This window comes from Streptomyces mangrovisoli, from assembly GCF_000974985.2.
Lineage (GTDB): Bacteria > Actinomycetota > Actinomycetes > Streptomycetales > Streptomycetaceae > Streptomyces > Streptomyces mangrovisoli.
On record NZ_LAVA02000112.1, the window covers coordinates 1 to 48,786 of the forward strand.

General features: G+C 72.8%; 38 protein-coding genes and 2 pseudogenes. 19 read left to right on the forward strand and 21 right to left on the reverse strand.

The genetic code is table 11. The features are described from left to right. Positions 1-27: 27 nt before the first annotated feature. Entirely contained in the window at positions 28-366 is a 339-nt protein-coding gene (locus tag WN71_RS35315) for a cyclic-phosphate processing receiver domain-containing protein (protein WP_079178370.1), read from the reverse strand. Positions 367-717: 351 nt separating this feature from the next. Between WN71_RS35315 and WN71_RS35320 the strand changes: the two genes are divergently transcribed. Continuing rightward, on the forward strand, positions 718-1,332 hold the full coding sequence (locus tag WN71_RS35320; protein ID WP_046592117.1) for a hypothetical protein: 615 nt from the start codon (positions 718-720) through the stop codon (positions 1,330-1,332). A gap of 15 nt (positions 1,333-1,347) precedes the next feature. Further along, a complete protein-coding gene (locus WN71_RS41630) occupies positions 1,348-1,833 on the forward strand; it encodes a hypothetical protein (RefSeq protein ID WP_143074920.1) in 486 nt (161 codons plus the stop codon). A 109-nt stretch (positions 1,834-1,942) separates the two neighbouring features. Here WN71_RS41630 and WN71_RS35325 read toward each other — a convergent pair whose 3' ends face one another. Both WN71_RS35325 and WN71_RS35330 read right to left on the reverse strand, forming a co-directional pair. After that, on the reverse strand, positions 1,943-2,572 hold the full coding sequence (locus tag WN71_RS35325; protein WP_046592118.1) for a hypothetical protein: 630 nt from the start codon (positions 2,570-2,572) through the stop codon (positions 1,943-1,945). A 174-nt stretch (positions 2,573-2,746) separates the two neighbouring features. Further along, positions 2,747-3,529 carry an SDR family oxidoreductase gene (locus WN71_RS35330; RefSeq protein WP_046592119.1) on the reverse strand — a complete coding sequence of 261 codons (783 nt, stop codon included), beginning with the start codon at positions 3,527-3,529 and terminating at the stop codon, positions 2,747-2,749. Between the two features lie 187 nt (positions 3,530-3,716). On the opposite strand from WN71_RS35330, the gene WN71_RS35335 reads away from it, so the two are divergent. After that, the gene (locus WN71_RS35335) at positions 3,717-4,631 is read left to right on the forward strand and encodes a helix-turn-helix domain-containing protein (RefSeq protein WP_046592120.1); all 915 of its coding nucleotides are present in this window, start codon (positions 3,717-3,719) and stop codon (positions 4,629-4,631) included. Positions 4,632-4,658: 27 nt separating this feature from the next. Here the strand turns inward: WN71_RS35335 and WN71_RS35340 are convergent, their stop codons facing one another. Beyond that, positions 4,659-5,519 carry a TIGR02452 family protein gene (locus tag WN71_RS35340; protein WP_046592121.1) on the reverse strand — a complete coding sequence of 287 codons (861 nt, stop codon included), beginning with the start codon at positions 5,517-5,519 and terminating at the stop codon, positions 4,659-4,661. Positions 5,520-5,799: 280 nt separating this feature from the next. On the opposite strand from WN71_RS35340, the gene egtA reads away from it, so the two are divergent. Genes egtA through egtD form a run of 4 tightly spaced genes read left to right on the forward strand, consistent with a single transcriptional unit; the run spans position 5,800 to position 10,188 of the window. Continuing rightward, positions 5,800-7,125: an ergothioneine biosynthesis glutamate--cysteine ligase EgtA gene (egtA, locus tag WN71_RS35345; protein WP_046592122.1), complete on the forward strand. Its 1,326-nt coding sequence runs from the start codon at positions 5,800-5,802 to the stop codon at positions 7,123-7,125. Continuing rightward, positions 7,122-8,438 carry an ergothioneine biosynthesis protein EgtB gene (gene egtB / locus WN71_RS35350; protein WP_046592123.1) on the forward strand — a complete coding sequence of 439 codons (1,317 nt, stop codon included), beginning with the start codon at positions 7,122-7,124 and terminating at the stop codon, positions 8,436-8,438. The genes egtA and egtB overlap by 4 nt, the downstream gene beginning before the upstream one ends. After that, complete coding sequence (gene egtC / locus WN71_RS35355; protein ID WP_046592124.1) at positions 8,438-9,229, forward strand: ergothioneine biosynthesis protein EgtC; 792 nt, start codon at positions 8,438-8,440, stop codon at positions 9,227-9,229. Before egtB ends, egtC begins: the two co-directional genes overlap by 1 nt. Then, positions 9,226-10,188 carry an L-histidine N(alpha)-methyltransferase gene (gene egtD, locus WN71_RS35360; protein WP_046592125.1) on the forward strand — a complete coding sequence of 321 codons (963 nt, stop codon included), beginning with the start codon at positions 9,226-9,228 and terminating at the stop codon, positions 10,186-10,188. Before egtC ends, egtD begins: the two co-directional genes overlap by 4 nt. Before the next feature lie 122 nt (positions 10,189-10,310). Here egtD and WN71_RS35365 read toward each other — a convergent pair. After that, a pseudogene (locus WN71_RS35365) lies at positions 10,311-10,737 on the reverse strand (hypothetical protein). A 194-nt stretch (positions 10,738-10,931) separates the two neighbouring features. Between WN71_RS35365 and WN71_RS35370 the strand changes: the two are divergent. After that, positions 10,932-11,147 (forward strand): dodecin, encoded by a 216-nt coding sequence (locus WN71_RS35370; RefSeq protein ID WP_046592126.1) that lies wholly within the window; start codon positions 10,932-10,934, stop codon positions 11,145-11,147. Positions 11,148-11,238: 91 nt separating this feature from the next. Here the strand turns inward: WN71_RS35370 and WN71_RS35375 are convergent, their stop codons facing one another. Beyond that, positions 11,239-11,730 carry a phosphatase domain-containing protein gene (locus WN71_RS35375; RefSeq protein WP_046592127.1) on the reverse strand — a complete coding sequence of 164 codons (492 nt, stop codon included), beginning with the start codon at positions 11,728-11,730 and terminating at the stop codon, positions 11,239-11,241. Positions 11,731-11,798: 68 nt separating this feature from the next. Between WN71_RS35375 and WN71_RS35380 the strand changes: the two genes are divergently transcribed. The 3 genes from WN71_RS35380 (at position 11,799) to WN71_RS35390 (ending at position 14,514) form a co-directional block, all read left to right on the forward strand. Beyond that, positions 11,799-12,578: a DUF4389 domain-containing protein gene (locus WN71_RS35380; RefSeq protein ID WP_046592128.1), complete on the forward strand. Its 780-nt coding sequence runs from the start codon at positions 11,799-11,801 to the stop codon at positions 12,576-12,578. Positions 12,579-12,588: 10 nt separating this feature from the next. Continuing rightward, positions 12,589-13,383 carry a nucleotidyl transferase AbiEii/AbiGii toxin family protein gene (locus tag WN71_RS35385; RefSeq protein WP_079178374.1) on the forward strand — a complete coding sequence of 265 codons (795 nt, stop codon included), beginning with the start codon at positions 12,589-12,591 and terminating at the stop codon, positions 13,381-13,383. Between the two features lie 120 nt (positions 13,384-13,503). Beyond that, positions 13,504-14,514, forward strand: a complete 1,011-nt coding sequence (locus WN71_RS35390) for an LLM class flavin-dependent oxidoreductase (protein ID WP_046592129.1) — start codon at positions 13,504-13,506, stop codon at positions 14,512-14,514. Between the two features lie 16 nt (positions 14,515-14,530). Here the strand turns inward: WN71_RS35390 and WN71_RS35395 are convergent, their stop codons facing one another. Next, positions 14,531-17,041, reverse strand: coding sequence for an ATP-dependent Clp protease ATP-binding subunit (locus tag WN71_RS35395; RefSeq protein ID WP_071369919.1), 2,511 nt, complete (start codon positions 17,039-17,041; stop codon positions 14,531-14,533). Between the two features lie 193 nt (positions 17,042-17,234). Between WN71_RS35395 and WN71_RS35400 the strand changes: the two genes are divergently transcribed. The 6 genes from WN71_RS35400 (at position 17,235) to WN71_RS35425 (ending at position 27,530) form a co-directional block, all read left to right on the forward strand. Next, the gene (locus tag WN71_RS35400) at positions 17,235-19,691 is read left to right on the forward strand and encodes an ATP-binding cassette domain-containing protein (RefSeq protein ID WP_079178371.1); all 2,457 of its coding nucleotides are present in this window, start codon (positions 17,235-17,237) and stop codon (positions 19,689-19,691) included. A 319-nt stretch (positions 19,692-20,010) separates the two neighbouring features. Then, positions 20,011-21,969: an outer membrane protein assembly factor BamB family protein gene (locus tag WN71_RS35405; protein ID WP_240529880.1), complete on the forward strand. Its 1,959-nt coding sequence runs from the start codon at positions 20,011-20,013 to the stop codon at positions 21,967-21,969. Between the two features lie 31 nt (positions 21,970-22,000). Next, on the forward strand, positions 22,001-24,298 hold the full coding sequence (locus WN71_RS35410; protein ID WP_046585546.1) for an outer membrane protein assembly factor BamB family protein: 2,298 nt from the start codon (positions 22,001-22,003) through the stop codon (positions 24,296-24,298). A gap of 36 nt (positions 24,299-24,334) precedes the next feature. Beyond that, complete coding sequence (locus WN71_RS35415) at positions 24,335-25,153, forward strand: vWA domain-containing protein (RefSeq protein WP_046585548.1); 819 nt, start codon at positions 24,335-24,337, stop codon at positions 25,151-25,153. Between the two features lie 14 nt (positions 25,154-25,167). After that, the gene (locus tag WN71_RS35420; RefSeq protein ID WP_143074921.1) at positions 25,168-25,941 is read left to right on the forward strand and encodes a hypothetical protein; all 774 of its coding nucleotides are present in this window, start codon (positions 25,168-25,170) and stop codon (positions 25,939-25,941) included. Beyond that, positions 25,935-27,530: a protein kinase family protein gene (locus WN71_RS35425; RefSeq protein WP_046585551.1), complete on the forward strand. Its 1,596-nt coding sequence runs from the start codon at positions 25,935-25,937 to the stop codon at positions 27,528-27,530. The genes WN71_RS35420 and WN71_RS35425 overlap by 7 nt, the downstream gene beginning before the upstream one ends. A gap of 26 nt (positions 27,531-27,556) precedes the next feature. Here the strand turns inward: WN71_RS35425 and WN71_RS35430 are convergent, their stop codons facing one another. From WN71_RS35430 to WN71_RS35475, 10 genes are all read right to left on the reverse strand, one after another. After that, positions 27,557-31,996 (reverse strand): hypothetical protein, encoded by a 4,440-nt coding sequence (locus tag WN71_RS35430; RefSeq protein WP_143074922.1) that lies wholly within the window; start codon positions 31,994-31,996, stop codon positions 27,557-27,559. After that, positions 31,986-33,128 carry an effector-associated domain EAD1-containing protein gene (locus WN71_RS35435; RefSeq protein ID WP_046585557.1) on the reverse strand — a complete coding sequence of 381 codons (1,143 nt, stop codon included), beginning with the start codon at positions 33,126-33,128 and terminating at the stop codon, positions 31,986-31,988. The genes WN71_RS35430 and WN71_RS35435 overlap by 11 nt, the downstream gene beginning before the upstream one ends. A 4-nt stretch (positions 33,129-33,132) precedes the next feature. Next, a complete protein-coding gene (locus tag WN71_RS35440) occupies positions 33,133-34,167 on the reverse strand; it encodes a trypsin-like peptidase domain-containing protein (protein ID WP_046585559.1) in 1,035 nt (344 codons plus the stop codon). 61 nt (positions 34,168-34,228) lie between these two features. Next, positions 34,229-35,551 (reverse strand): alpha/beta hydrolase, encoded by a 1,323-nt coding sequence (locus WN71_RS40470; RefSeq protein ID WP_079178372.1) that lies wholly within the window; start codon positions 35,549-35,551, stop codon positions 34,229-34,231. A 30-nt stretch (positions 35,552-35,581) separates the two neighbouring features. Then, on the reverse strand, positions 35,582-36,475 hold the full coding sequence (locus WN71_RS35450; protein WP_079178373.1) for a lysophospholipid acyltransferase family protein: 894 nt from the start codon (positions 36,473-36,475) through the stop codon (positions 35,582-35,584). Continuing rightward, complete coding sequence (locus WN71_RS35455) at positions 36,475-37,257, reverse strand: GNAT family N-acetyltransferase (RefSeq protein WP_046585562.1); 783 nt, start codon at positions 37,255-37,257, stop codon at positions 36,475-36,477. The genes WN71_RS35450 and WN71_RS35455 overlap by 1 nt, the downstream gene beginning before the upstream one ends. A gap of 202 nt (positions 37,258-37,459) precedes the next feature. Next, on the reverse strand, positions 37,460-38,488 hold the full coding sequence (locus WN71_RS35460) for a hypothetical protein (RefSeq protein WP_046585565.1): 1,029 nt from the start codon (positions 38,486-38,488) through the stop codon (positions 37,460-37,462). A gap of 217 nt (positions 38,489-38,705) precedes the next feature. Continuing rightward, positions 38,706-39,455, reverse strand: coding sequence for a succinate dehydrogenase/fumarate reductase iron-sulfur subunit (locus WN71_RS35465; RefSeq protein ID WP_046585567.1), 750 nt, complete (start codon positions 39,453-39,455; stop codon positions 38,706-38,708). Then, a complete protein-coding gene (locus tag WN71_RS35470) occupies positions 39,452-41,398 on the reverse strand; it encodes a fumarate reductase/succinate dehydrogenase flavoprotein subunit (RefSeq protein ID WP_046585569.1) in 1,947 nt (648 codons plus the stop codon). Before WN71_RS35470 ends, WN71_RS35465 begins: the two co-directional genes overlap by 4 nt. Before the next feature lie 2 nt (positions 41,399-41,400). Continuing rightward, on the reverse strand, positions 41,401-42,108 hold the full coding sequence (locus WN71_RS35475; protein ID WP_046585572.1) for a succinate dehydrogenase: 708 nt from the start codon (positions 42,106-42,108) through the stop codon (positions 41,401-41,403). Positions 42,109-42,193: 85 nt separating this feature from the next. On the opposite strand from WN71_RS35475, the gene WN71_RS35480 reads away from it, so the two are divergent. Beyond that, complete coding sequence (locus WN71_RS35480; protein ID WP_046585573.1) at positions 42,194-43,078, forward strand: LysR family transcriptional regulator; 885 nt, start codon at positions 42,194-42,196, stop codon at positions 43,076-43,078. An 85-nt stretch (positions 43,079-43,163) separates the two neighbouring features. Here the strand turns inward: WN71_RS35480 and WN71_RS35485 are convergent, their stop codons facing one another. From WN71_RS35485 to WN71_RS35500, 4 genes are all read right to left on the reverse strand, one after another. Beyond that, complete coding sequence (locus WN71_RS35485; RefSeq protein WP_046585576.1) at positions 43,164-43,664, reverse strand: hypothetical protein; 501 nt, start codon at positions 43,662-43,664, stop codon at positions 43,164-43,166. A gap of 61 nt (positions 43,665-43,725) precedes the next feature. Continuing rightward, positions 43,726-45,861 (reverse strand): putative bifunctional diguanylate cyclase/phosphodiesterase, encoded by a 2,136-nt coding sequence (locus tag WN71_RS35490; protein ID WP_046585578.1) that lies wholly within the window; start codon positions 45,859-45,861, stop codon positions 43,726-43,728. Continuing rightward, the gene (locus WN71_RS35495; RefSeq protein WP_046585579.1) at positions 45,858-46,670 is read right to left on the reverse strand and encodes an SAM-dependent methyltransferase; all 813 of its coding nucleotides are present in this window, start codon (positions 46,668-46,670) and stop codon (positions 45,858-45,860) included. The genes WN71_RS35490 and WN71_RS35495 overlap by 4 nt, the downstream gene beginning before the upstream one ends. A gap of 356 nt (positions 46,671-47,026) precedes the next feature. After that, positions 47,027-47,968 carry an SCO0930 family lipoprotein gene (locus tag WN71_RS35500; protein WP_046585582.1) on the reverse strand — a complete coding sequence of 314 codons (942 nt, stop codon included), beginning with the start codon at positions 47,966-47,968 and terminating at the stop codon, positions 47,027-47,029. 530 nt (positions 47,969-48,498) lie between these two features. Between WN71_RS35500 and WN71_RS42105 the strand changes: the two are divergent. Continuing rightward, positions 48,499-48,786 (forward strand): annotated as a pseudogene (locus tag WN71_RS42105) (hypothetical protein); the annotation flags it as partial.

The window sequence follows — 48,786 nt, forward strand, 5'->3', positions numbered from 1 at the left end:
TTGGCGGGCCGTCATGCAAGATCGAGGCTAGACCGTCGCCCGCCGGACCCGGTAGTTCCAGAATGTGAGCGACCGGACGACGGTCTCGGCGCCGATGGGGTTGGCACTGTGCACGAAGACCGTACCGATGCGGAAGGGCCGTCCGTCGAAGGCGGCTTCTTCCAGGAGAGTCACCACGGGCAGGATGCTGTCGTCGCCGCCGAGGTCGTGGTCGAGCCAGAGTTCGTCGATGAAGCAGTCACGGTGCTCTTGAAGGAGCTCCACACCTTCGCGGCTACTGCGCGCGATCCGCGTGGCCCAGGGCAGCGGCCGGAGATCATCGATGCCGAGGATGACCGGCGCCGGTACGGGCGACTCTTCTCTCACCCGACCATCATCACGATGGCGTCAACTGACCAGCCGGATCGGTCCGTCAGCCTCTCCGGCGACTGTAACGAAGATTCGGGACCAGGTTCCAGAATCAAGCCTTTGGCCCCCTTGGTTGAATTAAGAGATGATCGAATGAACAACGTTCACCAGGCGGCGCAATCGACACGTGCCGCCGGAAGCGCGGAGTCCGGCCTATATTCGCGGGGTCACTGCATGGCCAATGACCCGCGGCAGTCGGCAAGCTCAAGCCTTGCTCAGACTTGATCGCTTTTCCTTGATGATCACCCATGGATCCATGATTGTTATGTCCATGCCGCTCCCGGGGGAGGGAGCGAAATGGAAGGAACCATGAACGCCATAGCTCGCTCGTGCACCGCCACCACTCTGACCGCCTTTCTCATCGTGGGAGCCGGCGGGTCGGGCAGCGCTTTCGCCGAAGACGCCCCGACGGCGGTCAATGCCGACCAGGACGGGAGCCCGATCCCTCAGGCGCCCGACGACGCCGACGTCGACGGTCCGGCCGTCGGCGTCGGTCCGGTGCACCCGGACGGTTGCCCGCCCGATCCGACTGTCTCATTCACGAAGGTCAAGAGCACGTTCGTCGGCGACAAGAGCAAGACCGTCTACGGACAGTCCGGCATCACGCTCAAGGTTGAGGTCGCCAAGGGGCACACCTGGACCGGCACCTTCACCTATGCGGCAAAGATCGAGGAGTCGATCATCGTTGCTTCCGCTGAAGAGACCATCAGCGGCTCGATCTCCTACGCGAAGACCACCACCGTCACCCTTGGCGGAACGTGGAAGGTTCCGGCGAGTCAGCGGGACGGATGGCTCGCCCTCGGCTCGAAGGGATACTCCTTCAACTGGGAACGGGGCTCCTACAACGGCGGCTGCAAGTGGATCGTCTCGAACCACGGGACGGCCAAGCTCCCGGCGCTCTCGCCCTACATCGCCCACTCGTGAGTCAAGGACGATCTGATGAAGCCTTCCCTGCTGGCCGTCGGCCTTTCGGCCCTCGTGCTCGTGTCGGCCTGTTCCGGTGGCGCTCACGCACGGGCAACCGCGACCCACGGGACGACGACGAAGCCAAGCGCGCCCCCCTCCCAGGCACAGACCCCGACCAGTCCGGATCGCCTGCCCAATCCGCTCCAGTCGCCGCTCCCTGTCGGAACGAAGACGCTGTACACGGGATCGGGTCACGGTGCAGGCGGGGTCACGCTTCCCGCGTCAGCGGGGAAGGCTTCCTCCATCACCGTGAGGTGGACCTGCGCGGGCCCGTCCAAGTTCGACATCGTCGCCACCGGAAAGCCACTCGCCGGGTCTCAATGCGGTGATGGCAGCGGCGTGTTCACCGCCGAGATTCCGCACGCCCATATGCGCGAACTGGCGTGGCAGTTCTCGGCAGCCGATTCGGTGATATGGCGAATCGTCGTGACCCAGCCGCCCGTGGCCGGCCCGCAATGACAGAAGCCCACAGCATCCGAACTGGTCGGAGCTGAGGGCTTCTTCGGTGTCGTCGGTCAGTTGCGCCGGTGGCGATCAGTGCACCGGCCGATGAGATCGCGCGGAGGGCTCAGGCGGGCGTCTGGTCGTCGGCGGCGGCCTGGCGACGGCCCCCGTACGAGGCGACCAGTGCGTCGGCCACGGCCGTCGCGTCCGCGTCGGCCACGTCCGCCGGGTATTCCGGCAGGAGGTCGTCCCAGACGGGCATCCACGACCCGTAGAGCTGGGCCTGGCCCTCGGGCCGGGCGAAGAACCAGATGTGCAGGTGCGCGGCTCCGTCGCCGATCCGGTAGACGTGGGCTCGGGAGACATGTGGCAGTGCCTGCACATGGCGGACGATGTGCGTGGTGAGCACCCCGAGTTCGGCGGCCATCTCATCGGGCAGGTCCGCCATGTCGTAGTGGTCGCGGGGGAACAGCATCAGCACCAAGGGCACGCCGACGCCCGTGACCCGGGCCAGCCGCCAGCGTTCGTCGAACCAGATGCCCTCGTCCCGCTCGCGGCACGGGTCGCAGTTCGCCGGATCCTCGCCGTGCCGTTCCGGCTCGGGCAGCGTGGGCGCACGCAGCGGCGCGACGCGAAGCCCCTCTGGTTCGAAGGGACTTATCTCCCAACTGGTCATCCGCGCCAACGGAAGCCTCAGCTCACCGTCCGCGGCCGCGCGTGCATGGTCGTAGAACTCATCAGGTCGTAAGGCCATGATCGGAGACTAGCGGGGCCCACGGGGGCCGTGCCCGTGCCGGACGCGTGCCATCTCGTGCGGGAACCACGAGAACCATGAGAACCACGGGAACGGCAGGGAACGGCAGAGAGCGGCAGAGAACGGCAGGGAAGCCATCGGCCGTCGCCCGGCACGCCGTGCAACAGTCGTCCCTCAGAAGTCGGCGACCACGGCCGCGTTCCTCCGGCCCGGGAGCATCGAGAGCGCCTGTGAGCGCTGCGCCACCAGTTCGTCGTACGTGCCGTCGCGCTCGGCCCACCGGTGCATCAGGACCCGGTCGACGAGGATCTCGCGCGGAGTGGGCTCGGTCCCCAGCAGGTCCATCACCTCGGTGGCGAAGTCGCCGAGCGGCAGCGCGTGCGGGTTCACCTTCTCCTGTCCTGCCGTGGCAACGGCCGGGGGGACGAGCTCGACGACGCCGACGCCGGTGCCCTCCAGCTGCGCGCGCAGCGCTTCGGTGTAGGAGTGCACGGCCGCCTTCGACGCGGCGTAGCTGGGCATGGGCGGGAAGGGCAGGAAGGCGATGCCGGAGGTGACGGTGACGAAGGTGCCGGCGCCCCGCTGGACCAGGTGCGGGGTGAAGGCGTCGAGGACTCGGACGGTGCCGAGCAGGTTGGTGTCGATCGTCGTTGCCGCCACCTCGAAGTGCGCGGGGTCGCGCAGGTCCTCCAGGAGCATGACGCCCGACATGGTCACCACGGTGTCCAGTTCCGGGTACCGGGCGAGCACGGCGTCACGGGCAGAGGCGACGGAAGCGCTGTCGGTGACGTCCATGGCGAACGTGCCGAAGCCGTCTGCGGCGAGTTCCGCGAGTGCCTCCGCGCTGCGGCCGGCGACGGCCACGACGCTGCCCGCCGCGGCGAAACGGCGGGCCAGCTCCCGCCCGATACCCGAGGTTCCGCCGACGACGAGAACGGTGCGATTCGAGAGATCCACGAGATCTTCCCTTCAGTGCGAAGCGCCGACGGCGTTCAGGCCCGGCGCGGACGGTGGTGTTCCCCGTCTCCTGCGAAGCGGTGTCCTCGCAGTCTTGGCGGCATGCGCCGGATGTGGCAGGGCCTCCGTCTTCCCTGGTCCTGCCAGGGCCCCCGCTGAGCTGCGCCCACCGCATTACGGTGTCGGTATGAAGGACGAGGAATCCGGCAACCGGCTCGGCAGCTATCTACGCGCCCGGCGTGAGCTGGTCTCCCCGGAGCAGGCAGGACTCCCGCCGGGCGGACACCGCCGCGTGCCGGGCCTGCGCCGTGAGGAGGTCGCCCTGCTCGCCGGGATCAGTCCCGACTACTACCTGCGCCTGGAGCGGGGCCGTGACAGGAACCCCTCGGCCCAGGTCCTCGCAGCACTCGCGCGCGTCCTGCGGCTCGACGACGTCGAGCGGACGTATCTCCTCGGCCTGGCGACGGCGCGTCCCCGGACGCCACGCCGCAAGCGGCCCGAGCACGTACCGGCGCGGGTGCACGAGTTGCTCGCCCACCTTCAGATCCCCGCGTTCGTCGAAGGGCGCGCCTTCGATGTCCTGGCCTCCAACCCCATGGCCGTCGCGCTCTCCCCCCGACTGCGGCCCGGCCAGAACAGGCTGCGCTCGCTCCTCCTCGACCCCGAGGAGCAGGCATTCCACCAGGACTGGGCGAAGGCCACCGCGGATTTCGTCGCCGCCCTTCGCACCACCATCGGCGACGACACCGACAATCCCCGGTTCGTCGAACTCGTCGGAGAACTCGCCCTGTCCAGTCAGCGGTTCCGCACCCTGTGGGCGCGCCACGACGTCCGCGGTCTCGACGGCGGCACGACCACGGTCCACCACCCCGTCGTCGGTGACCTGCGCCTCCACCGGGACAAACTCCCCGTCGACGACGTCATCCTCGTCGTCTACTACCCCGACAAGGACAGCGACAGCGACGAGAAGATGCGGCTCCTCGCCGCACTCTCACTCACCGAGACCGAGAGCGAGAGCGAGAGCAAGTCCCAGTCCGAGACCGAGTCCGCGGGCACGGCACACGGCACCCCGGCGATCGGTCCTCTCCCGAAGGCACCCTGACGCGACCCGAACGCCCGGCGGGCCCCCTCAGCCCTCCGGGAACGCCCGCGCGAAAGCCCCTCGCACGACCGCCCCCTCGCTCCGGTCCAGCACCCCGAACACCACCTGCTCGAACATTCCCTCGAATCGGCCGCCGGGGCCCAGCAGCCCGCGGAAGGCGCCCGCGACCTGCGCGGGGTCGTTGCGGAACACCCCGCAGCCCCAGGCGCCCAGCACCAGCCGCGGGTAGCGGTGGGCGGCGGCGGTCTCCAGCACCCGTTCGGCCCGTGCCGCGAGCGCGCGCGGCAGCAGCGGCGCGCGCTCCGGCGCCGTACGCAGGACGACTCCCGCGTTCGGTGCGGGCGAGGTCAGGAATCCGGCGGCGTACGGCTCGTCGAGGAGCCGGCCGCGGTCGTCGCGGAAGACGGGCACGGCGGGTGAGTGGACGACACGGTCCGTGTAGAACGGGTCGCGGTGGGCCCGATGGTGGGCGTAGAACCCGTCGGCCTCCCGCAGGCACGTGTACAGGGCGGAGGCGCGGCACAGGTCCTCCTCCTGGGCCTTGGCGCCTCTGACGTAGCCGCCGCCCGGGTTGCGGGCCGAGGCGAAGTTCAGCACCGCGACGGGGCCGGGCAACCCGACCGCGACGGGGCCGCGCGGCCCGCGGCCGGTCAGCCGGCGCGCGGCCTGGAGGCTGCTCTCGGCGGTGACCTCGAAGACCGTGTCGTAGGACCCGGGAGCGGCCGAGGCGTCGAGCGCCACCGGTTCGGGGCCGTACACCCGCGTGCCCGCCCGTGCCGCGTCGATCGCGGCCTTCAGCGAGACCGTGCGGCCGTCCGGCGCGCGGTACTCCCCCGCCGCGACGATCCGCTCGTTCTCCTGCGCGATGCCGTGCAGCCGCGCGCTCACGGCGCCACCCCCGTGTGCGCGACGCCGTGCAGACGCGCGCTCATGGCGCCACCCCCGTGTGCGCCATGCCCGCGCGCCGCGCGGCGTCCCCCGTCGTGCTCATGAACGCATCGTGAGCGATGCTGGACGTGCCGTGCAACAGAGTTTCCCGGCAGAGGAAACACCGTCGAAACGGAGGTGACGAACCCCGGACGTCCCGTGGGGCACCCTTGTGCGATTCGATGCGAGGGGCTTGTCTGGGACGAGTGCTGCCAACGGGAAGCTCAGAGAGGATCCCGACATGCCGGAAACGTCAACAGCATCGGAGAGCGACGGCGGCGACTGTACGGCGCCCCGCACCGCACTCTCCGCAGCCGAGGTGGAGGCCCTGGTCAGGGGCATCTGCTTCAAGACCGGACCGCCCCGCTTCCTCGGTGTGGAAGTGGAATGGCTGATCCACGAGCTGCGTGATCCGCGGCTCCCCGTCCCACCCGAACGACTCGAGGCGGCCTACGCCGCCGTTCGATCGGTGCCTCTGAGGTCGGCGCTCACCGTCGAGCCCGGCGGCCAGCTGGAGCTCAGCTCGCCCCCCGCCGCCTCCCTGACCGAGTGCATCGACACCGTCTCCGCCGACCTCGCCGCCGTCCGCGCGGTGCTCCGCGGCGACGGCCTCGGCCTGGTCGGCCTCGGCCACGACCCCTGGCACCCTCCCCGCCGGTTCCTGCGCCAGCCGCGCTACGACGCGATGGAGGCCTGCCTGGACCGCACCGGCCCGGCAGGCCGTCGCATGATGTGCACCTCGGCCTCGGTGCAGGTGTGCCTGGACGCCGGGCAGGAGGAGCCCGGCCCGCTGGGCCACGGGCGCCGCTGGTGGCTCTCCCACCAGCTCGGCGCGGTCCTGGTGGCCGCGTTCGCGAACTCGCCGCTGCTGGGCGGCGAGCCGACCGGCTGGGTCTCCACCCGCCAGCTGCTGTGGATGGAGATAGGCACCGGCCGGGCCGGCGGCCCGCCGCTGGACGGCGACCCGCGGGCCTCGTGGGCCCGCCATGTGCTGGACTCGCCGGTGATGTGCGTCCGCGAGGACAGCGGCGGCCCGTGGGCGGTGCCCGACGGGCTGACCTTCCGCGAATGGACCCGCTCGGGCGCGCCCAGACCCCCCACCCAGGAGGATCTCGACTACCACCTCACCACGCTGTTCCCACCGGTCAGACCGCGCGGCCACCTCGAACTGCGGATGATCGACGCGCAGCCCGGGGACGACGGGTGGATCGTGCCGCTCGCGGTGACGGCGGCGCTCTTCGACGACCCGGAGGCCGCCGAGACGGCGTACCGGGCGGTGAAGCCGCTCGCCGAGCGGGCCCTGAACCTGCCCGCGCCGCACAACCCGCTGTACCTGGACGCGGCCCGCTACGGCCTGGCCGACCCCGAGCTGCGCGAGGCCGCCGAGATCTGCTTCACGGCCGCGCTCGGGGCGCTGCCCCGGATCGGCGCCCGCGAGCAGGTCACGGCCGCCGTCGCCGACCATCTCGACCGCTATGTCCGCAGGGGCCGCTGTCCCGCCGACGACCTGCTCGACCAGCTGCGCGACACGGACGCGCGCGCTCACGGGAAGGACATCCGCACATGACCGACCCCGCCCTCGACGCCGAGAGCGTCCGCGAGCGGGCGCTCGCCTCGCTGATCACCGCCCGCGACCGCACCACCCTGCTGACCACCTGTGTCGAAGAGCCGGACCTGATCGCGCAGCACTCCCCGCTGATGTCGCCCCTCGTGTGGGACCTCGCGCACATCGGCAACCAGGAGGAGCTGTGGCTGCTGCGCAACGTCGGCGGCCGGGAGGCGATGCGGCCCGAGATCGACAGTCTCTACGACGCCTTCGAGCACCCGCGCGCCGAGCGCCCGAGGCTGCCGCTGCTGCCGCCCGAGGAGGCCCGGCGGTACGCGGCCGAGGTCCGCGGGCGCGCGCTCGACCTGCTGGAGAGCACCGCCTTCCACGGGTCGCTGCTGACCGAGGCGGGCTTCGCCTTCGGGATGATCGCCCAGCACGAACAGCAGCACGACGAGACCATGCTGATCACCCATCAGCTGCGCACCGGGCCGCAGGTGCTCACCGCCCCGGACCCGGAACCCGCGGGCGCCTTCACCGGACCGGCCGAAGTCCTCGTGCCGGGCGGCCCGTTCACCATGGGCACCTCCACCGAGCCGTGGGCGCTGGACAACGAACGGCCCGCGCACCGGCGGGAGGTGGAGTCCTTCTGGATCGACACCACCCCCGTCACCAACGGCGCCTACCTCGCCTTCATCGAGGACGGCGGCTACGACGACCCCCGCTGGTGGACCGACGAGGGCTGGGGGCACGTGCGCCGCGCCTCCCTCACCGCGCCGCTGTACTGGCACCGCGAGGCCGGGCAGTGGCTGCGCCGCCGGTTCGGCGCCACCGAGGTCGTACCGCCCGACGAGCCGGTGCTGCACGTGTGCTGGTACGAGGCCGACGCCTACGCCCGCTGGGCCGGACGGCGGCTGCCGACGGAGGCCGAGTGGGAGAAGGCGGCCCGCCACGACCCCGCGCAGGATCGCTCGACGCGCTACCCCTGGGGCGACGACGAACCGGCCCCGCACCACGCCAACCTCGGACAGCGCCATCTGCGCCCGGCCCCGGCGGGCAGCTACCCCAAGGGCGAGTCCCCGCTGGGCGTACGGCAGTTGATCGGCGACGTGTGGGAGTGGACGGCGAGCGACTTCCTGCCGTACCCGGGCTTCCGGGCGTTCCCGTACAAGGAGTACTCGGAGGTGTTCTTCGGCCCCGAGTACAAGGTGCTGCGCGGCGGTTCCTTCGCCGTCGACCCGGTCGCCTGCCGGGGCACCTTCCGCAACTGGGACTACCCGATCCGGCGGCAGATCTTCTCCGGCTTCCGCACGGCCCGTTCGGCAGCGGCCTGATGTGCCGTCATCTGGCCTACCTGGGGCCGCCGTTGCCGCTCGGGCGGCTGCTGGTGGAGCCGCCGCACGCGCTGTACCGCCAGTCGTGGGCCCCGCGCCGGCAGCGGCACGGCACGGTCAACGCCGACGGTTTCGGCGTCGGTTGGTACGCCGACGGCGACCCGGTGCCGGCCCGTTACCGGCGGGCCGGGCCGATCTGGGCGGACCTGTCCTTCGCGGACCTGGCGCGGGTGGTGCGCAGCGGCGCCGTGCTCGCGGCGGTGCGCGACGCCACGCTGGCGGGCGCGGACGCGGAGGCCGCGGCGGCACCCTTCGCCGCGGACCGCCTGCTGTTCAGCCACAACGGCGCGGTCGCGGGCTGGCCGGGCTCGCTCGCGTCCCTGGTGAGCACCCTGCCCGCGCGGGACCTGCTCTCGCTGGAGGCCCGCAGCGACTCGGCGCTCATCTGGGCGCTGGTCGTGAACCGTCTGCGCGGCGGCGACGACCTCGGCCAGGCCCTCGCCGACACCGTCCTGGAGGTGGCCGAGGCAGCCCCCGGATCCCGCCTCAACCTCCTGCTCACCGACGGCGACACGATCGCCGCGACCGCCTGGGGCGACACCCTCTTCCATCTGGCCGAGCCCGGCCACGGCACCGTCGTGGCCTCCGAGCCGTACGACGACGACCCCCGCTGGCAGGAGGTCCCCGACCGCACCCTGCTGGTGGCGAGCCGCACCGACGTGCTCCTCACCCCGCTCAAGGACCTGAAGTACGACTCGGCACCCGCACCACGCAAGGAGCCCTGTACGTGAGTCCGTTCCTGATCACCCGCACCCTGCCCGAGGACGCCACGGACGCCGCGCTGCGCGCCGACGTCCTCCTCGGACTGACCCGCACCCCCAAGACCCTGCCGCCCAAGTGGTTCTACGACGCCCACGGCAGCGACCTCTTCGAACAGATCACCCGGCTGGACGAGTACTACCCGACCCGCGCCGAGCGGGAGATCCTCGTCGACCGGGCGACCGAGGTGGCCGCCGCGACCGGCGCGCGCACCCTGGTCGAACTGGGCTCCGGATCCTCGGAGAAGACCCGCCATCTACTGGACGCGCTCACGGGTCTGGCGACCTATGTTCCCGTCGACGTCAGCGAGAGCGCGCTGACCCAGGCCGGCCAGGCGCTCGCGGCCGACCGGCCCGGGCTCCAGGTCCACGCGCTGATCGCCGACTTCACCGCCCGGATGGAACTCCCCGACACACCGGGGCCCCGGCTCGTCGCCTTCCTCGGTGGCACCATCGGCAATCTGCTGCCCGCCGAACGCGCCGAGTTCCTCGCCCACATCCGCGAACTGCTCTCCCCCGGCGACGCGTTGCTGCTCGGCACCGACCTGGTCAAGGACGAACAGGTGCTCGTCAGGGCGTACGACGACGCGGCCGGGGTGACGGCCGCGTTCAACAAGAACGTCCTCGCGGTCGTCGACCGTGAACTGGGCGCCGACTTCGCCCCGGACGCCTTCGACCACGTGGCCCTGTGGGACCGGGAACACGAGTGGATCGAGATGCGGCTGCGCTCGCGCGTCGCGCAGACCGTGAAGATCCCCGTCCTCGACCTCGCCGTCGACTTCGCGGCCGGCGAGGAACTGCACACCGAGATCTCGGCGAAGTTCCGCAAGGACGGCGTTCGGTCCGAACTCTCCGCGGCGGGGCTTGAGTTGTCCCACTGGTGGACGGACCGGGAGGGACGCTTCGCGCTGTCGCTGAGCATGGCGCGCTGAGCCTCGCGGCACGCCTTCCGGGCCCGGCGGATCTCCCGCCGGGCCCGGCCCTTTGCGGTCCGCCCCCGCCAGGCCCGGCTCTTCTCGGTCCGCTCAGACCGGGCCCGGCCTTTGCGGTCCGCTCAGGCCGGGCGAGTCATGCGGGGCAGAGGGTCCGGGCGGCGGCCACCGGCCCCGCACCACGGCAGCAACTGCACGACGCCGAAGGCCACTTCCACCGCGAGGAACGGCACCAGCACCCGTGTCACGCCGTGCGCCAGCGCGTAGCCCTGCCACAGGGCGAACAGCACGCGGGCGACGCCGTCCAGCAACCCGTGCACGGGCAGTGGCCGGACGATCCGCAGCAGCGCCCACACGACCACGACCGACCCCCATGAGGTTCGCGTACAGGGTCTGCATCGGGTCGAGCGCGGGCAGGGCGCCCAGCCCGGCGCCCCGGCCCAGCGACGACAGCGCCTGGTGCACGAACGCGTACGTCCACGGCGTCGCGAAACCCGCCGTGACGACGAGACCGTGCCCTGGACGCGCGCGTCGGCACGGGCTGCCCACTGCGGGCGGCGGGCGCCACCGGCTGAACCGGCGCCCACCGTACGGATGAGGCCGCGTACGGCAGCGGAGGTCGCACGGCCGTACGGCGCTGCCTCGCGGACCGGGGCCGCATGGGGCACGGTGGAGTGACGTGGCACCCGTCCGCCCCGGCGGACCCGGGCGTGCCGCGTCACCGCCGAGAGGAGCGCACCCGCATGTCGAACCACACCTACCGGGTCACGGAGATCGTCGGCACCTCGCCGGAGGGCGTCGACCAGGCCGTCCGCAACGGCGTCACCCGTGCCTCGCAGACCCTGCACAACCTGGACTGGTTCGAGGTGACGCAGGTGCGCGGCCAGATCGAGAACGGCCAGATCGCCCACTGGCAGGTCGGCCTGAAGGTCGGCTTCCGCCTGGACGAGACGGACTGACGACGCGCACGTCCCTGGAACAGACCTCCGGTACGGACCTCCGGTACAGCACTCCGGTACAACCCTCGGGTACGGCCGTCAGGTCCGACCCTCAGGTCCGGCCCTCTCGTTCCTGGGCCGTGCCGAGTTCCGCGGACGGGGTGACCCAGCGGGCCCGTACGACGGGGAAACCCGCCTGTTCGGCGTCCGCGCAGACCAGTTCGTCGTCGTCGACCAGGACCCGGATCCGCCGGGTCCGGGCCAGGCGCCGCAGGATCTCCAGCTTGGTGCGGCGGGCGGGGCGGCGGTCGCCGTCGCGGCGCATGTGGACGCGGCCCTCGGGCAGTTCGTGCCGGGCGAGCCAGTCCAGGGTGTCCGCACGGCAGCGCTCGGGGCGGCCGGTGAGGTAGACGACCTCGCACTCCTCGGCACTCTTCCGGACCAGCGCGACACCCTGCGGAATCGGCGGGTCCTGCGGCGCCGCCGCGAAGAAGGCGTCCCAGTCCCGCGGCCTCCGTTCCAGGAACCGCTGCCGGTGCCCCGTGTCGGCGAGGGTGTTGTCGAGGTCGAAGACGGCCACCGGCCGTGCGCTGTCACGCGTCACACGGTCCACCCTAGAACGTGAACGGCCGCCGCCCGACGCGACGGCCGAACCGGCGAGGAGGCGCACCCGTGGCGAGCGATCGGTACCCGACGTGGAACGTGCCCGCAGAGGCCCCGCGGGAGTGGCTGCCCGCGCTCGACGTACCCGGCCCCGAACCGCAGAAGCGGCTCACCGTGCTGCTGCGCGCCCTCATCCTCGTCCCGCACTACATCGTGCTGTTCGTGCTGTCGATCGCCGCGTTCTTCGCCGTGGTGGCGGGCTGGTTCGCGGCGCTCGTGCTCGGCCGGCTGCCCGACTCCCTGGCCGGCTTCCTCTCCTCCTACCTGGCCTACCGGGTACGCGTCCTGGTGAGCCTGATGCTGCTGCACGGCGCCTACCCGCCGTTCGCCCTCACTCCCCCGGCGGACTTCCCCGTGAGGATCGAGCTGCGCCCGGGGCGGCTGAACCGGCTCGCGGTGTTCTTCCGGCTGATCCTGCTGATCCCGGCCGCGATCGTGCAGGGCCTGCTCGGCTCCGGCTGGTGGGTGGCGTCGTTCGTGTGGTGGCTGATCACGCTGATCCTCGGCCGGATGCCGCGCGCCCTGTTCGAGGCGACCGCGGCCGTCGTGCGCTTCTCCGTACGGTTCGACGCGTACGTGATGCTGCTGACGTCCGCCTATCCCAAGCGGCTCTTCGGGGACCGGCCCGACGAGGCCCGGACCGAACCGGCGCTCTCGTCCACCCGCCCCCTGCTGCTCTCCGGAGCGGGCAAGGCGCTGGTGGTGCTCTTCCTCGTCCTCGGCCTGGCCTCCGGCACGGCCTCCGGACTCACGCCGACCACCGAGAAGGACAACAGCCCGACATACTGAGCCGATGACCATGGACGACCCCACGGACCCCCGGCCCGGCGCCGCGCCCGCCGCCGATCCCGGCGAGCCGCTCCGCAGGCTGGCGGCCGACGTCCTCACCGCCGGCGCGCCGTACGGCCTCGCGCTCAGCGGCCAGCTGGCCGCGCTCGCCCACGGCCTGGTGGACCGGGCGGGGCCGGGCGTCGACCTCGCCACGGAGAGCCCCGCGGACATGGCCGCGATCGTCGACGCGCTCCTCGGCGGGCTCACGGTGCGCGGATGGCAGGCCCGGGAGGTGGAGACGGAGCCGCTCGGCGCGCTGCTGTCCGTGACCGACCCGGTGACGGAGGAGCGGCGCGCGGTGTCCGTGGCGAAGGAGACGTTCTGGCGGCCGCCGGTGCCGACGCCGTTCGGGCCGGTGGTCTCCGTGGACGACGTCGTCGGCACCGCGGTCAGGGCGCTCGCGGACCGGGGCCTGGCCCGCGACCTCGTCGACGCCCACGCGGCCGCCGCCCACTGGAGCCACCCCGAACTGGAGGAGCTGGGCCGCCGCCACGCCCCCGACAGCTTCGACCTCGCCGACCTCCAGTCCCGGCTGACCGGCCTCGACTGGATCGACGACCGCGAGTTCACCGCCTGCGGGCTGCCCCCGGAGTCCGTACCGGAACTCCGCCGCTGGGCCCAGGACTGGGCGAACGACATCGCGGAACGCCTGATGGAGGGCGAGGACCCGGAGGAGGACGAGCGCCTGCTGGAGGAGGACGACAGCCCGCCGGAAGCGGCCGAGGGCCCGCCGGAGGAGAACGAGGGCCTGCCGGAGCGGTGACCGGCGGAAATCCCCGGCCGCTCAACACCGGCGGAAATCCCCGGCCGCTCAACGCGGGCGGGAGACCCCGGCCCCGCAGCGCGGCGGGAATCCCCGGCCCCACAGCGCGTTGACACGAACGTGAACCCACTGATCGCCCGCACCCGCTTCTCCGTCCTCGACCGCTCTCGGATCCGTGCGGGGCGGCCGGCCGGGGAGGCGCTGCGCGACACCGTACGGCTGGCACGGGAGGCGGAGGCGCTCGGGTACCACCGGTTCTGGGTGGCCGAGCATCACGGCGTGCCCGGGGTCGCCGGGTCCGCGCCGACCGTGCTCGCCGCGGCCGTCGCCGGGGCGACCCGGACCATCCGGGTGGGGACCGGCGGGGTGATGCTGCCCAACCACCGCCCGCTGGTCGTCGCCGAACAGTTCGGCGTGCTGGAGTCCCTGTTCCCCGGGCGCATCGACATGGGCCTGGGCCGCTCCGTGGGGTTCACCGACGGGGTACGCCGGGCGCTGGGCCGCGACAAGGACGACGCCGGGGACTTCGCGGCCCAGCTCGACGAGCTGCTGGGCTGGTTCCGCGGCACGGACCCCACGGGGGTGCGCGCCCGCCCCGCGGAGGGCCTCGCCGTACCGCCGTTCGTGCTCGCGATGGGCGAGGGCGCCGCGATCGCCGCGCGGGCGGGGCTGCCCATGGTCATCGGCGACCTGCGCGACCGGGACCGGATGCTGCGCGGCATCGAGCGCTACCGGTCCCTGTTCCGGCCCTCGCCGTGGGCCGCGCGGCCGTACGTCGTCGTCTCCGGGACGGTCGCCGTCGCCGGGACGCCCGAGGAGGCCCGGCGGCTGCTGCTCCCGGAGGCGTGGTCGATGGCGCACGCCCGCACCCGCGGCACCTTCCCGCCGCTGCCGCCCGCCGAGGAGGTCGAGTCCCTCGCGTCGTCCGGCGCGATGTCCGCGAAGGAGCGCGGCTTCTACGAGGCCGGGCTCGCGGGGCAGCCGGCGGGCACCGAGGAGCAGGTCGCCGAGGCCCTGGAGGACGTGCTGAAGGAGACGGAGGCGCAGGAGGTCCTGGTCACCACCAGCACGTACGACCGCGAAGCCCTCCTGGACTCCTACCGACGGCTGGCGCGGGTGTTCCACGCCTGAGCCCGCGGGGCCGCGGCTACGACACCTCCGCCGGCTTCTCCGCGCCGACCATCACCTGCCCGTCGGCCGCGTCCACCCGGGCCCGGTCGCCCGCGACGAGCTGCCCGGACAGCAGCAGGTCGGCGAGCCGGTCGTCGACCTCGCGCTGGATGGTGCGGCGCAGCGGCCGCGCGCCGAAGTCGGGCTGGTGGCCGATGTTCGCGAGCAGGTCGGCGGCCGCGTCGGTGACCTCCAGGGAGACGTCCTGGGCGCGCAGCCTGCGCCGGGTGGCGTCGAGGAGCAGTTCGACGATCTGCCGCAGCTGGGAGCGCTCCAGGCCGCGGAAGACGATGATCTCGTCGATGCGGTTGAGGAACTCGGGGCGGAAGTGCGAGGACAGCGCGGGCATCACCGAGTCGCGGACCTTCGCGTAGTCGTCGACGCCCGCGGCGAGGATGCGGTCGGCGCCGATGTTCGACGTCATGATCACGACGGTGTTCTTGAAATCGACGGTACGGCCCTGGGAGTCGGTGAGCCGGCCGTCGTCGAGCAGTTGCAGCAGCGTGTTGAAGACGTCGGGGTGCGCCTTCTCGACCTCGTCGAGCAGCACGACGGCGTACGGCTGCCTGCGGACGGCCTCGGTGAGCTGGCCGGCCTCCTCGTGGCCGACGTATCCGGGCGGGGCCCCGACCAGGCGGGACACGGTGTGCCGCTCCTGGAACTCGCTCATGTCGAGGCGGATCATGCGGTTCTCGTCGCCGAAGAGGGCGGCGGCCAGCGCGCGGGCCAGCTCGGTCTTGCCGACGCCGGTCGGGCCGAGGAAGAGGAAGCTGCCCATCGGCCGGTTCGGGTCGCTCATCCCGGCGCGGGCGCGGCGGACCGCGCGGGCCACGGCGGTGATCGCCTCGTCCTGGCCGACGACGCGTTCGTGGAGATGCTCCTCCAGCTTCATCAGCCGCTCGCGCTCCTCCTCGGTGAGCTGGGCGACCGGGATGCCAGTGGTGCGGGAGACGACCTCGGCGATGTCGTCGGCGGTGACCTCGGGGGTGCGCTCCTCGGCCTCGCCCGCCTTGGCGACGTCGGCCTCCGCCTCCTTGATCCGGTCGCGCAGCTCCTTGGCGCGCTCGTACTCCTCGTCGGCGACGGCCTGGTCCTTCTCCCGGTTGAGGGCGGCGAGCCGGTCCTCGGCCTCGCGGGTGTCGGCGAGCGGGGTCCGGGCCCGCAGCCGAACCCGGGCGGCGGCCTGGTCCATCAGGTCGATGGCCTTGTCGGGCAGGAAGCGGGAGGTGACGTAGCGGTCGGAGAGCTCGGCCGCGGCGACGACGGCCTCGTCGGTGATACGGACCTGGTGGTGGGCCTCGTAGCGGTCGCGCAGGCCGCGCAGGATCTCGATGGTGTCGTTGACGGAGGGCTCGCCGACCAGGATCGGCGCGAAGCGGCGCTCCAGGGCGGCGTCCTTCTCGATGTGCTTGCGGTACTCGTCGACGGTGGTGGCGCCGATGAGGTGCAGTTCGCCTCGGGCGAGGGCGGGCTTGAGCATGTTCCCGGCGTCCATGGCGCCCTCGCCGCCCCCGCCCGCGCCGACGACGGTGTGCATCTCGTCGAGGAAGAGGACCAGCTCGTCGCCGTGCTCGCGGACCTCGTCGAGGAGTTTCTTCAGGCGTTCCTCGAACTCGCCGCGGTACTTGGTGCCCGCGACCATGCCGGCCAGGTCCAGGGAGACCAGCCGCTTGCCGGTGAGGGTCTTGGGCACGTCGTCGGCGACGATGCGCTGGGCGATGCCCTCGACGATGGCGGTCTTGCCGACGCCGGGGTCGCCGATCAGGACGGGGTTGTTCTTGCTGCGCCGGGAGAGCACCTCGATGGTCTGCTCGACCTCCTCGTCGCGGCCGATCACCGGGTCGAGGCGGCCGGCGCGGGCGTCCTCGGTGAGGTCCCGGCCGAACTCGTCGATCGTGGGGGTGCTGCTGGGCTTCTTGCGTTCGGGGGCGGCGCCCTCGGGGGGCATCCTGACCGGCTCCCAGCCGGTCTCGGCGAGGGCGCGTGCCGCGCTGGACTCCGGGTTGGCGGCGAGCGCGCGCAGCAGGTGTTCGGGGCCGATGTAGGAGGAGCCCTCGGCGCGGGAGAGCTGGTAGGCGTCGAGCAGGGCCCGTTTGGCGGCGGGGGTGAGGGTGACGGGGTCGGTCGGCTCGGCGGCGGTGTCCGTGGTGAGGCGGGCCCGGAGCCGGTCGGGGTCGGCGCCGGCCTCGGTGAGCAGGCGCCGGGTGGACTCGTGCTCGGTGGCGGCGGCGAGCAGGTGGCGGGCGTCGAGGTCGGCGCTGCCTTCGGCGGCGGCGATGTCCCGGGCCTGGGCGACCAGCTCGCGGGCGCGTTCGGAGAGGAGGCTGCCGACGTCGACGCGCTGCACGCGGCGGCCGGGCGAGGCGCCGCCCGCTCCGCCGGTGCCGCCGGGGCCGCCGGTCCCGCCGGTCCCGCCGAAGAAGCGGGACATCAGCTCGTCGAAATCCTCGAAGGGGCTGCGTCCGAAACCGAAACCGGGAGTAGTCATGTTCACGGGCCTTCCGTACCGCGCACAAACGGGCATGGCGCAACAAATCGGCACCCCCGCCCCAACCTCCCACAGCGGGCCCGGGTCCGCACCACGTCGACGCGGCTCCCCCCCAGGGGCCCGCATAGAATTGCGGAGTTTGTCCCTCCCCCTCCCCCTCCTCCCTCCCCCACACGCAACCGGAGCCGCCGTCATGACCGCCGCCCACGACCCCTGCGTCCGCGTCCGCGGTGCCCGCGAGCACAATCTGCAGGGCGTGGACGTCGACATCCCCCGGGACGTGCTGGCGGTCTTCACCGGCGTGTCCGGCTCGGGCAAGTCCTCGCTGGCGTTCGGGACGATCTACGCCGAGGCCCAGCGCCGCTACTTCGAGTCGGTGGCGCCGTACGCCCGACGGCTGATCCACCAGGTCGGGGCGCCCGAGGTCGGCGAGATCACCGGTCTGCCGCCGGCCGTCTCGCTCCAGCAGCGCCGCTCCGTGCCCACCTCGCGCTCCTCCGTCGGCACCGTCACCAACCTCTCCAACTACCTGCGGATGCTGTTCTCCCGGGCCGGGGACTACCCGCCCGGCGCCGAACGCCTCGACTCGGACGCCTTCTCCCCCAATACGGCGGCGGGAGCGTGCCCCGCGTGTCACGGACTGGGCCGCGTGCACCGTACGACCGAGGAGTCGCTGGTCCCCGACCCGTCGCTGTCGATCCGGGACGGCGCGATCGCCGCGTGGCCGGGCGCCTGGCAGGGCAAGAACCTGCGGGACATCCTGGCCGCGCTCGGCCACGACGTGGACCGGCCCTGGCGCGAACTGCCCGCCGCGGAACGGGAGTGGATCCTGTTCACGGACGAACAGCCGGTCGTCACGGTGCATCCGGTGCGCGACGCCGACCGCATCCAACGCCCGTACCAGGGCACGTACATGAGCGCGCGCCGCTACGTCATGAAGACGTTCGCCGACTCCAAGAGCGCCGCCCTGCGGACCCGGGCGGAGTCCTTCCTGACCAGTGCGCCCTGCCCGGAATGCCACGGGCACCGGCTGCGTCCGGAGGCGCTCGCGGTGACGTTCGCGGGCCGTACGATCGCCGAGCTGGCCGCGCTGCCACTCACCGAGCTCACGGAGCTCGCGCGGCGGGCGCACGACGCGGGCGCGCCGCGCGGGAGGTCCGAGACCGCACGGGTGCTCACCGAGGACCTCGTCTCCCGTATCGCGCCGGTCGTCGAACTCGGCCTCGGCTACCTGAGTCTGGACCGGTCCGCCCCGACCCTCTCGGCGGGCGAGCTCCAACGGCTGCGTCTGGCGACCCAGTTGCGCTCGGGACTGTTCGGTGTCGTGTACGTCCTCGACGAGCCGTCCGCCGGACTGCACCCGGCGGACACCGAGGCCCTGGTCACCGTGCTGGCACGGCTGAAGGCGGCCGGGAACTCGGTGTTCGTGGTGGAGCACCACCTCGACGTGGTGCGCGGCGCGGACTGGGTGGTCGACGTGGGCCCGCTCGCGGGCGAGCACGGCGGGCGGGTGCTGCACAGCGGGCCGGTCGAGGCGCTGGCGGACGTCGCCGAATCGGCCACGGCCCGCTACCTGTTCGACCGCTCCCCCCGGCGGAGGCGCGCACCGCGCTCCGGTCACGGCGAGCTGACGGTCGGCCCGGTCACCCGGCACAACCTGCGCGGGGTCACCGCCGCGTTCCCGCTCGGCGTGCTGACCGCCGTGACGGGGGTGTCGGGATCAGGCAAGTCAACCCTGATCGGCGAGATCACGGAGGAACTCCCGGGCGTGGGGCGGCTGGTGCGGGTCGACCAGAAGCCGATCGGCCGCACCCCGCGGTCCAACCTGGCCACGTACACGGGCCTGTTCGACACGGTACGCAAGGTGTTCGCGGCGACGGACGAGGCCCGTGCCCGCGGCTACGGCGTGGGCCGGTTCTCCTTCAACATGCCGGGCGGGCGCTGCGAGACCTGCCAGGGCGAGGGGTTCGTCAGCGTCGAACTGCTCTTCCTGCCCAGCACGTACGCGCCGTGCCCGGACTGCGGCGGGGCCCGCTACAACCCGGAGACGCTGGAGGTGACCTACCGGGGCCGCACCGTCGCGGAGGTGCTGGACCTGACGGTGGAGAGCGCGGCGGAGTTCTTCGCCGAGACCCCGGCGGTCGCCCGCAGCCTCGACACCCTCCTGGACGTGGGCCTCGGCTACCTCCGCCTCGGCCAGCCCGCCACCGAGCTGTCCGGTGGCGAGGCCCAACGCATCAAGCTGGCGAGCGAGTTGCAGCGCGCCCGACGCGGCCACACCCTCTACCTGCTCGACGAGCCGACGACGGGCCTGCACCCGGCCGACGTCGACGTGCTGATGGGCCGGCTGCACGAACTGGTCGACGCGGGCGGCACGGTGATCGTCGTCGAACACGACATGTCGGTGGTCGCGGACGCGGACTGGGTGATCGACCTCGGCCCGGGCGGCGGCGACGCGGGCGGTCGCGTGGTGGCGACGGGCACTCCGGCACAGGTGGCGGCGGCCCCGGGGAGCACGACGGCACCGTATCTGGCGCGGGCCCTGGGTGCCCCGGCCGGGCCGGCCGACCGCATCGCTCCGCCGGAGGGATCGACCGGCACCCCGACGGGGGATGGACCGGCCCGACCGCGAAAAAACGATCAGCAATGATCATATTCTAGCTCAAGCGCATCTCATTTTCGCCGGACCTGCCCCCATTCGTCGACCGTACGTTCATCTCCTTCCATATCCGCGCACCCATCCCTCATTCCCCGTACGGACCGGCCCGGAGTGAAGTATCCTCGCTGCGCCCAGGGGAAATGCGTCGCATTCGGTCCGCCCGCACACCCCTTTTATTGCGGCATCGCACAACAGCAAAAGGTTGTCCTTTTCAGCAAGGGGGAGTGAAGAGGACGTGCAAGGTCTGCGCGCTGACGACCCGTCACATCTGGGTGATTTCACCATGCTTGCCGTACTGGGCTCCGGCGGCATGGCCAATGTCTATCTGGCCGGCACCGGACGGAAGACGACCGGTTCCCTGCTCGCGGCCGTAAAGGTGCTGCGTCGGGACCAGTCGTCCGACGAATATGTCCGACGCCTCTTCCGCCTGGAAATCGAAGCCCTTATCGAGCTGAATGCGTCCGGTACGCTCCGGCTTCTCGACTGCGATCCGGACCATGACTCGCCCTGGTTCGCGACCGAATACTTTCCCAGCCTCGATCTGCGGTCACTGGTGTCCATTCACGGTCCACTGGAGACCATGGCGGTGCTCCGCCTGGCCGCCGAGATCGCTTCGATCCTGATCCGCCTCAAGACGCACAACATCGTGCACCGCGATCTCAAGCCGTCCAACATCCTCGTCCTGAGCGCGGCGGACGGATCCCTGCGCCTCATCGACTTCGGTGTGGCCCGCAAGCTGGACCGGACGAAGACGAATCCGGCCATGACGGTGGGCACCGACGCGTACATGGCACCGGAGCAGCAGTACGGAGAAGCGGGGCACCCCAGCGACATGTTCGCCCTCGGCCTGACGCTCGCCTACGCCGCCTCGGGTGTGCAGGCGCCACGGCCCGATCTGCACCAGGGCCGGCTGGGACGGCCGGCCCGGTTCCCCGACGACGCGTTCGACGGGCTGGCGGGCTCACTGCGCGAGCTGGTGGTCGAGTGCACCAGGGCGGACCCCGAGGACCGCATCACCGCGCGCGACCTCCTGCACCGCCTGGCGCGGATCGGAGTGCGTCCGCGCAAGGAGGCGACGGGCAGCGCCACCTGGCTGTCGAACACCGCCCGCGCCCAGGTGCTCCAGCACGCGGAGCGCTCACGGGCCTTCATCCCGGGCCGGCCGACCCGCCCCCTGACCGCCGCCCCGGCCGAGCCGGAGGTCCGGTGGGTCCATGAACTCAGCGGGCGCGCCTACTTCACCTCGCCGGTGGACGTGGGCCACGGCATCGCGGTCTGCTCCCTGGACGGCTCCGTCCGACTGCTCGACGCGCGGGACGGCACGCCGACATGGAAACGCGACCTCGCGGCGCGGATCGAGTCCACGCCCGCGGCCGGCCACGGCATGCTGTTCGTCCCCTGCTCCGACCGCACCCTGCTGGCCCTGGACACGCGCGACGGGTCCACGCGATGGACCTACCCCGCAGGCGACAACGCCCTCTTCGCCCCGGTCGTCCGCGGCGATCGCGTACTGGCCGGCGCGCGGGACGGAGCGATCCACTGCATCAGCGTCCACACCGGCGCCCCGCTCTGGATCAGCGATCGCGGGCACGGACCGGTCTTCGACCGCCCCGTCGTCGCGGCCGACCGGGGCTACGCCTCGGGCTGGCAGGGCAGTCTCCAGGCCCTGGCGCTGGACACCGGCGACAGCGCCGAAGCCCTCCCGCAACTGCGGGACATCGTCGGCGCCCCGGCCCTGGACCGGGACACCCTCTTCCTCGCCGACCGGACCGGGTCGCTGTACGCGATCGACGCACGGACGGCACAGGAGCGGTGGCGGCACGAGAGAAGGACCGCCGCCTGCACGGGGCCCGTCGTCGTCCGGGACCTGGTCTGCCTGGGCACGGCCGGCGGCACCGTGTGGGCCCACGACGCCCGCACCGGCGCCCTGAAGTGGCAACTGACCACCTCCGGGCGGCTCAGGTGCGTTCCCGTCCCGTACGACGGCGGCCTCTACGTCAGCGTCGACGACGTGCTGACGGCGGTCGACGCCCGCACCGGCGCCGTGCGCTGGACGCATCGCGCCCCGGGCACGGTGCATGCGCCGCCGCTCATCGCACGCGGCCACGCCTACATCGGCACCTGGAACCGCACCGTCGAGGCGCTGCGCATCCCGGACCCGTCGTCCTCGCCCACGGACCTGCTGCCCCCACGTCCGCACCCGCGGGAGAACGAGAACGGCCCGGTCCGCGACGCGAGCGGATTCGGCCGGACGCCGTGGAGCGGATGATCCGGCACCACCGCCACAGGGGGAGACAGGGATGAGTTCACTCGGGGGGTTCCGCCTCGTGCACCGGGCGGGCGGAGGAACGCTCGGCGACACCTATCTGGCAGTCGCCGAGGACGGCAGATACGTGGCGGTGAAGGCGCTGCACCCCGGCTGGGGACCGCCCCGGACGACCGCCGCGAGAGCGGAGGTGGCCCTCGCCGAACTCCAGCGGCTCGGCAAGGCGCGCGACACGCCATGGGCCCGGTGCGTACGGCCGTTGAGGGTCGGATACGACGACGGCGCGCAGCGCGCGTGGATCGCCACCCCTTGGCTCACCGCCAGCCCGGTGACCGACGCGGCGGACTGCCGTCCCGCCGTCAGCCTGAGCAGCGCCGTCGCCGTCGCTCCGCTTCCGGCGGAGGCGGCCCTGTACCTGCTGTGGCAACTCACGGGGCTCATCCGGGATCTGCACGCCCACGGTCTCTCCCTCGCCGGCCTCAAGCCGTCGAACGTCTTCCTCACCGGCGAGCGGGTCTTCGTGGCCGACGTACACATCGCGCTGACGCTCCGTGGTCTTCTCCACGAGCCGGAGGGCCGGCCGGGGACCGGCCGACGGGCGCCGCTGCTGTGGGCCGACCCCGACTGGCTGGCGCCGGAACTGCGCCGCTCGGGATCCCGGGCGGGCCGCTCCAGCAGCGTGTACGCGGTGGGCGCGCTCCTGTCCTTCGCCTGCACCGGGCGTCTGCTCTTCCCCACCACGGATCTCATCGACGCCCTGACCCGGTGCACCGTGTCACGGGAGGCGGCCGACGCCCTCGCCGCCTGGGCGTCGAAGTACGGGAACGCCGGCGCGCGGGCGCGCAGAGCCGTACGGCGCTCGCTCCGGCACCGGCGCTGGGCACGGCCGAGCACCCGGAGACTGCGGTGGCTGTCCGGGGCGCCCCTGTGGAGCCGAAGGCGCCTGGTCCGGTACCAGCTGGCCTGGACCGAGTACCTGCGCACCGTGTCCGCGCGGCAGGGGCCGCCACGCGAGAGTGCCGCGCCGGGCACGGACCCCGACCCCCGTACGGTGGTGACGCGCGCCCCGGCAGCCACCGCACCGGCGCGGGCGCAGGCCCAGGTACCGGCACCGGCACCGGCGCAGACAGCAGCGCAAGCCCAGGCACCGGCACAGACCCAGGCCGGACCGCTCGCCGACACCGGGCCCGCCCGCCACGACCGTACGCATCCCGCGCGTCCCGACCCGACCCCGAACTCCGCCGCACCGACCCGGACATCGGCCGCCCCCACAGGACCGGGGACAGGATCGGGGACGGCGACGGGACCGGGAACGCGGACGGGACCGGGGACAGGAACAGGGACGGGAACGGCTTGGCAGCCGCTGTGGTCCAGGAGAACGGGCGGCCCGCTGCTGTCGCCGCCCGCGCTGCTGGGGGGACAGCTCCTGGTCACCTGCGGCGGTACCGCGCAGCTGCTCGACGCCCACACCGGCGAACTCCTGGCGGGTCTCACGCTGCGCGGGACCGCCGAGTCACGGCCCGTCCGATGGGGCGGCCGCCTGTGGTTCGCGCAGCGGGAGGGCCTGCTGAGCGGATACGACCTCCAGCAGGCCGGCCACGAGACGCACCTGGAGCTCGACGGCGATCCCGGCCCGCACTCCCCCGTCGTCCTGGACGAGACCCTGCTGGTCGGCACCACCCACGGCCTGTTCCGGTTCCCGGGGGGCCGGACCGGCCCGGCGGACCGCGGGGAACGCGTGCTCGCGCTGGACGAGCCCGTGGTCTCCCCGCTCACCACCGACAGCTCGCAGGTCTGGGTCCCCACCGAACGCCGCGGCCTGATCTCCGTACGGCCGCACACGGGTGAGACCCGTTCGCCGCTGCCCGGCTGGGACTCCGCCGGCTGCACCCCGGTGACCACGCCGGACGGTGTCTGCGTCGGCGACGCCGGGGGCACGGTCCACTGCCTGGACTTCCGCGGGACCTCGCGCCGCCGCTGGGAGGCGTCCGCCCAGCCGATCACCGCGCCACCCGTGCTGTACGGCGACGTACTGCTGGTGATCGACCACGCGGGCGTCGTGATGGCGCGGTCGGTCGAGCGGTGGGAGCCGTTGTGGCGGACCGCCACCGACGCGGACGGACGCAGCGCGCCGGCCGTCCACGACGGGGTCGTGTACGTCTGCGGCGCGGACCGCGTGCGGTGTCTGGACGTCCGCAGCGGTGCGGAGTTGAGGCCGCTCCCTCCTGACGGGACGCGCCCCGTGCACGTGACGGTCGCACAGGACCGCCTGCACGTCGGCCTCGTCGACGGCCGCCTGACCACGTGGCGCCGCACCGACCACCACCCGTAGCGATCTCCACACACACCACCGAAGGGAACAACCGCCTTGTACGAGGCAGAAATCAGCCGGGCCAATCCCGCCTGCATCGTCTTCCTGATCGACCAGTCCAGCTCCATGCGCGCGGCCATGCCCAGCACGACCCAGTCGAAGCAGATGGCGCTGGCCGACGCCATCAACAGCATGCTCCGCGAGCTGATCATCCGGTGCTGCCGGGGCATCGACGAGGTCTGGGACTTCTTCCACGTGTCCGTCATCGGCTACGGGGCCAAGGTCGGCCCGGCACTCGGCGGCCCGCTCGCCGGCCGTGACCTCGTACCCGCGAGCGCCCTGCCGCACGGCAGGATCCGCAACGAGCGGATCACCCGCACCGACGTGCTTCCCGACGGCACGACCACCACCCACGTGGCGGAGCTGCCGATCTGGCTGGAGGCCGCCGCGGCCGGCAGCACCCCGATGTGCGAGGCCCTGCGCTACGCGCACGGGGTGCTCGACGACTGGGTGAGCGAGTATCCCGGCAGCTTCCCGCCGATCGTGCTGAACCTGACGGACGGCGACTCCATGGACGGCGACCCGGCGGGCCCCGCACAGCAGTTGCGGTCGATCGGCACCAACGACGGCAGCACCCTCCTGTTCAACCTGCACATCTCCTCGGAGTTCGCGACCCCCACCTACTACCCCAGCACCGCCGAGGGCCTTCCCCCGACGGGGGCGAAGCTCTTCTCCATCTCGGACGTGCTGCCGCCCGACATGCGCGACACCGCGGTCGACCTGGGCATGAAGGTGGAGCAGGGCGCCCGCGGCTTCGTCTTCAACGCCAGCATGCAGTCGGTCATGCTGTTCCTGAACGTCGGCACCCCGGCATGATCGCGGGCTCGGTCATGGTGCAGGCACCCAAGTCCCGTCTGGACGCGCGGCAGACCGAGGACGCCGCACGGATCGTGCTGCCGGCCCCCGGCGTCGCGGGAGAGGCCCGCCTGGTCGTGGCGGACGGCAGCAGCGGGTCGGCAGAGAGCGGCTGGTGGGCCACGCGGCTGGCCGACGACCTGTGTGCCGCCCCCGGTCGGGCCTTCCACAGCGCCAAGGCGTTCCACACGGTCGCAAGCGGTGCCGCGCTGCGGTGGCCGAGCCGCCGGCAGGCGCTCTCCGAGCGTTTCGCGGCCCCCGGCCAGAAGTCCTGGATCGCGCTGCGCCGCCTCGACAGCGGCCCTGCCACGACGATCCTGGGCATCCGGCTGCTGCCTGCCGCGACGCAGGACGACGACCCGGCGGCCGTCCCCGGCGGCGGGCAGTGGCAGGTGGTCGCCGTGGGTGACGCGTGCATGTTCCAGGTCCGCACCGACCGTGTGGTGGACGCGGTGGCCGTACAGCCCCGCCGGCCGCCGGTGGTCCGGGCCGATCCGCGGCCGGCGGCGCCGAAGCCGGCCTTCCGGGAGGGCCACTGGCACGACCGGGACGTCTTCTACGTGATGACGGACGCGCTCGGCCGGTGGTGGCGGCGGAACGCCGAGGAAGGCGGCCTGCCCTGGACGGTGCTGGACACGGTGTGCGGCTCGAACGAGCGGTTCACCGCCTGGGTGCAGGCCGAGCGGACCAGGCGGATGCTCCAGGACGACGACATCACCCTGCTCCGGGCGGAGTGCGGACCATGCTGACACCGGGTGGCCAGCGGCCCAATCTGAGCGACTACCAGTCCGCCGTGGCCCGGCTGCAGCAGTGCAGCGAGGAGCCCCGCCTGAAGCGGTGCGTGCCCCGGCTGGGCGCCGACGGGCAACCGGGGGCGGACGGCGGCAGCTTCGGGGCGGTCTACCGTCTCGACGACCCGGAGGACGGCCGGAGTTGGGCGCTCAAGTGCTTCCTGCGCGAGGAGCCCGGCCGCGGGCGGCGCTACCGCCGGATCTCGGAATGCCTCGGCGGTGCCCGCGGAACCTGGCAGACCGAGGTCCACTACATGGACAACGGCCTGTGGGTGCACCAGCGGTGGTGGCCGGTCGTCCTCATGGAGTGGGTCCCGGGGGCGCGGCTCACCGACTGGATCGACGCCCTGCTCGAACAGCGGCCGGGCCGGGCCGGGAACGAACTGCGCCGTCTGACGCACTCGTTCGCGAGCGAGGTGCACCAGATGCACCGGTCCGGCATCAGCCACGGTGACCTGCAGAGCGGCAATGTCCTGGTGACGCCCGGGTGCGCCGTGCGCTTCGTCGACTACGACGCCATGACGGTTCCGGGCTGGACGGCGCCGCCGCGCCGCGAGGACGGGCACCCCGACTTCCGGCTGCCGCGGGAGGGCGAGCGCGGCCCCGACGGCGCGACCGAGATCGTGCACACCGCGGCCGCCACCGGCACCGGCGGCACCGTGTTCGCCGCCAGCACGTCCACCGGCATGCCGCTCCAGGAGCCGGACGCCCTCACGGCCATCCACCGGGACCGCTTCCCCTCGCACGTCATCCACACGGCGTTGGTGATCCTCAGTCACGACGCGTCGCTCTGGACGCGGCTGCACCGGCCCGGAGCCGATCACCTGCTCCTGTCCCGGAAGGACTTCCGCGATCCGGCGCAGTCCCGCAACTGGGGGGTGCTGCTGCACCACGAGACCCCCCAGGTGCGTCGCGCCGCGGAGAAGCTCCGCGCGATGCTCGACTGCCCGGTGCATCTGCAGGCGGACCTCGTGCCACAGCCCGAGGCCGAGCCGGGCGAAGACGTGCTGAGACCGCTCGTCAGCAATCCCCTCGCGGGGCACGACCTCGGTCGGCCCCTCCTGGACAATCCCCTCTCGGGACACGACCTCGGGCGGCCCCTCCTCGATCTCACCGGGTTCGCGCCGGCCGACCACGGCGAGGCCCCGACCGTCCCCCTCCCCGTCCAGGACCCCGAGCCCGAACCGGAGTTCTTCGAAGGCGGCTGGTGGCGCTACGACGACGGAGCCCGGCCCGACGCCGCCCCGACCGCCGTGCCCGCTCCACCGCCCCCGGCCCCGCGGCTGTCCACGCCCGTGTCGACGCCCCCGTCCCCACCGATGTCCACGCCCGTCTCGACGCCGGTGTCCGTGCCCGTGTCGACGCCGGTACCGGTACCGGTGCCGACGGCGGACGAGCAGCAGGCCGACGGTCCCGAGCCCCTCGCCATCCCGCACATCGCGCTCGCCGCGCCCACCCCCACCGGACGGACCCAACTGGCACTGGTGGCCGCGGCGATCGCCCTGGCCATCGTGCTGCTCGTCGTCTTCCTCGCCGGCTCCGGCTGACCGGGCCGGCCGCCACCACCGCGCGGTCAGCCGTCCTGCACGGAGTCGGTGACCACCACCAGGGCCGTCGCGGACCGTCCCGCCGTCTGGGCGACGACCTCGTAGAACCCGGGAGCGGTCACCACGACCCGTGCGGTCGAGGTGCCGGCCTGTCCGCCCACCTGCACCAGAAGCGGGCGCGCCGCCACCTCCCCGGTCTCGACGTGGACGAGCCGGCAGGCCACGGCCCCGGCTTCCGCCCCCAGGACCGTCAGGGTCCACTCGCGACCGGCGACGACCTCGGAGGGCGCGCTGATCCCGAAGGCAGCGGCGAGCGGGGCACCGCCCTCGGAGGGATCCGGACGCGTACGCCCACCGGCGCCCCCCGCGGTGTGCGCGGACCCGGCGGTCCCGGCCGAACCGGCGGCGCCCGCGGGACCCCGGCCGGGCTTGCCGGTGAGGATGTCGCGGACCACGTCGACGACCGTGCTGCTGGTGGGCAGCGAGCTGTGCTGCCCCACGACCGGCACGCAGGTCACGGCCTCGGCCGGCACGGCGTACTCCCTCGGCACCAGGCCGTCGCCCCCGTCGTCGACGAGCATCGGCCGGCCCAGTTCGTCGCGCGCCACGGTGCCGTCCGCACGCAGCCCCGGCACATGGCGCAGCAGCCGGACGCCGCCCTTCTCCACGGCCAGGCTCTGCACCGTCGGCTGGGACACGCCCACCACGACATGCAGCCGGGGCAGGCTCCCCGCCGCCGCGCGGAGTACTCGACGGGTGGTCAGGGCCGCCCGGGCCAGCGCATAGTCTCCGCCGGCCGCCACCACGTCGCTCGGGGTGAGCCTGCGCACCTCCCCCTCGTCGGTGATCACGCAGCGCATGTCGGGCAGCAGGTCGTGCACGCCCGGCATGGAACGGGCCGCCTTCCCCAGCGGGTTCGCGACCCGCTCCCGCCACGGCCTGGGGCCCGGCGGCGCGAAGAGACCCAGGATCCCCGGCACTCCCCGGAAGGGTGTGCCGATGGTGATGACGTTCCGCGTCCACCGGGTCAGTTCGGGGTGTGCGGCCAGCGCCGCCTGGGCGACCAGGCCGCCCATGGAGTGGGCGATCAGCACCAGCTTGGGTCCGTCGTCGAGGGGCCCGCGCGAGGCGGCGGCCCGCCGCGCGGTGTGCGCCCGCCAGTTCGTCAGATGGAGCAGCGCCGCTTCGGCGAGACGGCGCCCCGAGCTCTCCACCGACATCCGCCAGTCGTAGGCGAACTCCAGCACGGCGTCGTCGTGCAGCACCACCGAGCGGATCCCCCGGACCAACGGATCGTAGGGGGCCAGACCGCCGACCCGGGGGACCCACGCGGGGCCCCGCAGCAGCCCGGCGGGCCGTAGCCGCCCGGACCCCGCCTTCCGCTCCTGTGCGGTCACCGCCAGCCGCTCCATGCCGCCGGCCTGCCGGACCAGGTCGAGCAGGCGCCGGGAGCCGGTCCCCCAGACGGTCTCCCCGGTGTCGTCGTCCACCAGCGTGCTGCCGCCGAATCCGGGCAGGACGACGACGGCGTCCGCGGTGTACGGGCTGTCCACCTCGTGCCGGTAGGAGTCGACCAGGGCGCGGTTGAACGGCTCGGCGCCGTCGGGATTGCTGTCCAGGTAGCTTCCGACGGCATACCCCCGGCCGACGCTGCTCACGGTGAACGCGCTCCCGCGCACCGTGCCCCTGCCCGCCGCGCTGTCGGAGTCCGGGTCCCGGCGGGCGGCGCCGTGACCCGGGCCCGCCGCGCCCTCGTCCTCGGCGGGGGCCGCGAGGACGGCCCCGGTGAGGGAGCCGAGCAGGACGTCGTCGGCACTCTCGGTGCCCCCGACACCCAGCGCCCTCGCGGTGTACGACACCAGGTCCGGCCGCTCGTCACCGATCTCGGCGGCGAGTTCGCGGATCAGGAGCGGATGGCGCGGGTAGACCTCCCTGCCCAGGCGGGCCACCCGCACCGAGGTGTCCGCGCGCAGGGCCTTCGCCGCCGCGGTGGCGGCCGTACCGGCGCGGCGATGGATCCTGAGCTGTGCCGCGGCGACGGACAGCAGCCGGATCTCCATCTCCGCCCGCTCGGCCGCCCGCCGCGCCTCGCCCAGACGGTTCAGGGCCTCGTCGAACCGGCCCAGGTCCTCGCAGCTGCGGGCGCCGAGGAGGGCCACGTCGATGAACACGCCCGGGTCGGCGAACTCCGCGGCGAGTTCGAGCGCGCGGCCGACCAGCTCGTAGGCCTGGGCCGGACGGCGCTGGGCCAGCATGGACCGCAGGCTCAGATGGGTGAGATCGAGGCTGGCGCGGGCGCGCCGGGGCCGTTCGGCCAGCAGTTCCTCCACCTCGGCCGGGTTGTCCGCCGCGAGTAGCGCCTTGCCGACCCGCAGCGCCTGGCGCTCCCAGGTCTCGTCGTCCGCCGTGGCCCGCAGGTCGGCCGTGGCGGAGTTGCCCAGTTTCTCGGCGAGGTAGACCTGGGCGCGCGCCGGCAGTTCCTCCATCGCGCTCTCCAGGAGCGGGCCCGCCGCGTCGGTCCAGCGCCGGTCCAGCGTGCGGGTCGACTGGGCCAGGGAGAGGCGGTGGTACAGCTCCTCCACCTGGCTCGCCAGGCGGTCGCCACCCGTGTCGAGCAGCGCGTAGTACCTGACCGCCGTCCGGTGGATCCGGTCCACCACAAAGCGGTGTTCCGAGCGCAGCAGCGGCAGCATCAGCCGGCGGACGTCGCTGCGGTGGACGACGGCGTCCCCGCCGGGCACCTCGTCGACGAGCGTCGCCTCGGCCCGGAAGGCGTCGTACAGGGTTCGCGCGCGTACGCCGTCCACGTGTCCCAGCCCACAGGGCGCGGCCAGCACCTCGCGGATGATCTCCGGGGTGAGGGTGCGCATGACGAGGCCGGGGCTGGCGATGCGGCGCAGGTCGGGATCGTCGAGGTGGTCGAGGATGCGCCGGTAGAGCACACCCTGCACCGCCTCGGCCCCCAGGCGGACGTGGAGCCGGTCGTGCAGCCGTCGGTCGTCGAGGACCTCGGCGCCCTCGCGCCGTACGAGCGCGGCGCCGAGCTTGAGGTTGAGCGGGCTGGTGCCGACGACGCCGATGATGGCCTCGATCCTCCCGTCCGCCGCGGTGTCCAGGAGGTCCTCGCCGGCCGGGGCGTCGCGGGTCAGCTCGTGGCGCAGGAAGACCCGGGCGGTGTCGGAGTCGAATCCCTCCAGCGGGAGCCGGGTGAACGCGGCCGATTCGAAGGGCGCGCGACCGGCCGCGAGCACCCTGAGGCCGGGGTGCGCCCGGTGGAGCAGGGTGAGGAAGTCCGCCAGGCGCTGGACGGCGACCGGCCCACTGCGCTGCACGTGCTCGAAGGCGTCCAGGGCCACCAGCCACGGTCGTACGGTGTCGCCGGTGATCGAGGTGACGAGCGCCGCGAAGGCGTCGATCAGGGTCAGTTCGTCGCGTTGCTGGGCCGCCCGCGGACTGAAGTGGCTGTCCTCGGCGCGGGTGAGCCGGTCGGCGGAGAGCGTGATCTCCAGTTCCCGCTCCAACTCCGCGGTGCGATGCGCCAGTTCGGGGTAGAGCAGGCCCAGTTGGCGGGTGGCCTCCGCGACGAGGGTCAGCGGCCGCTCGGCGACGAGGTCGTGCCGGTCGAAGGTGAGATACAGGCAGGGCATCGGGGTCGGCGCCGCGTTGGGGGCCGGGGGCGGGCTCGGCTTCGGCGTCGAGGTCGGCGTCGGCGGATCGCTCCGGTTGCCCGCGTCCGGGCGCCCGGGGCCGTCGAGGCGGTCCAGGACGAACCGGGCGACGAGGGTCGACTTCCCGACGCCGCCGGGCCCGTGCACGAACAACCAGGACCCGGGCGCGTCACCGCCCCGCCGCTGCGGCCGCCCGGTCTGCGCCTGGTCGTCGAGGTGGGCCGAGAGCCGGGCCAGTTCGTCCGAGCGCCCGGTGAACGCGGGCTCGACCAGGGCGCGCAGCGGCTGGAGCAGCCGGGCCCGATGGAGGGCGTGCTCGATGTCCCGGGAGTCCGGGAAGACCACTCCGTCGCGGATCAGTTCGTCCCGGGCCAGCGGGGCGTCGTCGAACCAGTCGACGACCGTGAGAGCGGTGTACAGCTCGTCGAAGCTCTGTACGGCAAGGGGTGGAGCGGCACGTTCGAGCAGCCGCTCGGTCCACGAGCGCGCCAGGTCCCCGTCGACCTCGGGCGCGGATCGCACCGCGGCCAGCAGCCGTTCGCGGGTGCACAGCCCGTCCAGGGTGCGGGCGCGGGGCCCCGGCGCCAGGCGCCACCGCCGACCCCTGGGGGTCGTGACGCGCGTGCAGTCCTCCAACAGGAAGTCCTGTAGGTCCGGTTCGACGTCGGGCAGATCCCGCAGGCTGCCGGAGATCAGGTCCTGCGCGGCGAACGAGCCGAGCAGCGCGGTGCGTTGCCGCAAGGTGTCGCGGTCGAGGCCGGGCCTCCCCCCGTGCGGGCCGTCCTGATCACCGGTCACGTGCACCGCCGCTCAGCTCGTACCGCGCACAGGCCCACTTCGCGATCTCGAGCTGCATCCGGTCGGTCATGCGCAGGGGTGCGTCGGCGACGATGTCGGCACCGCCGGACAGGCCGCTCAGCTCGTTGGCGATGCGGGCCACCTCGTCGAAGTCGGGGGGTGTGCCCGTCTCCTTCGCGACGGCATGGACGTAGTCGTGCAGGTCCTTGCCGGTGAGCGGACCCAACTCCTCGCAGGAGACGTAGGACCGCAGATCGACGGGCAGCCAGCCGTCGTAGGCGAGCAGCACGATCCGGAGCCGGTCCGCCAACTCCCCCTCCACGACGCCGGCCACCAGCCGGGTGAGGGCTCTGAGGGCGGGCTCGGTGAACCGCACGGACATCGAGTCGTCGATCACGAGCCAGTGCCCGGCCGGCCTCGATTCCCTGCCGCGCCTCTGGTCGAGCACCGAGGTGAGGTGCTCGTCGTTCACCACTCGCTTGATCTGGTTCACGAGGCTTCGCGCCTGGCTGTCCTCCGAGGTGTTCGTGTCGAGGGAGATGTCCCAGCCGAGTTCCTCGCGCAGGATCGCTCCGATGTCCACGACGCGGACCAAGGGGTGGTACTCCCCGGCCCTGATGCGGCAGCACCGGACGGGGTGGCTGCCCAGCACGTGCGCGATCAGGAACCAGCTGTGCGTCTTGCCGGAACCGTCGGCTCCCTGGACGGCCAGCACCCGTCCGCCCTCACCGCGGACCATCCGGCGCAGCGTGCTCCTGAAGGTGAGGCGGTTCATGAACGTGCGTTGGCGGTGGGCGACGAGATACGCGGAACAGGGGTCCGCTTCCCGCGGGGACGGCTTCTCGGTCAGCAGGTAGCCGAAGACCGGGTGGGCTTCGGTCTCGGGGTGCCGCGCGGCGCCCTCGACCAGGGCCCGCAGGAGCCCTGCGGGGGCGGCCAGTTCGAGGGCCCGGGGCCAGATGTCGGCCATGCTGGCGGCGCCCCACGGGAACTCGGCCTCCGGCAGGCCGGCGGCGAGAATGATCTGACGGGCCGTGTGCGGGGTGGCAAAGACCCTGATGCACGCATCGAGCAGTTTTCTCGCACGTTCGTCCCCCAGATCGAACGTGCGTTGGTCGATCAACGCGGACATCGGCTCACACCAGCCGCTCGCGCGCGAGCCCTTCGAGGACCCGCTCGACCCGCAGCCCCTCGTTGCGGAACTCGGCCGGGGTGTCACCCGCGCCGCTTCGGCGCCAGCGCCGGTGCAGGGCGACCAGCTCCCAGCGTTCGTCGAAGACCGGTGCGCCGGACGACCCCTGTTCGGTGTCCGTCCAGTACTGGACCACGGTGTCGTCCACGTACCGCACGACGTTGTGACGGGCGGCGAGTTTCTTCGGACCGCCGTGCGGGTGCTGGACGATGTACACCCTGTCGTTCACGGACACCGACACCCGCTCGGGCAGGGCGACGCACAGGGCGTCCGCGGGCAGGGGTGCCGCGCCGCGGACGACGGCCCAGTCCGGACCGGACTCGCCGACGGCCGTGGCCGGATCGCAGTCCACCGCCACATGCTCCAGGGCCCGTCCGTGCAGATCGGCCTCGTAGCCGAACCAGGCCTCCACCGCCGTGGCCGGGCGGCCCGTCCCGTCGAACAGCACGTGGTGGTTGGTCAGCAGCAGGTCGTCCCCGATGCGGAACGCGGTGCCGTGGTAGCGGGTGCCGTCGGCCGCCGTCACCCGCAACCGGCAGACGGCGGTGGCCAGTTCGGTGCCGCGGCGCAGGAAGGCCACGTCCTGGAAGGTGCCCGCGCGGAAGATCTGGCGTTCGAGCCCGCCGACTTCCTCGAAGTGCGCGAAGTCGGCCGCGCCGGCCGGCGGAGCGGGGGCCGCCACCACGGGCTCGGTGTCCAGCAGTTCGCGCACCCGGTCGGCGACCGCCCGGTCGGGCCCTTCGAGGACGGCTTCCAGCAGGGGACGCAGCCGCTTCTGGTGGGCCGAGGTCTCGATGAGCTCGAACCAGACGGTCATCATGGGGAGTTCCCAGTTGACGTACCCCGTCGCCACTCCGGCCCGCTTCGCCAGTTGCTCGGCCTGCACGGAGCGGGAGTACGCCGAGGCCAGCAGATCGCGCAGCTCCAGAGCGCCGGGCTCGGTCCATCGGAAGGGCGCGCTGTCCACGAAGTGGGTCATCGTCCGTCACTCGATATCGTTGTTCGTCGGTCGTTGTTCGTCGGTCGTGGGTCGGGGCGGGTCAGTTCTGCGGCGAGAACGACCAGTAGTGGCCCGCGGGATGGGGCGAGCGGGACAGCCCGAAGCGTTCGTCCGGTCGGCGGCCGTGCCGGAACAGGCCCTGGAGGTCGGCGAGTACGGATGCGTGGTTGGCCACGTAGGAGTGGCCGAGCAGATCGGCGCCCAGCTCCGTGACGTCGACGGTGTCCAGGCCGGGGACGACGATCACGCCGGTTCCGCCCTGGCCCGCCCGCGGGAAGTCGGCGAGCCTGCGGGCCGCGGACAGCGCCCGGTCCTTGTCGGAGACGTACAGCGTGGCGGTGCGGGACTGGCCGAGGATCGCGGGCAGCAGCTGCGAGAAGACGTCGCGGTCGACATCCGGTGCGGCGAACACGACGTGTCCGAGCCGCCCGGACCCCGTCGGCAGCGAGGAGGTGTCCAGGCCGGCCAGGGCGTCGGTCAGCAGCCGGTTCCCCATGCTGTGGGCGATGACGTGGACCTCATGGACACCGGTCCCGGTGAGGAGGGTCCGCAGGAAGGTCCGGAAGAACGGGACGGCTCGTCGTACGGCCTCCCCGTCGGCGGGATAGTCGAGCAGCGCGCCCTTCGAGGCCCAGCTGTAGAGCAGGATCACGCCGGTGAAATTGAGGTCGTAGGCGATCTGGGCCGCCTGTCGCGCGGCGTCGGCGAAGGTGACGTTGTAGCCGTGGACGAAGACCAGCGCCTTCCGGTCGGTCCCGTGGTCGAGCTGCGTGCGCACGCGCCGGGCGAAGTCGTCGGCGTCCGCTCGGTCGGTCGCGCCGAGCACCACGTCCTTGGCCGGATCGGGGCGGAACCGCAGGCGCCACCAGCGGGGTTTGCCGGCCGAGCCCACCGGGCGGTCGTCGGGCACGCTCACCGTGGCCTGTCCGTACGACAGTTCACCGCGCCTGGATCCGTAGCCCGCGAGACCGACGCCCTCGTCCGGCTCGGCGCGGTCGGTGGCGTACATGACGGGCACGAGCAGCGAGCGCAGGAACGGGGTCCAGTGGTCCGGGGCCGCCTCCGGCCCGAACCGTTCCCGTCCGTCCGCCAGCCGGTCGAACTCCTCGCCGAGCCAGCGGCCGAGCGGCGGACGGGCCTGTAACGCGGCCTCCACGGCGCGCGCCGCGTCGTCGACGGCGTCGAACGTCTCGGGCGTCACGCCGGGCGCCTCCGCCGCCGCCCGCTCGGTCGCCGCCTCGTAGGCGCGCAGACCCGCCAGCACCTCGTCCTCGAGTGCGCTCAACTCGTGCCCGGCGAGGCGGTCTTCGACGCGCGGCCAGACCCCCGCCACGGCCGGCACCAGCGGCCCCCACTGTTCCAACGTACCTCCCCCGAGGGTGCCGGCTTCGGATCACGGATCCGTAGCGGCGCATCGGGTTGGAGCATACGGCGTGTGCCGCATCAGGAAGGGCGGTTCGTCCCAGATGGCGCCGGACGCCACCGCGGGAACCCCCGCCGTGGCCCGGTCCGCCGTGTCGGCCAGCAGACGGCGGTCGGGCAGGGCGCCGGCCGGGATCGCGGGACGGATGTCGACCTCCGCCGTCAGGCCGTGCGCCGTGACCACCCGCCACACGGACGCCGCCAGGGTGTCCTCGCCGACGAAGGCGGGGATCGTGCTGGCCGTGCCGTCGGTGCGGCGGTAGTGCAGGCGGACCGGCTGGACGGGTACGCCGGCGTCGAGGGCGGCCTGGAAGACCGCGCGGTGGAAGCGGCCCCGGCCGCGGCCGCACCAGGTGCTGCCCTCGGGGAAGGCCACGACCGCGTCGCCGTCGCGCAGGGCCTGCGCGATCCGGGCCACCGTGCCCGGCAGGGCGCGCAGCCGGTCGCGTTCGATGAACAGGGCGCCCGCGCGGGCGGCCAGCGCGCCCGCGACGGGCCAGCCGCGCACCTCGCTCTTGGCGAGCATCCTGGCCGGCCGTACGGCGGCCAGCAGCGGGATGTCCAGCCAGGAGATGTGGTTGGCGACCAGCAGCAGGCCGCCCCGCGGCACCGCGGCGCCGGTGATGCGCACCCGTACCCCGGCGGCCCGGACCACGGCCCGGCACCACCGGCCGACCAGCCCGGCCGGGAGCCGGCCGCCCAGGCGGCGCCACCCCCAGCCGAACGGGGCGAGGGCGATCCCGGTGAGGACCAGGACCGCCATCGCGGTGAGCCGCAGCACGGCGCGCGGTACGGCGGTGACGGACCCCGTCCGCTCCACGCACGCCCCGGGGGTGCAGGGCGCGCTGGGCAGCCAGACGCTCATCAGGCCGGGACGAGGGAGAGGAAGTGCTTGAGGTAGCGCGGGTTGACGCGGCGCATCGACAGCAGGACGTAGAGGTCGGCGACGCCGAAGTCGGGGTCGTGGGCGGGTTCCGCGCACACCCAGGCGCCGAGGCGGAGGTAGCCGCGCAGCAGGGCCGGGAGTTCGCCCCGGCCCTGGGGCGCGGGCGCGGCCGCGGGCTCGGCCGGGGTCCACGGCAGCAGCGGCCGTACCCGGTACTCGTCGGGGGCCAGGTGCTTGGTGCGGACCCGCTCCCAGGTGGCACTCGCGAGGGCGCCGCCGTCGGCGAGCGGAATGGAGCAGCAGCCCGCCAGCCACTCGTGGCCGCGGTCGACCATGTAGCGGGCTATGCCGGCCCAGATCAGGCCGATGACGGCGCCGTCGCGGTGGTCGGGGTGCACGCAGGAGCGGCCGACCTCGACCAGGCCGGGCCGGATCGGGTCCAGCGCGGAGAGGTCGAACTCGCCCTCCGAGTACAGGCGTCCGGCGACCGCGGCGCGCTCCGGCGGGAGCATGCGGTAGGTGCCGACGACCTGTCCCGTGACCGTGTCGTGGACCAGCAGGTGGTCGCAGTACGCGTCGAAGGCGTCGATGTCGTGGCCCGGCTGCGGGGTGGTGAGCAGGGCGCCCATCTCCCCGGCGAAGACGTCGTGGCGCAGCCGCTGGGCGGCCCGCACGTCGGCCTCGTCGCGGGCGAGGGAGACGCTGTAGCGGGTCGGTGCGTCGGGCTGGGGAGGACGGTCGAGCGTGGTGACGCCGGTCATGGGTCTCTCCTGGTCACGGGCCGGGGTCGGCGGGGTCGGCGGCCCGTGGTCGGACCGCCGGTCCTGTTCTTCCGACGCCGGTTGGCGTGTGCGTGACCTGTGCCGGGAGTGTGGATGTGCGCTTGTTGAACGGCGCGCGCCGGTCTCTGCGCGTGGTCGCCGTGTCGCCCCGCGTGCCCGCTTCCCCCCTCCCCGCCCCCGTTCAGCCGTCCTTCGTCACGCAGCCGGCGAGCAGTCGCCCCGCCTCCCCCGGGGCGAGGACCCGTTCCAGGACCAGGTCGCCCCGCATGCCGGGGAAGAACCGGCCCGCGGGCCAGCCCCGCTGATACGGCGGCGGGTCGAGGACGAGCAGCCGTACGCCGTCGACCACGGGGATGTCGGTGGGCGTGCCCTCGTTCCACACCCAGTCCCCGCCGGGCGTGAGCAGGTTGAACGAGCCGGTGGTCGGCACCTGGCCGGGCTGGTCGCGGCAGACCGCGGCCTCCTGCGCGGACGGGACGTACCCGGGCACGTGCCCGCCGCCCGCGAGGACGTCGGCGAGCAGGGTGTGCAGCTGGAAGTTGTCGCCCAGGCCGGACATCCGCAGCGCGAATCCGGTGCCGGTGGGGCGGTGCAGGACGACGAGGGGTTCGTCGTCGAGCACGAGCAGCGCGTAGACGAGGCACTTGAAGTTCTGGCCGGACGCCTCCTGCACCGACCGTGCGGTCCGCAGCAGTTCGGCCCGGCGGTCGGTGTCGAGGGCGGTGCGCACGGCGGCGTGGGCGAGCATCGCGACGGTCGCCATCTCCCACTGGGGCAGCGTCCACCAGGCGAGGGTGGCCTGCTCGCCGGCCCGTTCCACGACCTCCGGCAGCGGCTCGCCCGCCTCCGGGTCGGGGAAGTCCCCTCCGCCGCCGTCCGTCCAGCGCTCACAGAAGTCCTGGGCGCCCGCGAGGACTTGGGCCAGTCCGTCGAAGACGTACGGCGCGCAGCGCGCGGGGTCGGCGCCGCGCTCGACGCAGGCGCCGACCGCCACGGCGACGGTGGCGCGCGGGCCCGGCGGCACGTCCGCGAGCAGTGCGGCGAGCCGCGGACCTGCCTCGGCGAAGTCCTCGTCGGTGGCGTCCTTGAACTGCCGTTGCATGTCGGTGAAATGCGCTTGCGAGCGGGCGCCGTCCCGCTCGCGGACGGCGGCCTCGAAACCGGTCACGGCTTCGAGGAACCGCCCCCTCCCCTTGCGTCCGAAGATCATGCGGGGAGCCTACAAGGCGGCTGTGACATCCCGCCTGAGCCTGAGGTGTTCACCGCGGGCCGGTGGGGGCAGGTCGTGCGTTCACCGCGGGCCGATGGGGGCTGGTCGCGCAGTTCCCCGCGCCCCTGGGATGTCGGCGACCAGGTGCCCTTCAGGGGCGCGGGGAACTGCGCGAACGGCCACGACGGACCGTCGGCCGTGAACGGCCCCGGCACGACTACCGCTTGGACACCTTGCGCGTCGCCCGCAGCCACTCCTTGTTCATCCCGGTGATGGAGAACAGCGGGATGCCCTTGGGGCAGGCGGTCGCGCACTCGCCGGTCAGGGTGCAGCCGCCGAAGCCCTCGGCGTCCATCTGGGCCACCATGTCGAGCACGCGGGTCTCCCGCTCGGGGGCGCCCTGCGGCAGCACGTTGAGGTGGTTGACCTTGGCGGAGGTGAACAGCATGGCCGCGCCGTTGGGGCAGGCGGCCACGCACGCGCCGCAGCCGATGCACTCGGCGTGCTCGAACGCGAAGTCCGCGTCCGGCTTGGGCACGGGCGTGGCGTGCGCCTCGGGGGCGGCGCCGGTCGGCGCGGTGATGTAGCCGCCGGCCTGGATGATGCGGTCGAACGCGGACCGGTCGACGACGAGGTCCTTGATGACCGGGAACGCGGCCGCCCGCCAGGGCTCGACGTCGATCGTGTCGCCGTCCTTGAAGGACCGCATGTGGAGCTGGCAGGTGGTGGTGCGCTCCGGGCCGTGCGCGTCGCCGTTGATGACGAGGCTGCACGCGCCGCAGATGCCCTCACGGCAGTCGTGGTCGAAGGCGACGGGGTCCTCGCCCTTGAGGATGAGTTCCTCGTTGAGGGTGTCGAGCATCTCCAGGAACGACATGTCGGAGGAGATGCCGTCCACCTCGTACGTGGACATGGCGCCTTCGGCGTCGGCGTTCTTCTGCCGCCAGACGCGCAGGGTGAGCCTCATGCGTAGCTCCGCTGGGTGGGGTGGACGTACTCGAAGACCAGGTCTTCCTTGTGCAGGGCCGGGGCCTCGCCCGTGCCCGTGAACTCCCAGGCCGCCGCGTAGGAGAACTCCTCGTCCCGGCGGGCGGCTTCGCCGTCGGGGGTCTGGGACTCCTCGCGGAAGTGGCCGCCGCAGGACTCGGCGCGGTGCAGCGCGTCGAGGCACATCAGCTCGGCGAGCTCCAGGTAGTCGACGACGCGGTTGGCCTTCTCCAGCGACTGGTTGAACTCCTCGCCGCTGCCGGGGACCTTGATGCGGCGCCAGAACTCCTCGCGGATCTGCGGGATGCGTTCCAGCGCCTTGCGCAGTCCGGCGTCGGTGCGGGCCATGCCGCAGAACTCCCACATCAGCTCGCCCACTTCGCGGTGGAAGGAGTCGGGCGTGCGGTCGCCGTCGACGGCCAGCAGCAGGTTGATGCGGTCCTCGGTCTCGGCCAGCACCTCCTGGACCGCGGGGTGTTCGTCGGTGACGGGCTGCTGGTTCGGGTTGCGGGCCAGGTAGTCGTTGATGGTGGCCGGCAGGACGAAGTAGCCGTCGGCGAGGCCTTGCATCAGCGCGGACGCGCCGAGCCGGTTGGCGCCGTGGTCGGAGAAGTTGGCCTCGCCGATCGCGAACAGGCCGGGCACGGTGGTCTGGAGGTCGTAGTCGACCCACAGTCCGCCCATCGTGTAGTGCACGGCGGGGTAGATCCGCATGGGCACGGTGTACGGGTCCTCGGCGGTGATCCGGGCGTACATGTCGAAGAGGTTGCCGTACTTCTCCTCGACGGCCGCCCGGCCCATCCGCCGGATCGCGTCGGCGAAGTCCAGGTAGACGCCCTGGCCGCCGGGGCCTACGCCGCGGCCCTCGTCGCAGACGTTCTTCGCGGCGCGGGAGGCGATGTCGCGCGGGACCAGGTTGCCGAAGGACGGGTAGATGCGCTCCAGGTAGTAGTCGCGCTCGTCCTCGGGGATCTTGTTCGGCGGGCGGTCGTCGCCCTTGGCCTTCGGCACCCAGATGCGGCCGTCGTTGCGCAGCGACTCGCTCATCAGGGTGAGCTTGGACTGGTGGTCGCCGGTGCGCGGGATGCAGGTGGGGTGGATCTGGGTGAAGCAGGGGTTGGCGAAGTACGCGCCGCGCCGGTGCGCCCGCCAGATCGCGGTGGCGTTGGAGTTCATGGCGTTCGTCGACAGGTAGAAGACGTTGCCGTAGCCGCCGCTGGCGAGGACGACGGCGTCCGCGAAGTACGTGTCGATCTTCCCGGTGACCAGGTCGCGGGCGACGATGCCGCGGGCCCGCCCGTCGACGACGATCAGGTCCAGCATCTCGGTGCGCGGGTGGAGTTCGACGTTGCCCGCGGCGATCTGCCGGGACAGCGCCTGGTAGGCGCCGAGCAGGAGCTGCTGGCCCGTCTGGCCGCGGGCGTAGAAGGTGCGGGAGACCTGGACGCCGCCGAAGGAGCGGGTGTCGAGCAGGCCGCCGTACTCGCGGGCGAACGGCACGCCCTGCGCCACGCACTGGTCGATGATCTCGACGGAGATCTGCGCGAGGCGGCGCACGTTGGACTCGCGCGCCCTGAAGTCGCCGCCCTTGACGGTGTCGTAGAAGAGGCGGTGCACGGAGTCGCCGTCGTTGCGGTAGTTCTTGGCGGCGTTGATGCCGCCCTGCGCGGCGATGGAGTGGGCCCGGCGCGGGGAGTCCTGGTAGCAGAACTGGACGACGTGGTAGCCCTGTTCGGCGAGGGTCGCGCCGGCCGAGCCGCCCGCGAGTCCGGTGCCGACGACGATGACGGTGTGCTTGCGGCGGTTGGCCGGGTTGACCAGCTTGGCCTCGAAGCGGCGGGTGTCCCAGCGCTCGGCGACGGGTCCCGCGGGGGCCTTGGTGTCGGCGAGGGGCTCGCCGGTGGCGTAGTCGGTGTAGGTCATGGTCAGCTCACCACTCCGGTCATGACGCCCACGGGGACGGCGATGAAGCCGGCCGTGAGCAGCAGCGCGAGGACGTTCGCGACGGTCTTCAGGGCGCGGTCGCGGGTGCGGCTGCCGGCGCCGAGGGTCTGGGCGGCGCTCCAGAAGCCGTGCCGGACGTGCAGGCCGAGCGCGAGCATCGCGACGATGTAGATGACGTCGCCCCACCAGGTGGAGAAGGTGTCCACGACGTTCTGGTAGGGGTGGCCCTCCTGGAAGCCGCCGGAGTGCACGGTGCCGGTGGTCAGGTCGAGGATGTGCCACACGATGAACAGGCCGAGGATGATCCCGCCCCAGCGCATGGTGCGGGTGGCGTAGGTCGCCCGCGGCCGCTTGTGCACGTACGTGCTCGGCCGGGCCCTGATGTCGCGGCGGCTGAGCTGGTAGGCGGAGACGGCGTGCAGGGCGACGGCCGCGACCAGGACGATCCGGATGACCCAGAGCGTCCACTCGTAGTGCATGAACGGTTCGCCGATGGTGCGCAGCCAGTGCGCGTAGTGGTTGAACTCGGCGGCCCCGAAGTAGATCTTCAGGTTGCCGATCATGTGCACCACCAGGTAGGCGAGCATGATCAGTCCGCTGACCGCCATCACGGTCTTCTTGCCGACGGTGGAGTCCCACACGGTGCGTGCGAGGGACGGCCGTCGGTCCGTCCGCGTTGCCAGTGCCATGGGACCCGACGGTAGGGCCGAAGGTCCCGATCGGTCCAAGACATGGTCCGGCTCGTTTCCATAGCCACAGGCTATTGTGTGGCTTATGCAGCTCCAGCAGCTCCAGTACTTCGTGGCCGTCGCCGAGACCCGGCACTTCACCCGCGCCGCGGAGGCCGTGCATGTCGCGCAGCCGTCGCTGTCCCAGCAGATCCGTTCGCTGGAGCGGGAGTTGGGCGCGGATCTGTTCCTGCGGGCACGGGGCAACATCACGCTCACCGACGCGGGCGAGGCCCTGCTGCCGCTCGCCCGGCGCATCCTCGCCGACGCGGAGACGGCCCGCTTCGAGGTGCAGGAACTGGTGCAGCTGCGCGGCGGCCGGATCCGGCTCGGCGCGACGCCCAGCGTCTGCACCGGCCTGCTGCCGGACGTGCTGCGCGCCTTCCACGACCGCTATCCAGGCATCCGGCTGCTGATCGAGGAGAGCGGCTCGCACGATCTCGTACGACAGCTCGCGCGCGGCGCCCTCGACCTGGCCCTGGTGGTCCTGCCGCTGCCGACCCCCTCCCCCGCGCTGACCACGGTGGAGCTGCTGCGCGAGGACCTGGTGCTGGTCTCCTCCCCGGAGGCGCCCGTCCCGGGCGGCGGGCGGCCCGCGGTGCGCGTCGCCGACCTGGAGGGCGAGCGCCTGGTGATGTTCCGGCACGGCTACGACCTGCGGGAACTGACCGTGGCCGCGTGCCGGGCGGAGGGCTTCGAACCGGACTTCACGGTGGAGGGCGGCGAGATGGACGCCGTGCTCGGCTTCGTCCGGGCGGGCCTCGGCGTCGCCGTCGTTCCGCGCATGGTGGCCACCCGGGCCGGGCGCGGACTGCGGGTCACCCCGCTGGCCGGGCCCGGCCTGTTCCGGACCATCGCGCTCGCCCACCGCAGCGACGTGGCGCCGCCCCGGGCGGCCCGGGAGCTCCAGCGGATGCTGCTGGAGCGCTGATCACCGCGGGCAGGCAGCGCGGGCGGCAGCGGCTCAGCGGCGCCGACCCCACGGCACGTTCAGCGGCGCCGGCTCCACGGCACGCTCAGCGGCGCCGGCCCCGCGGGACGCGCACCGGCACGATCCGGTGGCCGCGGCGCGGCTTGGGCGCCTCCAGCAGGCTGACGCCGGTGTAGTTGCGGCGGCCGGCCCACAGGGCGGGCGCGGAGACGAACCCCAGGAACACCGCGACGAGGCTGACCGGGAACAGCACGGGCAGCGACTCGCCCTCCGGCAGCGTCCGCCCGCCCTCGTGGACGGCGTACGCGAGGGCGGCGACCAGCACGACGACGGCGAGCACCGCGAGAGCGCCGAGGACCAGCCGTACGCGCCGGGTCGTACCGGGGTCGCGGACCTCGGCCAGCAGGGCGGCCGAACACACCGGGCAGTCCAGCTCGACCGTCTCCCGCCCGGTGTCCGGGCGGGTCAGCCGGTACTGCCGGCTGGCCCAGGTCACCGTGCGGCGCCGCGGCGTCACCACGCCGCCCTCGGTCCTCTCGCCGAGCAGATGCCGTACGGCGACCTCCACGCTGAGCGCTGTGTTCACGTCCCTTGCCTTCCTGCGTCCGCCTCCTTGCATGTGTCCGGCCCTCCGACCCGGCCGACGGTCAGGCCGTCGCGTCCACCAGCGCCAGTTCGTGCAGCCGGTCCGGCGGGCCCGGCCGGGCGTAGTACCAGCCCTGGGCGGTGTCGCAGCCCAGTATCCGCAACTGCTCGGCCTGCGCTCCGGTCTCCACGCCCTCGACCGTGACCGTGAGGTCCAGGCTGTGCGCGAGCGTGACGATACCCTCGACGATCTTCAGGTCGACGGGGTCCGCCGGGAACTGCTGCATGCTCTGGGTGAAGGAGCGGTCCAGCTTCAGCACGCTCACCGGGAGCCGGCGCAGGTTGGCGAGGTTGGAGTAGCCGGTCCCGAAGTCGTCCAGGGCGATGTCGACGCCCATCTCGGCCAGCCGGCGCAGCGGTTTGAGCAGGTCGTCGTCCGCGCCGATCAGCGCCGACTCGGTGACCTCCAGGCACAGCGCGTCCGGCCGCACGCCGGTGCGCTCCAGGATCTCCACCGTGTCCTGCACCAGGCCGGGGTGGCTGAGCTGGCACGGCGAGAGGTTGACGTTGATGCGCATCGGACCCGTGTCGGAGTGCCGCTCCCGCCAGACCCGGGCCTGCCGCACCGACTCCTCCAGGACCCAGCGGCCGAGCGGCACGATCAGGCCGGTGTGCTCGGCGAGCGGGATGAACCGGTCCGGGCCGAGCACGCCGTGCTGCGGATGCAGCCAGCGCACCAGGGCCTCCGCGCCGCGCACGCTGCCGTCGCCGAGGTGCACCAGCGGCTGGTACTCGATGAAGAACTCGCCCCGCTCCAGGGCGGTCGGCAGCGCCGTCGTCAGCCCGTGCCGGGTGATGGCGCGGGCGTCGGCCTCCTCGTCGGCGAGCTCGAAGCGGTTGCCGCCCGCCGACTTGGCCCGGTACATGGTGATGTCGGCGCTGCGCAGCACCTCGGCGGGCCCGCGCTCGCCCGCCGGGCCCTCGACGACGCCGATGCTGCCGCGCACGGTCAGTTCGCGCCCGTCGATGCGGACCGGGGCGAGCAGCGCGTTCATGATGCGGGCGGCCAGCTCGTCGACCTCGCGCTCGGTGTCCGGGCCGGTGGTCAGGGCCACGAACTCGTCGCCGCCGAGCCGGGCCACCATCTCGCCGGGCGCGGTCGCGCACGCCTGGAGCCGGTCGGCGACCTCCACGAGCAGCCGGTCGCCGGCCGCGTGGCCGAGGCTGTCGTTGATGGTCTTGAACCCGTCGAGGTCGAGGTAGCACAGGCCGAAGCGCTGCCCCTCGGCGCCGTTCAGCGCCTTCTCCAGCCGCTCGAAGAACAGGGTGCGGTTGGGCAGTCCGGTGAGGGCGTCGTGGGTGGCCTCGTAGCGCAACCGCAGGTTCAGCAGCCGCCGTTCGGTGGTGTCCTCCATGAGGGCCAGCTGGTACTGGGGGTTGCCGTCGGCGTCGCGCAGCAGGGAGACGGTCAGGTTGGTCCACAGCACCGTGCCGTCGGGCCGGTAGAACGCCTTCTCCACGTGGTAGTGCTCGCGTTCGCCGCGCACCAGCTCCTCGTAGAGCCGCCACACCTGGGGGGCGTCCTCGGGATGCGTCCACTCGGTGACGTTGCGGCTGCGCAGGTTCTGCTCGGCGCCGCCGAACATCCGCGACAGGGCCCCGTTGACCTGGAGTATGTTGCCCTCCAGGTCGGCGATGGAGATGCCTATGGCCGCGCCTTCGAACACCGCGCGGAAGCGGGCCTCGCTGGCGTGCAGCGCCTGGGCGACCACGCCCTGCGCGGCGAGCGCGGCCTGGGCGATGGACTCCTGCTCGGCCAGGGTCCGTTCGCGCAGCGCCTGCGCGTAACCGGCCGCCATGGCGTGCTGGAGGCGGGACGAGCGGGCGCGCAGGTCCTCCTGCGGGCCGTCGCCGCCGCAGTACAGCACGAGGTAGGCGTCGATGCAGTCGAGGGTGCGGGTCAGCGCCTCGGGGTCGGTGCAGTGGGCCGCGACCAGTGCGGCGCCGACCGCGCGCGCCTCGTCGGCCGTGTGGTTGCGCGCGCGCAGCGCCTCACTCAACCGGCGGGCCAGCGGCAGCAGTTGAGCCTCGAACTCGACGCGGGTCAGCGAGGTGGAGGTCACCGGGAACACGGCCCGGCTCCAGATGGTCGCGAACCTGCGGAGTCTGCCCTCCGGCCCGTCCGGCTCCCCCATCACGCGGTACGCCCCACGCCGGCGAAGCCGGAGAAGGCGTACGGATCCTCGTCCTCGGGCGACGACTCCGGCCGCCAGAGCGGCATCGGCACCAGTCCGGGTTCCACCATGTCGTACCCCTCGAAGAACCGCGCGATCTCGTCACGCGAGCGCATGATCAGCGGGTTGCGGATGTCCTGGTACACGTCGACCGCGCCCCCGGCCCGCTCGGACGGCAACGGGAGTCCCTCGTACGAGGCATGGGTGAGGATGAGCATGCTGCCGGGCGCGAGGGCCTCGCGCAGCTCTGCCACCGCCCGGTACGGGTCGTCCGCGTCTTCCACGAAGTGAAGTATGGCAACGAGAAGCAGTGCCACCGGCCGATTCAGGTCGATGAGGTCCAGAACCTGGGGACTGGCGAGGATCTCCTCGGGCTTGCGGAGGTCCGCGGCGACCACGGCCGCGTCGCTGTTCCCCCCGAGGACGGCCTCGCTGTGCGCGACCGCCACGGGGTCGTGGTCGACGTAGACGACCCGGGCGCCGGGACTGGCGGACTGGGCCACCTCGTGGACGTTGCCGAAGGTCGGGATGCCGGAGCCGATGTCGAGGAACTGGGTGATGCCCTCGGCGGCGGCGTAACGCACCGCGCGGCGCATGAACGCCCGGTTGGCCTGCATGGTCTTGGGCAGTCCCGGCAGGAACTCCATGACCTTGCGGGCCGCCTCCCGATCCACCTCGAAGTTGTGCGAACCGCCCAGATAGAAGTCGTAGATCCGGGAGACACTCGGCACGGAGATGTCGATGCTCCGCGGGGCCCAGGCGGGACGCTCCATCTATCTCTCCAAGGCGTAGGCGATCCGGTGTTCGAGCAGAGGCTACTGATCGCCCGCCAATGGGGCGAGCCGAAACGGAAATTGACCATCCGTTCCCGGTCATGGCCTGGCTCGTCGACCGGTTCCCCGCCGCCCGTCCCGCGGTCCCGCCGCCGCACCGCTCCCCGGTCCGCCGCCGTCCGTCCTCCGGTGCCTACGCACGCGTAGGTCCGCCCCCTCCGTGCGGTCGGAGGGGGCGGACCGTGGTCGCGCGCCCGTGTCGTTGCGTCCGGCAGTTGTGCTGGCTCTCACCCCTCCCTTCCGCGTTCCGTCTCCGGCACTTCGGGCAAGGCGATCAACCCTGGGGAGGTGATTCCCTACTGAGGGGCGCCGACCGGCTTTCCGTCGGGCGCGACGGCGTACCACGTGCCGCCCACGCCCTGACCGTTGGTGTCCCCGGCGGCCTTGTCACCGGAGAAGGTGTAGATCGGCCAGCAGTTGACGGTCATCTGCTTGAAGCCGTTGTCGGAGCGGGTGAAGCCCATCAGCCCCTTCTTCTGCACGCCCTTGGTGTCACTGGCGTCCACCTCGGCGACCGCCGGCCACTTGGCCAGGCACGCGCCGGTGCAGTTGGAGACGGACTTCGGCCACGCCTTGTCCTTGAGGAAGCGGTAGACCGTCATGCCGTTCTTGTCGACGACGATGTCGCCGAGCTTGGGGTCCTTGCGGACGGAGAGGCCGGGCAGGTCCGCGAGGCTGGCCTTCTTGCCGTCGGGGGAGAACGCGAACCACTTGCCGCCCACGCCCTGGCCGTTGACGTCGCCCGCGTTGACGTCCTTGACGTAGCGGTACGCCGGCCAGCCGGCCACGGTGAGCTGCTTGGTGCCGTCGGCGCGGGTGACCTCGCCGAGCAGCGACTTGTCTATGCCGGCGCCGGCGGACGCGTCGTCCGCGGGGACGGGTGGCCAGGTGGTGGCGCAGTCGCCGTTGCAGGAGGACTTCGGCGGCTTCGCGGTGTCGGTGTCGAAGCGGTAGAGGGTCAGGCCCTGGCTGTCGGTGAGCACCTTGCCGAGCTGCGGGTTGTCGACCACGGTGAGCGCTCCGGCGGGCGACGCGGGGCTCGCCGACGCCTGGTTGCCGTCGGCGCCGTAGCCGTTGCCGGCCCCGGTGCTCGCGCTCGCGCCCGCCGCGGCCGTCGCGCCGATGTTCTGGGCCGCCGACGACGGGGTCGTGGCGTTCTCCTGACCGCACGCCGTCGTGAGCGCCAGTACGGCCGCGGCCGTCGCCACGAGCGAGGCGCTCCGCCACGAGGTCTTCATCTTGAACTCCCGATAGTCGCCTGGTAGTTGCGAGCGCAGCTGCCGCGCCGTCGCACGGCCCTAGGTACGCACGGCGGGGGGCGGTGTGTTCAACGGCCGCACGAATTTCTTTCGGAACACTGTGCGCAGCCCTGTCACGGCCCTGTGAAACACCCGCTCGACGGAGTGTGGAACACCCCGCCCGACGGCCCCGCGCACCCCGCCGGCCGCACGCGCGTGCGCATCGCGCGGGGACACGCCGTGCGGCGCTCAAACCGCCGTACGGCAGCCGTCCCTCCTTCGGGCCAATCACCCGGGGCTCGGGCGTGGGCGCGGCCGCGGGCGCTCATGATCTCCGTCGTGCATGGACGTGAAAGAACCCAATCCGTGCCGGTCGCACGGCTGTTGGCGCTGGTGGTGCTGGGGTGGCTGGTGGTGGGCGCGCCGTCCGGCGCGGCCGTGGCCGACGCCTGCGCGTACGCCTCCACCGGCCCCGGCGGCACGGACGCGGTGGCGATCGCGGGCGGTGGGCCCTGGCCCGGCTCGTCCGCGTGGCCCACGCCGCCCGCCTCGCCCTCCTGGCCCACGCCGCCCGTCTGCCCGAAGCCCACGCCGACCCCGACCCCGACGCCGACCCCGTCGAAACCGCCACCCCCACCGCCGCCTCCGCCACCGCCGCCGAAGCCCACGCCGACCGTGCGGCCGCGGCCGGTCCCCCGGCCGACGCCGAGGCCCGTGCCGCGGCCCGCGCCGCCGAAGCCCCGGCCGGTCGCCCGGCCCACGCCGACCCCGCCGCCCCCTCCTCCGCCTCCGCCGAAGCCCAGGCCGAAGCCCAGGCC

Excerpts from the sequence above, each read along its gene's own strand:
- WN71_RS35395 (WP_071369919.1), bottom strand. The coding sequence starts at position 17,041 with ATGACTACTCCCGGTTTCGGTTTCGGACGCAGCCCCTTCGAGGATTTC.
- WN71_RS35440 (WP_046585559.1), bottom strand. The coding sequence starts at position 34,167 with ATGACCCACTTCGTGGACAGCGCGCCCTTCCGATGGACCGAGCCCGGC.
- WN71_RS35455 (WP_046585562.1), bottom strand. The coding sequence starts at position 37,257 with ATGACCGGCGTCACCACGCTCGACCGTCCTCCCCAGCCCGACGCACCG.
- WN71_RS35420 (WP_143074921.1), top strand. The coding sequence starts at position 25,168 with ATGGTGCAGGCACCCAAGTCCCGTCTGGACGCGCGGCAGACCGAGGAC.
- WN71_RS35385 (WP_079178374.1), top strand. The coding sequence starts at position 12,589 with ATGGACGACCCCACGGACCCCCGGCCCGGCGCCGCGCCCGCCGCCGAT.
- egtB (WP_046592123.1), top strand. The coding sequence starts at position 7,122 with ATGACCGACCCCGCCCTCGACGCCGAGAGCGTCCGCGAGCGGGCGCTC.
- WN71_RS35480 (WP_046585573.1), top strand. The coding sequence starts at position 42,194 with ATGCAGCTCCAGCAGCTCCAGTACTTCGTGGCCGTCGCCGAGACCCGG.
- WN71_RS35410 (WP_046585546.1), top strand. The coding sequence starts at position 22,001 with ATGAGTTCACTCGGGGGGTTCCGCCTCGTGCACCGGGCGGGCGGAGGA.
- WN71_RS35400 (WP_079178371.1), top strand. The coding sequence starts at position 17,235 with ATGACCGCCGCCCACGACCCCTGCGTCCGCGTCCGCGGTGCCCGCGAG.
- WN71_RS35450 (WP_079178373.1), bottom strand. The coding sequence starts at position 36,475 with ATGAGCGTCTGGCTGCCCAGCGCGCCCTGCACCCCCGGGGCGTGCGTG.
- WN71_RS35435 (WP_046585557.1), bottom strand. The coding sequence starts at position 33,128 with ATGTCCGCGTTGATCGACCAACGCACGTTCGATCTGGGGGACGAACGT.
- WN71_RS35325 (WP_046592118.1), bottom strand. The coding sequence starts at position 2,572 with ATGGCCTTACGACCTGATGAGTTCTACGACCATGCACGCGCGGCCGCG.
- WN71_RS35370 (WP_046592126.1), top strand. The coding sequence starts at position 10,932 with ATGTCGAACCACACCTACCGGGTCACGGAGATCGTCGGCACCTCGCCG.
- WN71_RS35460 (WP_046585565.1), bottom strand. The coding sequence starts at position 38,488 with ATGATCTTCGGACGCAAGGGGAGGGGGCGGTTCCTCGAAGCCGTGACC.
- egtA (WP_046592122.1), top strand. The coding sequence starts at position 5,800 with ATGCCGGAAACGTCAACAGCATCGGAGAGCGACGGCGGCGACTGTACG.
- WN71_RS35405 (WP_240529880.1), top strand. The coding sequence starts at position 20,011 with ATGGCCAATGTCTATCTGGCCGGCACCGGACGGAAGACGACCGGTTCC.
- WN71_RS35470 (WP_046585569.1), bottom strand. The coding sequence starts at position 41,398 with ATGACCTACACCGACTACGCCACCGGCGAGCCCCTCGCCGACACCAAG.
- egtC (WP_046592124.1), top strand. The coding sequence starts at position 8,438 with ATGTGCCGTCATCTGGCCTACCTGGGGCCGCCGTTGCCGCTCGGGCGG.
- WN71_RS35335 (WP_046592120.1), top strand. The coding sequence starts at position 3,717 with ATGAAGGACGAGGAATCCGGCAACCGGCTCGGCAGCTATCTACGCGCC.
- WN71_RS35425 (WP_046585551.1), top strand. The coding sequence starts at position 25,935 with ATGCTGACACCGGGTGGCCAGCGGCCCAATCTGAGCGACTACCAGTCC.
- WN71_RS35500 (WP_046585582.1), bottom strand. The coding sequence starts at position 47,968 with ATGAAGACCTCGTGGCGGAGCGCCTCGCTCGTGGCGACGGCCGCGGCC.
- WN71_RS41630 (WP_143074920.1), top strand. The coding sequence starts at position 1,348 with ATGAAGCCTTCCCTGCTGGCCGTCGGCCTTTCGGCCCTCGTGCTCGTG.
- WN71_RS35495 (WP_046585579.1), bottom strand. The coding sequence starts at position 46,670 with ATGGAGCGTCCCGCCTGGGCCCCGCGGAGCATCGACATCTCCGTGCCG.
- WN71_RS35320 (WP_046592117.1), top strand. The coding sequence starts at position 718 with ATGAACGCCATAGCTCGCTCGTGCACCGCCACCACTCTGACCGCCTTT.
- WN71_RS35475 (WP_046585572.1), bottom strand. The coding sequence starts at position 42,108 with ATGGCACTGGCAACGCGGACGGACCGACGGCCGTCCCTCGCACGCACC.
- WN71_RS35465 (WP_046585567.1), bottom strand. The coding sequence starts at position 39,455 with ATGAGGCTCACCCTGCGCGTCTGGCGGCAGAAGAACGCCGACGCCGAA.